The sequence below is a fragment of the Streptomyces sp. NPDC037288 genome, from assembly GCF_055603265.1.
The window spans coordinates 1-54886 of the sequence record NZ_JBVJVY010000041.1 but is presented as its reverse complement, the minus strand read 5'-3'; the positions used below and the strand labels follow the sequence as shown (position 1 = coordinate 54886).

General features: G+C 73.5%; 54 protein-coding genes and 1 pseudogene (1 of these 55 cut by a window edge). 30 read left to right on the top strand and 25 right to left on the bottom strand.

Annotated elements, in window-relative coordinates; all coding sequences use genetic code 11:
* On the bottom strand, nt 1–216 hold the beginning of the coding sequence (locus ACZ7GZ_RS33695; RefSeq protein WP_471030110.1) for a WD40/YVTN/BNR-like repeat-containing protein. 873 nt of this gene lie to the left of the window's left edge; the window shows 216 of its 1089 coding nt (coding positions 1–216); it begins with the start codon at nt 214–216; its stop codon lies beyond the left edge, outside the window.
* A 288-nt stretch (nt 217–504) separates the two neighbouring features.
* Between ACZ7GZ_RS33695 and ACZ7GZ_RS33690 the strand changes: the two genes are divergently transcribed.
* Together ACZ7GZ_RS33690 and ACZ7GZ_RS33685 are read left to right on the top strand one after the other, a co-directional pair.
* Nucleotides 505–1095: an Rv1733c family protein gene (locus tag ACZ7GZ_RS33690; RefSeq protein WP_471030109.1), complete on the top strand. Its 591-nt coding sequence runs from the start codon at nt 505–507 to the stop codon at nt 1093–1095.
* Nucleotides 1096–1569: 474 nt separating this feature from the next.
* Entirely contained in the window at nt 1570–1797 is a 228-nt protein-coding gene (locus ACZ7GZ_RS33685) for a hypothetical protein (RefSeq protein ID WP_471030107.1), read from the top strand.
* Between the two features lie 5 nt (nt 1798–1802).
* Here the strand turns inward: ACZ7GZ_RS33685 and ACZ7GZ_RS33680 are convergent, their stop codons facing one another.
* Nucleotides 1803–3782 (bottom strand): HEAT repeat domain-containing protein, encoded by a 1980-nt coding sequence (locus ACZ7GZ_RS33680; protein ID WP_471030105.1) that lies wholly within the window; start codon nt 3780–3782, stop codon nt 1803–1805.
* Between the two features lie 177 nt (nt 3783–3959).
* Nucleotides 3960–5639, bottom strand: coding sequence for a DNA alkylation response protein (locus tag ACZ7GZ_RS33675; protein ID WP_471030102.1), 1680 nt, complete (start codon nt 5637–5639; stop codon nt 3960–3962).
* A gap of 72 nt (nt 5640–5711) precedes the next feature.
* Here ACZ7GZ_RS33675 and ACZ7GZ_RS33670 point away from each other — a divergent pair, with 72 nt between their 5' ends.
* Complete coding sequence (locus ACZ7GZ_RS33670; RefSeq protein WP_471030100.1) at nt 5712–6470, top strand: PaaX family transcriptional regulator C-terminal domain-containing protein; 759 nt, start codon at nt 5712–5714, stop codon at nt 6468–6470.
* Nucleotides 6467–6886 carry a DUF6221 family protein gene (locus tag ACZ7GZ_RS33665; RefSeq protein WP_471030098.1) on the top strand — a complete coding sequence of 140 codons (420 nt, stop codon included), beginning with the start codon at nt 6467–6469 and terminating at the stop codon, nt 6884–6886. The genes ACZ7GZ_RS33670 and ACZ7GZ_RS33665 overlap by 4 nt, the downstream gene beginning before the upstream one ends.
* A 37-nt stretch (nt 6887–6923) precedes the next feature.
* Here the strand turns inward: ACZ7GZ_RS33665 and ACZ7GZ_RS33660 are convergent, their stop codons facing one another.
* Nucleotides 6924–7094 (bottom strand): hypothetical protein, encoded by a 171-nt coding sequence (locus ACZ7GZ_RS33660; RefSeq protein WP_471030095.1) that lies wholly within the window; start codon nt 7092–7094, stop codon nt 6924–6926.
* 221 nt (nt 7095–7315) lie between these two features.
* Between ACZ7GZ_RS33660 and ACZ7GZ_RS33655 the strand changes: the two genes are divergently transcribed.
* From ACZ7GZ_RS33655 to ACZ7GZ_RS33645, 3 genes are all read left to right on the top strand, one after another.
* On the top strand, nt 7316–8068 hold the full coding sequence (locus tag ACZ7GZ_RS33655) for a hypothetical protein (protein WP_471030093.1): 753 nt from the start codon (nt 7316–7318) through the stop codon (nt 8066–8068).
* An 8-nt stretch (nt 8069–8076) separates the two neighbouring features.
* Complete coding sequence (locus ACZ7GZ_RS33650; RefSeq protein ID WP_471030090.1) at nt 8077–12387, top strand: HAD-IC family P-type ATPase; 4311 nt, start codon at nt 8077–8079, stop codon at nt 12385–12387.
* A gap of 547 nt (nt 12388–12934) precedes the next feature.
* Complete coding sequence (locus ACZ7GZ_RS33645) at nt 12935–13171, top strand: MmyB family transcriptional regulator (RefSeq protein ID WP_471030087.1); 237 nt, start codon at nt 12935–12937, stop codon at nt 13169–13171.
* Here the strand turns inward: ACZ7GZ_RS33645 and ACZ7GZ_RS33640 are convergent.
* Nucleotides 13168–14571 carry a nucleobase:cation symporter-2 family protein gene (locus ACZ7GZ_RS33640; protein ID WP_471030085.1) on the bottom strand — a complete coding sequence of 468 codons (1404 nt, stop codon included), beginning with the start codon at nt 14569–14571 and terminating at the stop codon, nt 13168–13170. The genes ACZ7GZ_RS33645 and ACZ7GZ_RS33640 overlap by 4 nt on opposite strands.
* 139 nt (nt 14572–14710) lie before the next feature.
* Nucleotides 14711–16045: an FAD-dependent oxidoreductase gene (locus ACZ7GZ_RS33635; protein WP_471030084.1), complete on the bottom strand. Its 1335-nt coding sequence runs from the start codon at nt 16043–16045 to the stop codon at nt 14711–14713.
* A 112-nt stretch (nt 16046–16157) separates the two neighbouring features.
* Here ACZ7GZ_RS33635 and ACZ7GZ_RS33630 point away from each other — a divergent pair, with 112 nt between their 5' ends.
* Nucleotides 16158–16961 carry a DUF6214 family protein gene (locus tag ACZ7GZ_RS33630; RefSeq protein ID WP_471030082.1) on the top strand — a complete coding sequence of 268 codons (804 nt, stop codon included), beginning with the start codon at nt 16158–16160 and terminating at the stop codon, nt 16959–16961.
* Between the two features lie 17 nt (nt 16962–16978).
* Here the strand turns inward: ACZ7GZ_RS33630 and ACZ7GZ_RS33625 are convergent, their stop codons facing one another.
* From ACZ7GZ_RS33625 to ACZ7GZ_RS33605, 5 genes are all read right to left on the bottom strand, one after another.
* Nucleotides 16979–17665, bottom strand: coding sequence for a TetR/AcrR family transcriptional regulator (locus tag ACZ7GZ_RS33625; RefSeq protein ID WP_471030081.1), 687 nt, complete (start codon nt 17663–17665; stop codon nt 16979–16981).
* Nucleotides 17666–17861: 196 nt separating this feature from the next.
* Nucleotides 17862–18551 carry an HAD family hydrolase gene (locus tag ACZ7GZ_RS33620; protein ID WP_471030079.1) on the bottom strand — a complete coding sequence of 230 codons (690 nt, stop codon included), beginning with the start codon at nt 18549–18551 and terminating at the stop codon, nt 17862–17864.
* 10 nt (nt 18552–18561) lie between these two features.
* The gene (locus ACZ7GZ_RS33615; protein ID WP_471030078.1) at nt 18562–19266 is read right to left on the bottom strand and encodes a phosphatase PAP2 family protein; all 705 of its coding nucleotides are present in this window, start codon (nt 19264–19266) and stop codon (nt 18562–18564) included.
* A gap of 74 nt (nt 19267–19340) precedes the next feature.
* On the bottom strand, nt 19341–20276 hold the full coding sequence (locus ACZ7GZ_RS33610; RefSeq protein WP_471030077.1) for a M56 family metallopeptidase: 936 nt from the start codon (nt 20274–20276) through the stop codon (nt 19341–19343).
* Between the two features lie 101 nt (nt 20277–20377).
* Nucleotides 20378–20935, bottom strand: coding sequence for a DUF5134 domain-containing protein (locus tag ACZ7GZ_RS33605; RefSeq protein WP_471030074.1), 558 nt, complete (start codon nt 20933–20935; stop codon nt 20378–20380).
* A gap of 175 nt (nt 20936–21110) precedes the next feature.
* Here ACZ7GZ_RS33605 and ACZ7GZ_RS33600 point away from each other — a divergent pair, with 175 nt between their 5' ends.
* The 3 genes from ACZ7GZ_RS33600 (at nt 21111) to ACZ7GZ_RS33590 (ending at nt 23888) form a co-directional block, all read left to right on the top strand.
* The gene (locus tag ACZ7GZ_RS33600) at nt 21111–22817 is read left to right on the top strand and encodes an FUSC family protein (protein ID WP_471030072.1); all 1707 of its coding nucleotides are present in this window, start codon (nt 21111–21113) and stop codon (nt 22815–22817) included.
* Nucleotides 22814–23470 (top strand): MarR family winged helix-turn-helix transcriptional regulator, encoded by a 657-nt coding sequence (locus ACZ7GZ_RS33595; protein WP_471030071.1) that lies wholly within the window; start codon nt 22814–22816, stop codon nt 23468–23470. The genes ACZ7GZ_RS33600 and ACZ7GZ_RS33595 overlap by 4 nt, the downstream gene beginning before the upstream one ends.
* Before the next feature lie 115 nt (nt 23471–23585).
* Nucleotides 23586–23888 (top strand): hypothetical protein, encoded by a 303-nt coding sequence (locus ACZ7GZ_RS33590; protein WP_471030069.1) that lies wholly within the window; start codon nt 23586–23588, stop codon nt 23886–23888.
* Here ACZ7GZ_RS33590 and ACZ7GZ_RS33585 read toward each other — a convergent pair.
* Nucleotides 23885–24277: a VOC family protein gene (locus tag ACZ7GZ_RS33585; protein ID WP_471030066.1), complete on the bottom strand. Its 393-nt coding sequence runs from the start codon at nt 24275–24277 to the stop codon at nt 23885–23887. The two genes, ACZ7GZ_RS33590 and ACZ7GZ_RS33585, sit on opposite strands and share 4 nt — an antisense overlap.
* Nucleotides 24278–24347: 70 nt before the next feature.
* Between ACZ7GZ_RS33585 and ACZ7GZ_RS33580 the strand changes: the two genes are divergently transcribed.
* On the top strand, nt 24348–24887 hold the full coding sequence (locus tag ACZ7GZ_RS33580) for a GNAT family N-acetyltransferase (protein ID WP_471030064.1): 540 nt from the start codon (nt 24348–24350) through the stop codon (nt 24885–24887).
* 3 nt (nt 24888–24890) lie between these two features.
* Here ACZ7GZ_RS33580 and ACZ7GZ_RS33575 read toward each other — a convergent pair whose 3' ends face one another.
* Complete coding sequence (locus tag ACZ7GZ_RS33575; protein ID WP_471030063.1) at nt 24891–25574, bottom strand: glycerophosphodiester phosphodiesterase; 684 nt, start codon at nt 25572–25574, stop codon at nt 24891–24893.
* A gap of 393 nt (nt 25575–25967) precedes the next feature.
* Here ACZ7GZ_RS33575 and ACZ7GZ_RS33570 point away from each other — a divergent pair, with 393 nt between their 5' ends.
* The 4 genes from ACZ7GZ_RS33570 to ACZ7GZ_RS33555 all read left to right on the top strand — a co-directional run bounded on the left by ACZ7GZ_RS33570 (nt 25968) and on the right by ACZ7GZ_RS33555 (nt 29898).
* Entirely contained in the window at nt 25968–27365 is a 1398-nt protein-coding gene (locus ACZ7GZ_RS33570) for a DUF6421 family protein (RefSeq protein ID WP_471030061.1), read from the top strand.
* Between the two features lie 38 nt (nt 27366–27403).
* The gene (locus tag ACZ7GZ_RS33565) at nt 27404–28159 is read left to right on the top strand and encodes an SDR family NAD(P)-dependent oxidoreductase (protein ID WP_471030059.1); all 756 of its coding nucleotides are present in this window, start codon (nt 27404–27406) and stop codon (nt 28157–28159) included.
* Nucleotides 28156–29226, top strand: a complete 1071-nt coding sequence (locus ACZ7GZ_RS33560; RefSeq protein WP_471030057.1) for a threonine aldolase family protein — start codon at nt 28156–28158, stop codon at nt 29224–29226. Before ACZ7GZ_RS33565 ends, ACZ7GZ_RS33560 begins: the two co-directional genes overlap by 4 nt.
* A 78-nt stretch (nt 29227–29304) precedes the next feature.
* Nucleotides 29305–29898: a transglutaminase domain-containing protein gene (locus ACZ7GZ_RS33555; protein WP_471030056.1), complete on the top strand. Its 594-nt coding sequence runs from the start codon at nt 29305–29307 to the stop codon at nt 29896–29898.
* A gap of 552 nt (nt 29899–30450) precedes the next feature.
* On the opposite strand, the gene ACZ7GZ_RS33550 is transcribed toward ACZ7GZ_RS33555, so the two are convergent.
* Complete coding sequence (locus tag ACZ7GZ_RS33550) at nt 30451–31179, bottom strand: lysophospholipid acyltransferase family protein (RefSeq protein WP_471030055.1); 729 nt, start codon at nt 31177–31179, stop codon at nt 30451–30453.
* 187 nt (nt 31180–31366) lie between these two features.
* Nucleotides 31367–31792 (bottom strand): DUF4395 domain-containing protein, encoded by a 426-nt coding sequence (locus tag ACZ7GZ_RS33545; RefSeq protein WP_471030053.1) that lies wholly within the window; start codon nt 31790–31792, stop codon nt 31367–31369.
* A gap of 74 nt (nt 31793–31866) precedes the next feature.
* On the opposite strand from ACZ7GZ_RS33545, the gene ACZ7GZ_RS33540 reads away from it, so the two are divergent.
* The 6 genes from ACZ7GZ_RS33540 (at nt 31867) to ACZ7GZ_RS33515 (ending at nt 36500) form a co-directional block, all read left to right on the top strand.
* Nucleotides 31867–32280 carry a TlpA family protein disulfide reductase gene (locus ACZ7GZ_RS33540; protein ID WP_471030121.1) on the top strand — a complete coding sequence of 138 codons (414 nt, stop codon included), beginning with the start codon at nt 31867–31869 and terminating at the stop codon, nt 32278–32280.
* Between the two features lie 83 nt (nt 32281–32363).
* Nucleotides 32364–32444 carry a putative leader peptide gene (locus ACZ7GZ_RS33535; protein ID WP_360147166.1) on the top strand — a complete coding sequence of 27 codons (81 nt, stop codon included), beginning with the start codon at nt 32364–32366 and terminating at the stop codon, nt 32442–32444.
* A gap of 44 nt (nt 32445–32488) precedes the next feature.
* Nucleotides 32489–32998 (top strand): flavin reductase family protein, encoded by a 510-nt coding sequence (locus ACZ7GZ_RS33530; protein ID WP_471030052.1) that lies wholly within the window; start codon nt 32489–32491, stop codon nt 32996–32998.
* Between the two features lie 218 nt (nt 32999–33216).
* Nucleotides 33217–34002, top strand: a complete 786-nt coding sequence (locus ACZ7GZ_RS33525; RefSeq protein WP_471030050.1) for an electron transfer flavoprotein subunit beta/FixA family protein — start codon at nt 33217–33219, stop codon at nt 34000–34002.
* 53 nt (nt 34003–34055) lie between these two features.
* Nucleotides 34056–35018 carry an electron transfer flavoprotein subunit alpha/FixB family protein gene (locus ACZ7GZ_RS33520; RefSeq protein WP_471030049.1) on the top strand — a complete coding sequence of 321 codons (963 nt, stop codon included), beginning with the start codon at nt 34056–34058 and terminating at the stop codon, nt 35016–35018.
* 183 nt (nt 35019–35201) lie between these two features.
* A complete protein-coding gene (locus ACZ7GZ_RS33515; protein ID WP_471030047.1) occupies nt 35202–36500 on the top strand; it encodes a DUF6986 family protein in 1299 nt (432 codons plus the stop codon).
* Between the two features lie 263 nt (nt 36501–36763).
* On the opposite strand, the gene ACZ7GZ_RS33510 is transcribed toward ACZ7GZ_RS33515, so the two are convergent.
* Together ACZ7GZ_RS33510 and ACZ7GZ_RS33505 are read right to left on the bottom strand one after the other, a co-directional pair.
* Nucleotides 36764–37525 carry a hypothetical protein gene (locus ACZ7GZ_RS33510; protein WP_471030046.1) on the bottom strand — a complete coding sequence of 254 codons (762 nt, stop codon included), beginning with the start codon at nt 37523–37525 and terminating at the stop codon, nt 36764–36766.
* Between the two features lie 7 nt (nt 37526–37532).
* Nucleotides 37533–38582 carry a LacI family DNA-binding transcriptional regulator gene (locus tag ACZ7GZ_RS33505; RefSeq protein WP_471030044.1) on the bottom strand — a complete coding sequence of 350 codons (1050 nt, stop codon included), beginning with the start codon at nt 38580–38582 and terminating at the stop codon, nt 37533–37535.
* Between the two features lie 218 nt (nt 38583–38800).
* On the opposite strand from ACZ7GZ_RS33505, the gene ACZ7GZ_RS33500 reads away from it, so the two are divergent.
* A complete protein-coding gene (locus tag ACZ7GZ_RS33500) occupies nt 38801–39751 on the top strand; it encodes an ROK family protein (RefSeq protein ID WP_471030041.1) in 951 nt (316 codons plus the stop codon).
* Between the two features lie 192 nt (nt 39752–39943).
* Here the strand turns inward: ACZ7GZ_RS33500 and ACZ7GZ_RS33495 are convergent, their stop codons facing one another.
* The 3 genes from ACZ7GZ_RS33495 to ACZ7GZ_RS33485 all read right to left on the bottom strand — a co-directional run bounded on the left by ACZ7GZ_RS33495 (nt 39944) and on the right by ACZ7GZ_RS33485 (nt 43305).
* Entirely contained in the window at nt 39944–41968 is a 2025-nt protein-coding gene (locus ACZ7GZ_RS33495; protein WP_471030039.1) for an NPCBM/NEW2 domain-containing protein, read from the bottom strand.
* A 216-nt stretch (nt 41969–42184) separates the two neighbouring features.
* Nucleotides 42185–42955: a maleylpyruvate isomerase family mycothiol-dependent enzyme gene (locus ACZ7GZ_RS33490; RefSeq protein ID WP_471030037.1), complete on the bottom strand. Its 771-nt coding sequence runs from the start codon at nt 42953–42955 to the stop codon at nt 42185–42187.
* Nucleotides 42952–43305, bottom strand: a complete 354-nt coding sequence (locus ACZ7GZ_RS33485) for an ADP-ribosylation/crystallin J1 (protein WP_471030036.1) — start codon at nt 43303–43305, stop codon at nt 42952–42954. Before ACZ7GZ_RS33485 ends, ACZ7GZ_RS33490 begins: the two co-directional genes overlap by 4 nt.
* Before the next feature lie 527 nt (nt 43306–43832).
* Here ACZ7GZ_RS33485 and ACZ7GZ_RS33480 point away from each other — a divergent pair.
* The gene (locus ACZ7GZ_RS33480) at nt 43833–44021 is read left to right on the top strand and encodes a hypothetical protein (protein WP_471030033.1); all 189 of its coding nucleotides are present in this window, start codon (nt 43833–43835) and stop codon (nt 44019–44021) included.
* Nucleotides 44022–44165: 144 nt separating this feature from the next.
* Nucleotides 44166–45209: an NUDIX hydrolase gene (locus tag ACZ7GZ_RS33475; protein WP_471030031.1), complete on the top strand. Its 1044-nt coding sequence runs from the start codon at nt 44166–44168 to the stop codon at nt 45207–45209.
* Nucleotides 45210–45465: 256 nt separating this feature from the next.
* Here the strand turns inward: ACZ7GZ_RS33475 and ACZ7GZ_RS33470 are convergent, their stop codons facing one another.
* Both ACZ7GZ_RS33470 and ACZ7GZ_RS33465 read right to left on the bottom strand, forming a co-directional pair.
* Nucleotides 45466–46170 carry an MBL fold metallo-hydrolase gene (locus tag ACZ7GZ_RS33470; RefSeq protein ID WP_471030029.1) on the bottom strand — a complete coding sequence of 235 codons (705 nt, stop codon included), beginning with the start codon at nt 46168–46170 and terminating at the stop codon, nt 45466–45468.
* Nucleotides 46171–46231: 61 nt separating this feature from the next.
* A complete protein-coding gene (locus ACZ7GZ_RS33465) occupies nt 46232–47587 on the bottom strand; it encodes a M20/M25/M40 family metallo-hydrolase (protein ID WP_471030027.1) in 1356 nt (451 codons plus the stop codon).
* Nucleotides 47588–47716: 129 nt separating this feature from the next.
* Here ACZ7GZ_RS33465 and ACZ7GZ_RS33460 point away from each other — a divergent pair, with 129 nt between their 5' ends.
* A complete protein-coding gene (locus tag ACZ7GZ_RS33460) occupies nt 47717–48958 on the top strand; it encodes a geranylgeranyl reductase family protein (RefSeq protein WP_471030025.1) in 1242 nt (413 codons plus the stop codon).
* A gap of 356 nt (nt 48959–49314) precedes the next feature.
* Here ACZ7GZ_RS33460 and ACZ7GZ_RS33455 read toward each other — a convergent pair whose 3' ends face one another.
* Nucleotides 49315–49764, bottom strand: coding sequence for a nitroreductase family deazaflavin-dependent oxidoreductase (locus tag ACZ7GZ_RS33455; protein WP_471030022.1), 450 nt, complete (start codon nt 49762–49764; stop codon nt 49315–49317).
* 125 nt (nt 49765–49889) lie between these two features.
* Between ACZ7GZ_RS33455 and ACZ7GZ_RS33450 the strand changes: the two genes are divergently transcribed.
* The 3 genes from ACZ7GZ_RS33450 (at nt 49890) to ACZ7GZ_RS33440 (ending at nt 52575) form a co-directional block, all read left to right on the top strand.
* A complete protein-coding gene (locus tag ACZ7GZ_RS33450; protein ID WP_471030020.1) occupies nt 49890–50576 on the top strand; it encodes a TetR/AcrR family transcriptional regulator in 687 nt (228 codons plus the stop codon).
* A 122-nt stretch (nt 50577–50698) separates the two neighbouring features.
* Nucleotides 50699–51913, top strand: a complete 1215-nt coding sequence (locus ACZ7GZ_RS33445; RefSeq protein WP_471030019.1) for a sensor histidine kinase — start codon at nt 50699–50701, stop codon at nt 51911–51913.
* Nucleotides 51910–52575 carry a response regulator transcription factor gene (locus ACZ7GZ_RS33440; protein WP_471030017.1) on the top strand — a complete coding sequence of 222 codons (666 nt, stop codon included), beginning with the start codon at nt 51910–51912 and terminating at the stop codon, nt 52573–52575. The genes ACZ7GZ_RS33445 and ACZ7GZ_RS33440 overlap by 4 nt, the downstream gene beginning before the upstream one ends.
* Here the strand turns inward: ACZ7GZ_RS33440 and ACZ7GZ_RS33435 are convergent.
* Together ACZ7GZ_RS33435 and ACZ7GZ_RS33430 are read right to left on the bottom strand one after the other, a co-directional pair.
* Complete coding sequence (locus tag ACZ7GZ_RS33435) at nt 52536–52820, bottom strand: DUF6332 family protein (RefSeq protein WP_471030014.1); 285 nt, start codon at nt 52818–52820, stop codon at nt 52536–52538. The genes ACZ7GZ_RS33440 and ACZ7GZ_RS33435 overlap by 40 nt on opposite strands.
* 71 nt (nt 52821–52891) lie before the next feature.
* Nucleotides 52892–54382, bottom strand: a complete 1491-nt coding sequence (locus tag ACZ7GZ_RS33430) for an MFS transporter (RefSeq protein ID WP_471030011.1) — start codon at nt 54380–54382, stop codon at nt 52892–52894.
* 85 nt (nt 54383–54467) lie between these two features.
* Between ACZ7GZ_RS33430 and ACZ7GZ_RS33425 the strand changes: the two are divergent.
* Nucleotides 54468–54794 (top strand): annotated as a pseudogene (locus ACZ7GZ_RS33425) (MarR family winged helix-turn-helix transcriptional regulator); the annotation flags it as partial.
* Between the last annotated feature and the right edge of the window lie 92 nt (nt 54795–54886).

Below are 54886 nucleotides of genomic sequence, written 5' to 3'. Positions count from 1 at the left end.
GCCGAGGTCGTCGGAGTGGAAGACCGACGGACCCCAGTGCGCGCTGTCGCCGCCCGCCAGCAGCCGCGGGCGGTCCCCCCGGGTGTCGATCGCGACCGAGTAGACCGCCTGCGCGTTGAAATACGGACTGTCGTCGAACTCCCAGGCGCCACCGCCCCTTCGGCGCCCGATGAACAGACCTTTGCGGGTGCCCACCGCCAGCAGTACCTCAGTCATGCCGATCACCTCCGGGACGCCGTCGTCCAGGTAGTAGTGAGTCAGGTAGTCGTCAGTTATCGGCCAGTGTGCACCCCGCCACTGACACTCTCCCTCGGGGAGTGCATTCCGGCAGGTCACAGCGGTGTCGTCGGCCCGTGACGAAGATCGGCCGGGGTCCGTTGCGGCATGCGCCTGCGCGAACGGGGTGTCTCGTGCGACCGTCGGGGAGACGGCTCGTCGTGAGCAACGGAGCGGTCTCCCGCGTATGGGAGGGCGGTCCGGCCGGTCGGTGCGCTCGTGAGGAGGATGCCTTTGAAGGCGTTCCGTGGTCCGAAGGTGTGGCTGTGGCGCTGGCGGCGCAACCCGCTCAAACGCCGGGCCGACATGGTGGAGGCCTGGGTGGTGCTCGGCGCCTGGCTGCTGACCGTCCTGGCGGGGGTCGCGGCCGGACTCGTGGGAGCCCGGTCGGTGGAACACGGACTCGCCGGGGAGCGGGCGGCCTGGCGCCCCGTCGTGGCCCGCGTCGTGGCTCGGGCCCCGGGAAGCTCGCCCGCGCACGGCCACAGCTCCTCCGGTGATCAGGTCTGGGCGAAGGTGCGCTGGACGGTGGCCGACGGCTCCGCCCGCACCGGCCAGGTCCGGGTCGAGCCCGGCAGCAGGGCCGGCGCGCCGGTCACCGTCTGGACCGACCCGCAGGGCCATCTCGTCAGCCGTCCCACCTCCGCCGCGGAGGCCGCCTTCCGCGGCACTCTGATCGGCTGCCTGGTGGGTGTGAGCACCGCGGCCGTCCCCTTCGTCGGCGGCCTCGCCCTGCGCGCCCGTCTGGAACGCCGCCGCATGGACGCCTGGGACACGGAATGGGCACGCCTCGGACCACAGTGGGGACGCATGGTCTGATCAAGGTCGCCAGCCCGCTTTCCTGCACGGCCGGGCATCCGGCCGCTTTCCTGCACGGCGCCCGGGATCCGGCCCGCTTTCCTGCACGGCCGGATCACGGCCCGTCTTCCTGTGCGCCGGGGATCAGGACCGCAGCGCCGCCGACATCGAGCCGACCGGGCCGAGCCGCGTGGCGCACCGGGTCGAGCCGCGCGTGGCGCACCCGGTCGAGCCGTGCGTGGCGCCCGGCGATGTGTCCCGCGCGTCGACCGGAGGGGGCGAGCGGCGACCGGCCGGCCCTCCGGCGCGCGGGGCGGGCAGTCCGGCCCGGGTGAGAAGGGGCCGGCAGCGGATCCACGCAGTGGGCTGACCCCCTCGCCCTCGGAGGCCTCGGCCGCCCGGTCGCGCCCTTTCCTCGCGGCCGCCGGGGATGCCGAGCAGCCGCAAGGCCGGGATTCGCGTCGTCGACGCCACGCCCACGGCCATCACGGCTGAGTGGGCGCCCGGATCGCCGAAGGGAACGGCCCGACGCCGTTCGACGACGCCGATCCCGCCGGCCTCGGCTTCGATCCGGTCGGGAAGGCCGCCCGCGTCGCCTGCCCGGGGCCGGCGGCTGAGTGCCGGGGCAAACCGGCCTGGAATCCGCAACCGCTGGAGCGTCGCCGTCTTCGAGGCCACTGCCGCGTCCGTGAACTCATCGGCTCGGGCGGGTGCCTGCCGTGATCGCCCTACATCGCGGCCAGCGCATCCCGGCACGCTCTCAGGAGCGCCTCGTCCTCGGCTACGGCCTGGCCGCCGTGGCCTCCCGGGTGAACCGGTAGGCGGCGCGGAGCGGCCAGTTCCGCCGTCACCAGGTGCCGTAGCGGGGCGGCGGCCGGGCCCATGGTGGTGAGGCACCGGGCGATCGGAGCGCGGGTGTGCGGGTCGTCCGCCCAGGACGCCCGGAGCACGGGCAGGACCGCCTCGGGATCCGCGTCGACGCGCCACAGTGCGCAGGCGGCCGGCACCCGCTCCCGCGCCGGCCACGAGCAGGCCATCCGGCGCAGCGCGGGCAGCGCGGAGCGCGCGGCCGGTCCCAGTCTGCCGAGCTGCCCGGCGGCCCGGCACCGGCGCTCCGGATCGGCCTGGGTCAACTCCCGCAACAGCGTGGGGAGTACGGCGGAGGCGTCCTGGTGCGCCGCCCAGAGGGCGCCGGCCGCGGCGGCGGCGTGCCGGGTGTGCAGCAGTGCGCGCAGGACGGGTACCGCCTGCGCGGTGGCGCCGAGCGCCTCCAGCGTCTCGACGGCCCGGCCCGCGATCGCGTCCCGTGCTCCCAAGCCGTCGGGAGCCCCCGACAGCAGCCGCAGCACCTCCGGCACCGCGTCCTCGTCTCCGACCGCGCCGATCGCCGCCAGCAGCGGGGCGGCGAGCCGGGGGGCGGAGGGCGAGGCCGTCGGGATCCGGCCGAGCCGGTGCCGCACCGCGGGGGCGAGGGGGGCAGCGGCGGCGCCCAGGCGGGCCAGTGCGAACCCCAGGTCCACCGGCGCGGCCGGGCCGGCCAGCAGCTGGGCCAGGGCCGGGACCGCGCGCGGATCGCCGCTCCCGGCCAGCGCCTTGAGCGGCCCGCCCAGCGTGGGGGAGCCGCGCTCGAAGCGGTGCGTCCACAGGTCGGGCCGGGCACACACCAGCGCGTGCAGCTCGTCCGCGGCCGGCACGGCGAGCGGGCCCAGCTCCGACAGGACTGCGACCGCCGCGTCCCGTAAACGGTCCTGTTCCGTGGGCAGTTGGGCGCCGAGCAGCCGGACCGTACCGCTGTGGTCGCCGCGCCAGCCGCGCAGCAGGGCCGCCGCCATCCACACGGCGTTGCACCGGTCCACCGGGTCCGGGCTGGTCAACTGCCCGCCCAGGAGCGCTGTCCGGTCGTCCACCCGGTCGCCGAGTCCGGTGTGCAGGGTGCGCAGCAGACGGGAACCCTCCTCGTCGGACGGGCGCAGGCGCCGTAAGCGTCCGACGAGCGTGTCGGCGGAGGGCTCGGGGATCCGGGCACGGTGTGCGGAGCGCTCCCGGAGCAACCGGACCGCCGTCGGCACGACATCGGCGGGCAGCCGGCCGGGCGCGACGAGCGCGAGCTGGCCGAGCGCGGCGAGCCGCAGCCCCGGGGTGAACGGCGGCGCTCCCTGCTCCGCCAGGAGGTCCACCGCGGCGTCGGCGTGCGCGGGGTACCGGCGGACGAACAGGCCGAGCGCCTCGGTGAGGGCGAGCAGAACGCGGTCGTCGCGCTCGGCCCGCAGCCGCTGCCGCAACAGGTCCAGGACCCGGCTGGGTGCGGTCAGGAAGTGCACGAGGGCCCCGGCGGCGGCCCGGCGCACCGCCGGATCCGGGTCCTGGGCGAGCGGGACGAAGACCTCGGCGCCCGCGCACACCGCCTCCCGTGCGCGCGGGTCCCCGTCCGCGCTCTCCGCGCCGATGCCGAGCAGCAGTTCCACGACGCCGGACCGGTCCGGCAACTCCTCGCGGGCCACGAGCGAGAGCAGGAAGGGGACGCAGGCCAGTGTCGAGTCGTACACACACCCCTGGTGGTGCAGCGCGCGGTACATCCCGTCGAGCGCGGTCGCCCGCTCGGCGGTGTCCGTGGACGCCAGCGCCCGTAACCATCCGGGCACGTCCTCCGCCGTGCCGTACGCGTGCCGCAGCGAGGCCCAGTCGACCTCGTCGATCCCCGTGACCACGTTGTCCTCCCCAGACGAGTGCCACCTGATCGCGAGTGTGCACCACGGCACCGACAACGGTGGGGAACCGCGCGCTGACTGTGTGCGATCCGTCGGCTGTCACCGGCCAGGGAGCGGGCGTCCGGAGGGCATCCGGCGGGGGTGCGTGGGCGGCCCGCGCACCCCCGCCGTGGGGTGTCAGTTCAGGCCGGGCAGGGCCCGCTCCAGGATCGCGTCGAGGCCCGCCCCGGCGGGCAGGGTGCCGAACGCGTTCCCCCAGTCGCCGCCCAGCCGGCTCGCGCAGAAGGCGTCCGCGACCGGGTGCGGGGCGTGCCGGACCAGCAGGGAGGCCTGGAGGGCGAGCGCCATCCGCTCGACCAGCCGGCGGGCGCCCACCTGGTCCGTTTCGGCCAACTGGTCCTTGAGCGCGGCGACGGCCGCGTCCAGGCGGGCGTCCGCCCCGCGCGCGAGGGCGAGTTCGGTGAACAGGGCCTCGGCGGTGTCCGGTTCCCGGCCGAGGGCACGCAGCACGTCGAGCGCGTTGACGTTGCCCGAGCCCTCCCAGATCGACAGCAGCGGCGCCTCCCGGTAGTGCCGGGGCATGCCCGAGTCCTCGACGTACCCGTTGCCGCCCAGGCACTCCAGTGCCTCCGCGGTGAACGCCGGACCCCGCTTGGTGACCCAGTACTTGCCGACGGCGGTCGCGATCCGCCGGAAGGCGCGTTCCCCGGCGTCCCCGCGCACCGCGCGGTCGGCCGCGCCGGCCAGCCGCAGGGTGAGCGTCGTCGCCGCCTCCGACTCCAGCGCCAGGTCGGCGAGGACGTTGCGCATCAGCGGCTGGTCGATCAGCCGGGCCCCGAACGCGCTGCGGTGCCGGGCGTGATGCCCCGCCTCGACCAGCGCCTTGCGCATCAGGGTCGCCGAGGACATCACGCAGTCCAGCCGGGTGCAGTTGACCATCTCGATGATGGTCTTCACGCCCCGCCCCTCGGGACCGACCAGCCAGGCGACCGTCCGGTCGAACTCCGGCTCGGAGGAGGCGTTGGAGCGGTTGCCCAGTTTGTCCTTCAGGCGCTGGATGCGGAAGGTGTTGCGGCTGCCGTCCGGCAGCACACGCGGCACCAGGAAGCACGACAGCCCGGCGGGGGCCTGTGCCAGTACCAGGAAGAGGTCGCACATCGGAGCCGACGTGAACCACTTGTGCCCCTGCAGGGTGTACACGCCGGGCTCACCGGTGGGCGTGGCCACGGTGGTGTTCGTCCGGACGTCCGACCCGCCCTGCTTCTCGGTCATGCCCATCCCCGCCAGCAGCCCCGGCTTCTCGGCCGGTACACGCAGTCCGGGGTCGTACTCCCGGCTGGTGAGCAGCGGTTCGTAAACCTTGGCCAGATCCGGCTGGGCGCGCAGCGCGGGCACGGCGGCGTACGTCATCGAGGTCGGGCAGCCGTGGCCGGCCTCCGTGTGCCCCCACACCAGACCGCCCGCGCTACGGGCCACATGGGCGCCGGGCCGTTCGTCCGCCCAGGGTGCTCCGGCGAGGCCCTCGGCGACCGCCGTGCGCATCAGGTGGTGCCAGCTCGGGTGGAACTCCACCTCGTCGACGCGGTGACCGTAGCGGTCGTGGGTGCGCAGGACCGGCTCGTACCGGTTCGCCAGGTCGCCCCACTCCTGCGCCTCGGCGCTGCCGGCGCGCGCCCCCAGCCGCCGGATGTCCTCCTCGGCCCACCCGGCGCCCTCCCGGCGCAGCCCTTCCAGCAGGGCCGGGTCGTCGGAGGCGTCGTAGGGAGCCAGGGGCGGCGCCTGGTTGGTGACGTCGTGCGTGGCGTACGGCGGCTGAGGCTGCGACTGCGAGGGCGACTGCGCGGGAATCGAGACCATGCGAGCATGTTGCACCTTTCCTGCGGTTGTAGCAATGATGCAATACGGAGGGCGCACGTACAGTACGTGCCCATGCGCATGAACGTCCCGCCCGAGCCGGAGAAGGCAGGCCTGCGACCGCTGTCCGCGCGGTCGGTCGTGCTGAGCCTGCTCCTCGGGGCGCACCCGGCGGAGCTGCCGGTGAAGGACCTGGTCCGGTTGGTGGAGCCCTTCGGCGTCGGCGGCTCCACACTGCGGGCCGCGCTGAGCCGGATGGTGACCGCGGGAGACCTGCGCCGTACGGACGCCGTCTACCGGCTCAGCGACCGGCTGCTGGCGCGCCAGCGGCGCCAGGACGAGGCACTGCGGCCCGGCACGCGCGCGTGGGACGGCGACTGGGAGATGGTGGTGATCACGGCGACCGGTCGCGGCCCCGCCGAACGCGCCGAGCTGCGCACCCGGTTGTCCGCGCTGCGCCTGGCCGAACTCCGCGAGGGCGTGTGGCTGCGCCCGGCCAACCTCGACCGTGGCCTGCCGGACCTGCTGCACTCCGTGGCCCGCACGTACACCGCGCGCCCCGACGAGCCCCAGCCGGACCTGGTCGCCCGGCTCTGGCCGCTGGACGGCTGGGCGGCCACCGCGCGGACGCTCCTTGCGCACACGGCAGCCGCCCGGAGCCCCGCGGACCGCCTCACCGCCTACGCCGCGGCCGTACGCCACCTGCTCACCGACCCCGTCCTGCCACCCGCGCTCCTGCCCGCTGACTGGCCGGGGGAGGCCCTGCGCACGGCCTACGCCGGCTACCAGCGGGAGTTGGCCGCGTCGGTGGGACTCAGGGAGCGTGCCGCATGACGCCCGCGGCCCTCGAACGGTTCCTGCGGGCCCGGCTCCTGGAGGAGGAGCGGGTGGCCCGCGACGCGATCACCGCGGCACCCGGCGCGGTCTGGGGCGTCATGGCGGACCACATCGAGCAGGTACTCACCTCCCAGGACCGCGGGACCACGCACACGCCACTGGCGCAGTTCAGCGCCGAGGACCCGGTGCGGCTGCTCGCCCATGTGGCGCGCCATGATCCGGCGCGCGTCCTGCGGAACGTCGAGGCGGGCCGGGCGCTGCTGGCGGAGCACCGCACGGCGGAGGACGGCCGGTGCCGCACCTGTGCCGCCTCCGCCCGAGGAAGCCGGCAACCGGCCCCGTGCGCCACGCTCCGGCTGCTCGCCCTGCCGTTCGCCGCGCATCCCGAGTACGACGAGGCGTGGCGCCCGTAGCCGGCCCGGCCCGCTTGTGGGCGATGTCCGAAACGGACTACGCGCAGTACGTCCCGTCAGGCCCGCCGTGGGTGGGCGGCTCCTCGCCGGTGCCGGCGCCGAGGTACATCCGGCACGTGCCGATCTTCCGGCCGGAGTTCCCGACGATGGTGATGAGGTTGACCGTGCGCTTGGACTGCGCCTTGCAGGTGCCGCACGAGCGGACCACGGTCTCACGGGCGGCGGGGTGGGGCGGCGCCCGGATGTCCGGGCCGCGGTGTTCACGGCTCCCAGGGGGTGCCGGCGCTCGTGCGGGGGCGGTGAGGGTGGCGCCGAGGCGGTCCGAGGAGTTCCCTGGGAAGAGTGGCGCCCCGGGCGGAAACGGGGGATGACCAGCGCGGTGGCGGGCACTCGGTGGGGCACGTAAGGCGAACTCACCCGAGGAGAGTCATGGCTGAGCAGAAGTCGTCGTCGGCCCTCACGGCGCCCCTGCACGGCGCGGCCTCGGTGCTGCGCAGGGTGCCGGGCGCCGGCATGGTGAGCAGGGCCGCCGAGGGGACGCTGGACAAGGTCGGCGCGGTGTCGCCCCGCGGGCGGCGCATCGCCGTGTACGCGGGGGCCGGAGTGCTCGGCGCCGCGGGCGTGGTGGAGTGGCCCGTGGCCCTCACGGGCGCCGCCGTGGCCTGGCTCACCCAGCCCCGGCCCGCACATCCGGCCGACAGCGGGAGCGGGGCCGGGCCGGGATCCGAACCCGCCCATGACCTCGGCACCGCGGCCCTCGGGTCCGGCCACGGCGCCGGGGCACGCAATGCCGGCGGCACGGGCGGAGCGGCGTCGGCCGGAGCCGGGGACACGCCCGGCGACACGGGCGCGGCGGCCACCGGTGGGGATGGCACGGACGCGGCCGGGAGCACCGAGGCCTCGAGCGGGACCCCGGCTGCCGGCGGTGCCGGGGCCGCCGCGGGCGACCGGACATCCGGCGGCGGCCGGACCCACGGAAGCAGCGGGTCGTCCGGCGGCGCCCGGACCTCCCACGGATCCGGGGCCTCGGCAGGCGACCCGGCATCCGGCGGCGGCCGGACCCATGGAAGCAGCAGGTCGACCGGCAGCGCCCGGACCCCCCACGGTGCCGAGGACTCGGCGGTCAAGCCGTCCCCCGGTCCGCTCGGTCCCACGGCGCGGCCCGACCGCACCACGCTCTGAGGAGGGCCATGGTGCTCGGACTGCTGGCGGCGCCCGCGGCCGCCGTACGGATGCTGCCCGCCGCACCACGGCTGCTGGCGCGGGCGGCCGCGCCGGCGGTAGGGGTGGCTGCCGGTGCCGCCGCGGGTACGGTGCGCGCCGGAGTGCGCGGCGCGGACGCCGCCGTACGCGTGACACGGGTCGCCCGCAACGCGCTGCCCGGCGCCGGCGACCACTGGCGGGCCGGTGCCCGCGCCCACCTGGCCCTGCGTCCCGCGGAGCGCGAGCACGCACGGCACCCGGGCGGCACGGCGCATCTGGCGCGCCGGATCGCCGAGACGCTGGCCGAGCGGCCCGACGTGCTCGTCGCCTACTGGGACCAGGGCCTCGCCCGTCTGGTGGTGACGGCGACCGGCGAGGAGGCCGCCGACCGGGTCGTGGAACACGCCACCGAGCTGGCCGAGCGGCACGGACTGGTGCTGTCCGCCGACGACGTGGAGGAGACCACGCATCCCGCCGACCCGGCCGGGGTGCGCGCCGCCGCGGCCACGCTCGCCGCCGACGCGGTCGGTATCGGCGCCGCGCTCACCGCCTACTCGCTCCGGCTGCCGCCCTCCCCCCGCCTGGTCACCGCGGTGGTGACACTGCTGCGGGAGAACCCGCGCTTTCGCTCCTGGCTGCGCGCCCGGCTGGGCGACACCCGCATGGATCTCGTGCTGGCCTGCGCGAACGCCGCCGCCCACGGCGCCGGGCAGACCCCCACCTCGCTCGTGCTCGACGGCGCCCTGCGGGCCTGCCAGGTGGCCGAGACGGTGGCCCGTGCCGCCGCCTTCGACTCGGTGCACGACCAGCTGTGCGCGCCGGGCCGTGTCAGCCTCCCGGCGGACGGCGCCGCCCGCCCGCCGCTGCGGGAGTCCCCGGCCCAGGAGTACGCCGCCCACGCCTCCGCGGGCAGCGTGCTCGGCGCCGCGGCCACCCTCCTGGTCAAGCACGACGCCACCGAGGCGGCGGAGGCGGTCCTCGCCGGCTCGCCGAAGGCCGCCCGCTACGGCCCCGCCGCCTTCCACGCCGTACTGAGCGCCGCGCTCGCCCGCACCGGCGTGCTGGTGCGCGCCCCGGAGCGGCTGCGCCAGCTGGAGATGGCCGGCACGGTCGTGCTCCACCCCAGCGTGCTGCGCACCGACGACGGCGAGGCCGACCCGTGGGCCGAACCCGTCCTGGACGCGGCACGCCGGGCGGGACTGCGGGTGGTGCTCGTGGACGACCCCGCCCTGGAGGACTTCACCGGCCTCGCCGACCAGGTCGTGGACGCGCGCCGGCCGCTGGACGACGTCGTGTACGAGGCGCGCGGCGACGCGGGCGCGGTGCTCGCCGTCGCCCGGGTGGGCTCCGCCGACGAGCACGGGGTCCTGGCCGGGCTGCGCGCCGCCGACCTGGCCCTCGCCCTCACCGACCACGACGGCGCCGTGGTCTGGGGCGCGGACCTCCTGGCCCTGCACGGGCTGCCCGACGTGTGGCGGGTGCTCACCGCGATACCGGCCGCCCGCACGGTCGGCCGGCACGCCCAGACCCTCGCCCGCTCCGGCGCCGCGCTCTCCGGCCTGCTCGTGGCCATCGGCGAGTCTGGCGGCGGTCGCGGACGCCTCGCCGCGCTGCCCGGGATGCGGCACGCCCCTGTCGACATCGGCGCCGCCTCGGCTCTGTTCTCCGGCATCAGGGCCGCACTCGGCGTGGCGGCGGCCCGGCCCCCGCACCCGCGTCCGCGCGTGCACTGGCACGAGCTGGACCCCGATCAGGCCAGGGAGCGGCTGGGGCACGAACCGGCCGCCGAGCGCACCGAGTCCGACGGGCTGACCGCCCGCGTGCGCAAGGCCGCCGCCGGTGTCGCCCGGCACCCGCTCGCCGCGCCCGCGCGCTGGTCCTACCGGCTCGGCGGGGCCGTACGCGGCGAACTCCACGACCCGCTCACCCCGGTGCTCGCCGTCGGGTCGGCGGCGTCCGCGATCCTCGGCTCGGTCGTGGACGCCCTGCTGGTCGTCGGCGCCCTCGACCTGAACGCCCTGGTCGGCGGCGTCCAGCGGCTGCGCGCCGAACGAGCCCTGTCCGGACTGGTCGCCGAGCAGCAGCAGAAGGCGCGCGTCGTGCCGCCGGAGGCGGAAGCACCGGCGGGCGGCACGCGCACCGTGGACGCGGGCAAGCTGCATCCGGGTGACGTGATCCATCTGAAGGGGGACGACGTGGTGCCCGCCGATGCCCGGCTGCTGTGGCAGGAGGGCCTGGAGGTCGACGAGTCGGCCCTGACCGGCGAGTCGCTGCCGGTGGAGAAGCACACGGACCCGACCCCGCACGCCCCGGTCGCCGACCGGCGCTGCATGGTCTTCGAGGGGACGACGGTGGTGGCGGGCCAGGGCCGGGCCGTCGTGGTCGACATCGGTGAACGCACGGAGGCCGCCCGCGCCGTCCACCTGGCCGCCCGTACCCCCCCGGCCGCCGGTGTCCAGGCCCGGCTGCAGGAACTCACTCGCAAGGCCCTGCCGTTGACGCTGGCGGGCGGCGCCGCGGTCACCGGACTCGCGCTGGTCCGCGGCACCCCCATCCGGGACGCGGTCAGCGGTGGGGTGGCGGTGGCCGTGGCGGCCGTACCGGAGGGGCTGCCGCTGGTGGCCACGGTCGCGCAGCTGGCCGCGGCCCGGCGCCTCAGCCGCGGCGGCGTCCTCGTCCGCACCCCGCGCACGCTGGAGGCGCTGGGGCGCATGGACACCATCTGCTTCGACAAGACCGGCACACTGACCGAGAACCGGCTGCGGCTGGTGCGCACCTCCGATGCCGACGGCACGGTCCGCACGGTGGACGACAGCGGGTCCGCCGGCACCGTACGGGCCGCCGCGCGTGCCTGCCCGCAGCTCGACGGCGGCAGCGACCGTCCGGTGCACGCCACCGACGAGGCCGTGCTGGCCGCGGCCGGTGCCGACCCGGACTGGACGCAGCTCGCGGATCTGCCGTTCGAGGCGGCACGCGGATACGCCGCCGCCGTCGGCCGGTCCGGGGACGGACCGCTCGTGCTCGTGGTCAAGGGCGCTCCGGAGACCGTGCTGCCCGCCTGCTCGGGTCTCCCGGGGCACGCCTCCGAGGCGGCCCACGCGCTGGCGGCGGACGGCCTGCGGGTGCTGGCGGTGGCCGAACGGCGGCTCGACGTGGCCGAGGAGGAGGCCGCTGACGCCCTCGAACAGCCGCTGGGAGAGCTGGAGTTCACCGGCCTGCTGGCGCTGTCCGACGTACCGCGCGAGACGTCCACGGCGCTGGTGGCGGGGCTGATCAAGGCGGGCGTACGACCGGTCATGCTCACCGGCGACCATCCGCAGACCGCCCGGGCCATCGCCGCCGATCTGGGCTGGCCCGAGGACACCGTCGTGGTCACCGGGGACGAGCTGGCGGCGGCGGACCGGGCGGCCAGGGCCCGGATGCTGCGGGACGCGGGCGTGGTGGCCCGGGTGGCGCCCGAGCAGAAGCTCCAGGTCGTCGAGGCGCTGCGGGACGCGGGCCGGGTCGTCGGCATGGTCGGCGACGGGGCCAACGACGCGGCGGCCATCCGCGCCGCCGACATCGGCGTCGGCATCAGCGCGCGCGGCTCGGCCGCCGCCCGCAACGCCGCCGACATCGTCCTCACCGACGACGATCTGACGGTCCTGATCGACGCGGTGGGCGAGGGCCGGGCGCTGTGGCACAGCGTGGCCGACGCCATCGCCATCCTGATCGGCGGCAACGCGGGCGAGGTCGGGTTCGGCATCCTCGGCACGCTGCTGTCCGGCCGGGCGCCGCTGTCCACCCGGCAGATGCTCATGGTCAACCTCTTCACCGACCTGTTCCCGTCGATGGCGGTGGCGGTGACCGAGAAGGACGACACGCCCGGCACCGTACGCACCCGCAGCGGATCCCCGGAGGAGGCCTCCGCCGTGCTCGGCGCACCCCTGCTCCGGCAGATCCGGCACCGCGCGCTCACCACCTGCCTGGGCGCGGTGACGGCCTGGCTGATCGGCCGCTTCACGCCGGGCAGCGCGCGCCGTTGCAGCACGATGGCGCTGTGCGGGGTGGTCGGTACGCAACTCGTGCAGACGTGGCTGGACCGGCGCGACAGCCGCCTGGTGCAGATCACCTGTCTGGGTTCCGCCGCGGCGCTGGTCGCGGCGGTGCAGACCCCGGGCGTCAGCCACGCGGTCGGGTGCACCCCGCTAGGCCCGGTCGGCTGGGCCGGTGTCCTCGCGGCGATCGCCCTGGCCCTGGCGGGCCAGCGGGTGCTACCGCGCCTGGAGGAGACGGTCGGCCGCCTCCTGCCGGGCTGAGCACCGGGCGATGCGGTGTGCCGACTGCCGGGGTGTGGGGTGGAGGGGCTGGCGGTTTGCCGATTGGCGGGGTGTGGGTGGAGGGGTTGGCGGTTTGCCGATTGGCGGGGTGTGGGTGGAGGGGTTGGCGGTTTGCCGATTGGCGGGGTGTGGGGTGGAGGGGTTGGCGGTTTGCCGATTGGCGGGGTGTGGGGTGGAGGGGTTGGCGGTTTGCCGATTGGCGGGGTGTGGGGCGGAGGGGCTGGCGGCCTGCCGATTGGCGGGGTGTGGGGCGGAGGGGCTGGGCGGTCGGTTGTTGCCGGATTGCACGGCGTAGGGGCCGGTCGGCCCGCCGCCCTGCCGCCCCGCGCCGGGCAGCAGCCGACCGGCCCCTTGTAACCCGGCCGTGCGGCGGACAGGCCCTGGTCGGACCGGCTGGCGGTCCGCTGGAACAGGGCACCCTGGCCCTCCGCCTCGACCAGGAGGAACGCGCCCACCTCTACGGCCTGGCCAACCGGGCGGCCAACGGGCGGCCGACCGGGCCCCGGGGCCCCCGCCCGAGCACGCGGTGCGGGCCGGGACCCGGCAGCTCGGGGAGACGGTGCGGCCATGCCCGGCCTGCGTCCTCAACCGCACCGACGACATCCTCGCCGCGAACCCCGGGAGCATCGCCCTCCTCGCGGACATCGCCGAGTGGCCGCCGGAGCGCCGCAATCCGATCCGGTACACGCTCCTGCACCTGACGGCCGGTACGCGCTACCCCGACCGGCGCAAGGCGGCGGCCGACAGTCTCGCCCAGCTCTAGACCGACTCGTCCCGGAGTCGCTCGACAGTCTCCTGGCCGCCGCCGCAGCCACCACCTGCCGGCAGACCGGCCGACTCGGCGAGCGCCTCCCAACCCGCCTTCGCCGGAAGGTGGTTGAAGAGCACGTTCAGCACGATCGCGGCCAGGCAGCCCGCACTGATCCCGCTGTTCATCACCGTCTGGAACCAGTCCGGGAACCTCTGGTAGACCGTCGGCACACCCACCGGCAGCATGCCGATCGCCACCGACACGGCGACCACGGTCAGATTGCCGTTGCCACGGAAGTCCACCCGGGCCAGCGTCCGCAGCCCGCTCGCCGCGACCGTCCCGAACATCACCAGTCCGGCCCCGCCCAGCACCGGCGCCGGGATCGCCGCGACCACCGCGCCCAGCTTGGGCAGCAGGCCGAGCAGCACCAGGATCCCGCCGGCCGCCGCGACCACCCAGCGGCTGCGCACCCGTGTCATGCCGACCAGGCCCACGTTCTGCGCGTACGCCGTGTACGGGAAGGTGTTGAACACCCCGCCCAGCACGGTCGACAGACCGTCCGCCCGCAGCCCGTCGGCGAGCGAGCGCGGCTGCACCTTCCGTCCGGTCAGCTCGCCCACGGCGACGAGGTCACCTGTCGTCTCGGTCATCGTCACCACAGCCACTACCAGCATCGACACGATCGCGGACGCCTTGAACCGCGGCACCCCGAAGTGGAACGGCGTGCTGATCCCCACCCAGTCGGCGTCCCCGACCCCGCCGAAGTCGGTGAAGTGGAAGGGCACGGCGACCGCGAGACCGATGGCGATGCCGATCAGTACGGCGGCCCGGCCGAGCGAGGCGGGCCCGAACCGCTGCACGGCCAGCACCACGAGCAGCACGAAGGCGGCCAGTGCCAGGTTCTTCGGCGCGCCGAAGTCCTTCGCGCCGGCGCCACCCGCGGCCCAGTTGCCCGCGACCGGCAGCAGGGAGAGCCCGATGACCAGGATCACCGTGCCGGTCACCAGCGGCGGGAAGAAGCGCAACAGCGTGCCGAAGACCGGCGCGAGCAGCATGATCGCAAGGCCTGCGACGATCACCGCGCCGTAGATCGCGGGCAACCCGCCGCCCGTCGTCCCGATCAGCACCATCGGCGAGACGGCGGCGAACGTACAGCCCTGCATGATCGGCAACCGGACGCCGAACCGCCGGAAGCCGACGCACTGGATCAGCGTGGCGATCCCGCACACCAGCAGGTCGGCGGTGATCAGGTACGCCAGGTCCGCGGGCGACAGCTTCATCGCGCCACCCACGATCAACGGCACGGCGACGGCACCGGCGTACATCGCGAGCACGTGCTGCAGCCCGAACACGGCCAACTGCCGTACCGGTGGGATCTCGTCGACGGGGTGGACGTCCGCGGTCGTGGTCATGGGGGCTCCGTCAGCGGCGGGGAGTGGCATCCGAACAGGACGAGACCGTAAGGGCCTTGAACAGTTTGTTGATTTCCGCTCTGTTGCCGGTGTGTGTCATGCCGCCGAGGTCATGCCACCGCGCGGCCGGGCCGTGGCGCTACGCCGACCGCGCCGCCGTGAGCAGTGCGTCCCAGTCGGCCAGCTTGACCACGCTCCGCCCCAGCCGCGCGCCCAGTGCCGCCTCGGCCTGCTCGATCGCCAGCCACCCCGCCCAGGGCACGGGTTCGATCCCGGCCGCGCGCAGCGCCGTCAGCGGATCCTCCGGCAGCCGCTTGCCGAGCAGTGCGGGGGCGTCCGCGAGCAGGGACGTCACCGTCTCCTTGGCGCAGGGCCGGTTGGTGCCGATGACACCCGTCGGGCCGCGTTTGATCCACCCGGCGACATACTCGCCCGGGGAGGGGGCGCCGTCGCGTACGACGCGCCCCGCCACGTTCGGTACCGTGCCGCTCGCCGCGTCGAACGGCAGCCCGTCCAGCGGCACTCCGCGATAGCCCACCGAGCGCAGCACCAACTGGGCGGGCACGTCCTCGAACCGGCCCGTGCCCGTCACCCCGCCGTGTCCGTCCGGTGCCGTCCGCTCGAAGCGCACGGCGCCCACCCGGCCCCCGTCCGCGAGGAGTTCCACGGGGCGCAGGAAGAACCGCAGGCCGACGCGCCGGACGGCACCGGCCGGGGGCCGGGCGGCCCAGTCGCGGAGCACCTCCACATTGCGGCGCTGTACGGCGGGCAGCTCCGCCGGGTCGGCCGGATCCAGCGCCAATTCGGCCGGGTCCACGGTGACTTCGGTACCGGGCAGCGCGCCCAGCTCGCGCAGCTCCTTGGTGGTGAAACGGGCCTGCGCGGGGCCACGCCGGCCCACCATGTGCACCTCGGTGATCCCGCTCGCCGCCAGCGCGTCCAGCGCCGCCTGCGGGATGTCCGTCGGGCGCAGCTCCGCGGCACCCCGGACCAGCATCCGGGTCACGTCCACGGCCACGTTGCCCACGCCGATGACGACGGCCGAGCGTACTCCACGCAGGAAGCCGGCGTCGGCCGCGTCCGGATGCGCGCTGTACCAGGCCACGAAGTCGGTCGCGGACCAGCTGCCCGGCAACTCCTCGCCCGGGATCCCCAGCCGGCGGTCGGTGGCGGCGCCCACGCAGTACACCACCGCGTGATACGGCTCCCGCAGCCGCTCCACCGGCAGTCCGCCCGGGCCGCCCACCCGGACCCCGCCGAGGAAGCGCACCCGCTCGTGCTCCAGCACCGTTCTGAGGCTGCCCTGCAGCGACTTGATCTTCTCGTGGTCCGGAGCGACACCGTAGCGGACCAGGCCGTAGGGGCACGGCAACCGGTCCAGGACGTCCACGCACACTCCGGGGTCGCGCTGAACCAGGGTCTGGGCGGTGTAACACCCGCTCGGCCCCGAACCGACGACGGCGACACGCAGCACAGCGGTACTCCTTGCCCGAAGGAGGGTGTGCGGACGGTTCCAGCATGGCATCCCGGGGTCCGCAGCGGCAGGGGCCGGCGGGGTGACGCCGACGCGTGTCCGTTCGTATGGAATGCGATCATGCGGTTACGTTGCGTGTGTGCTAGAAGCATCCTTTCTTGATCTTTCTGATCGGGACGCGGAGGACGGCGCCGTGTCCGTGTGGCCCGCGTGGAAGGTGCGGGAGCACGGCGGCACGACGTCCTGGTACCAGGTCCTGCTGGCCTTCCCCGACGGCGCCCGGGTCGAGGCGCTGGCCGTCCTGCGTGACGGACGCGTCTCCATCGAGGACGTCAGCGCGCAGCCGGCCCTGTCCCTCACCGACCTGACGGTTTTCGCGCGATGGATCGAGGCGCCGCTGCTGGAGTCGTGCGGGGTGGCGGCGGGGCGGCCGTACGAGGACGGGGGCGACCGGCGGCCGGAGGAGCGGCACGAACGGGAGGCCGCCGGCAAGGGGCGGGAACGGGAGGCCGCCGGCACGGAGCCCGTGCCGGAAGCGGGCGGCATGGAGCGCGCCCCGCAAGCCGTCGCCCCCGAGCACGCACCAGAGGCCGCCGGCAGGGAACAGGCCCCGCAAGCCGTCGTCGCGGACCGCGCGCCGCAAGCCGACGGCAGGGAACGCGTACCGGAGGCAGACGGCGAGCAGGACAGTGCGCTGCACTACACGGGGCCGCGTCGTGCCCGGTCGGGTTGGCCGCGTGGCAACGAGGGCCGGCGGCTCGTCGCGCAGGAGTACCGCGCCGCCCAGCAGCAGGGCTCCGACCCGGTGCTCGCCGTGATGAGCGCGACCGGACACAGCCGTCGCCGCTCCCTCAGGCTGATCGCCCAGGCGCGGGACGCGGGGTATCTGACACCCCGTCATGTGCGCCGCCACTGAGGCGGGTTGCCGCCTCCTCAGGAGTGACTGGGCTGACCGGGTCGGCTGGGACGCTCTTCCGTGGCGAAGAACCGGGACAGGTCCTGTTCCCGCGCCTCGCCGCCCGTCACGCTCTCCGGCGGCACCCCCGACTCCCAGTCGAGCCCGTACCGCTGGAACAGTTCGGCCCGCAGCGCCCGAACGGGCATCGGCACGCCCGGCACCAGTGCCGAGTACACCGCGCCCATCAACAGGGCCCGCAGCAGCGGATAGTCGGCAAAGACGTCCTCGGAGCCGTACCGGGCGACGGTGTCGCTGAGCAGCTCCGACAGCCGGCGCTGCTCCGGGCACTGCACGAAGCCCTCCGCCTGCAGCAGCCCCGCCATGTGCTGGCGCATCAGCACCGGGCGGTCGCGGGCCAGCCCCAGGATCGCGTCGATGGTCCGGGCGAGCCGCTCCCGGCCGTCCTCGGTGCGCGGTTCCCGCTCCAGCGCCTCTTCCAGCGTGCGGTGCATCAGCCGGTGCACGGCGGACTGCACCAACTGGCGCTTGCCGGGGAAGTAGTACGACACCAGTCCGCGCGCCGACCCGGCCCGGTCCGCGATGTCGCCCAAGGTGGTCGCCTCGTAGCCGCGCTCGTCGACCAGTTCCACGGCGGCCTGCAACAGCCGCTCCCGGGAACGCCGCCGCAACTCTTCATTGACCGAGGCGCTGCGCGGGGACATCCTGTAACTCCTGCGTTGACTGGCTGCCAGCCAACTATACTCATCGCAGTGGGCGCCGCCGTGCGCGGGCCGCCCTGTCCAGGGCTGCCGTCCGTCTGGGGCGACGCGGGGGATCGTCTCAGACGGACGGTACCGGAACGAGTCCTTTTCGCCGCGCTGCCAGGGCGGCCGGCCGGTCCGCCGGCGGCCCCGGGCCTCAACCCACCAGGTCCAGCACGGGAAGCAGCGCGTCGGGCCGGTCCGTCACCGGCAGATGGTCGACGAAGTGCACCCGGCAGCCGAGCGCGGTCGCGCCGCCGTCCGCCTCCTTGCTGTCCCCGACCATCAGCACCTGCCGCGGATCGGCGCCCAACTCCGCACAGGCGGCGGAGAACAGCCGCGGGTCCGGCTTCTGCACGCCGTGCTCGTACGACAGCACATACGCGTCCACATACGGGTCCAGGCCGTGCTCGCGGAACACCGGCCGCAGGTCCCAGCCGACGTTGCTGACCACGCCGACGCCGATCCCGCGCTCGCGCAGCGTGCGCAGCACCTCGGCGGCGTCCGGGTACGGGACCCAGGCGGCGGGGGTCATGTGCCGTTCGTACAGCGCGTCGTGCAGCCCGGGGTCGGGCAGCGGCACCCGCCGGGACAGGCCCGTGTAGGCGGCCCGGTGCAGCTCCGCGCTCTCGTCCCGTACCGCCCAGACCTCGGTCAGATCCTCCGGCAGCTCCACCGGGTCCGCGCCGCCCGCGAGCGCACCGGCCTTCTCCAAGGCCCGTGCGGTCTCCAGCAGTTCGGGTTCGGGCAGGGTGTGCCCGGTCCGGGTCAGTACCGCACGCAGCCAGGACTCGGTGGACTCGACTCGGAACAGCGTCCCGGAGAAGTCGAACAATACGGCAGTCATGCGCTCGACCCTATCCGGGCCCGCCGGCAGACGTATCGGCGTGGCGACGGCGAAGCCACTCGTGCACCACCACGGCCAGGGTCACCAGCAACGCCCCGAACAACCAGCCGCCGAGCACGTCCGAGGGCCAGTGGACACCCAGCCACACCCGGGTGACGCCCACGCCCGCCACCGAGACCACGGCCGCTGCCACGGCCGTACGCCACCGGGCACGGCCCGGGCCGAAGCGGTGCAGCAGCCACAGCAGCAGTCCGCAGACCACGGTGGCCGTCATGGCGTGACCGGAGGGGAAGGCGGCGTAGTGGGCGGAGTCGAGGGGGTCCGGCCACACCGGGCGCGGCCGGCCGACGGCGTCCTTGACCGTCTGCTGCACGATCCCCGCGAGGGCCACGGTGGCCGCCAGCCACAGCGCCGTCCACCAGGCGGCGTACCGCCACACCAGCCACACCGCGGCCACCGCGCCCACCAGCCGCATGGTCAGCGGGTCCCACACCCAGTCCGTCAGCACCCGGAAGACGTGCGTGAGAACGTGGTCGCGGACTGCCCAGCGGTGGGTCGTTCGGGAGATGTCGCCGTCCATGCCGAGCAGTGGGTGCCAGTGGATCACGACCAGGACCGACAGCAGCGCGCAGCACAGGGTGAGGGCGGCTGCGAGGAGTGCGGCGGTGCGCAGGGTGCGTGGGCGGGGCGGGAGCGGGGCGGGGCTGTGACGCATGCCGCGATCCTTGTCGATCGGGCGGCCCGTGGCCACCAACCGGCGGGCCCGTGCGGCGTATCGTACGGTCGGCCTCAGCCGAGCGCCCGCAAGCCGGGAACCAGGGCCACCAGCACCGGGATCACCGGCACCAGTGCCGCGACCGCCGTCAGGCGCAGCCGGCGCAGTGCGGGGAGCCGGTCCGGGGGAGTCAGCAGTCGGTGCACACGCTGCGGCACATGGGCCTGAGGGGTGGGGCAGGGCCCGAACACGCCCCGTCCCTCGTTGAGTTCGACCAGCGCCAGCGCGGTCGTCAGCCTGCCGAAGCGCCGGGAGGCCATGTCGTCGGCGGCGAGCTCGACCAGCCGGTGCATCTCGTCGCGGAACGCGGCGAACACCGGCACCTGCGGGAACCCGCCCGCCAGCGCCGCCGAGCAGTGCAGCAGCCAGTCGTGCCGGGCCTGCGCGTGACCCTGCTCATGGGCGAGGAGCGCGTCCAGCTGACGCCCCTTCAGGCGACGCAGCGCGGCCGTCGTGATGACCAGCCGGGGTGCCGTACCGGGCAGCCACCAGGCGTCGGGCCGCTCGCCCTCCAGTACCACCAGCGGGCCGCTCGCCGGCTCCTCGCCCGGCAGCAACGGGGCCCGCACGAGGAGTCCGGCCCGGCGCGCGCGCCGCCGGGCACGGGCCCGTCCGACCTCGCGCGCCAGCATCGCGAGGTTCCACAGACCGCCGGCGGCGAGCAGGACGGCGGTGGCCGCCGCCCAGGGTCCGGCCGCGCCCAGGGCGTAGGCGTCCACGACGGCGCGCGGAGCCCGGGCGAAGACCTGCCCGCGCACTGCCTGCCAGGCCGCCGACGCGCTGAGCGTCATCGACAGCAGACAGCACAGCAGCACGGCCGCCACGACGCACTGCCACACCCAGAGGGCGACGACCGGTTCACGGTCCGGCCAGTCGGCCCGGGCGATCAGCCGCGGGGCGACGACGGCGGTCAGGGCGCCGAGCAGCAGCAGGGTCACGGGGACCATCATGGTCAGCACCCTATGAGCGCGAGGCCGCTCACGGGTACGGTCCGCGGCACCGAAGTGACGCAGACAACGCATCCGTGCCGGGCGGCCATGGGTCACATGGCTCACATGGTGAGCAGCATGGCCACCATCCCGATCCCCATGGACAGCCGGCAGGCCCGCGCCACCTCCGGCCGGTCGCCCCAGCCGGCCGGGCCGCCGCCGGCCCCGGCCGCCGGCACGGCGGCGGGCACCAGACGGGCGCCGGCGAGCAGCACGTACCCGGCGAAGTACGCGAGCAGCACGCCGGTCAGCAAGGGCACCCCGGAGCCGTCGTGTGCGTGGTGCGCGCCGGCCGGGGCCGTGGCCATCACGACCGCCATGTAGACCATCGCGGCGGCGCCCACGAGGTGGTGCAGATGATGCGGGGCGGCGCGCGCGGTCCACAGCGCACGCAGCGCCGCCGCGCCGAACACGGCCGCGTACACCGGCCACGCCCAGCTCGGCGGCGTGAACACCGCCGCCGGTACGGCCATCACGGCCATACCGAAACCCATGAGCGCCTCGCCGCCCGCGGCCCGGCGCTGCTCCTCGACACCGCTGCGCATCCGCAGCAGGCAGTACGCGCCGGTCGCGGCGCACAGCGCGACCAGCAGCCACGCTGCCGGCACCGGTCCGTGCACACGCACCTCCCCGCTCGACGGTGGGTCGAGGATGCGATGCCCACGCCATGCGGAGCGCACGCGAGCGCAAGGGTGTACACGGGGAGCACTCGCCGGAGCACGGCAGGTGGACGCGCAGGGGGAGCGTTGCCGGCGAAGGAAATTTTACGAGTAAAATACATGCTAAGTTGATGGTATGAGCAGTGCGATCCGCCACCGACTTCCCCTCGCCGGAGTGCTCCGTCTCGGACGACCCTCCGACATCTGGTTCAAGCCCGCGCTGAGTGCGGTCGCCGCGGTCGCCCCGCCCAACCTGACCCTGCTGGCGCTCGGCCGCCTCGACCTCGCGATGTACACGATGGCCGGGTCGCTGTGCGCCCTCTACGGTCACAGCAGGCCCTACGCCGCCCGCGCCCGCGTCCTCGCCTGCGTGGTGCTCGGCATGGTCGGGGGCCTCGCCGTCTCCCTGCTCGCCGCGTCGCTCACCTCCGATCCCGTCGTCCTGGTCGCCGTCGGCGCCGTCATGGCGGCCGTCCAGAAGGCAGCGTGCGACGCCACCCGGCTCGGACCGCCCGCGAACGTTGTCCTGACCTTCATCAGCTCCGCCTCGCTGTTCGCGCCGCAGACGGTGGGGCAGGTGCCGGCCCACGCCGGGCTGGCCCTGGCGGCCGGCGCCTGGGCCTGGCTGGTCGGCATGGCGCCCGGACTGCTCCGCCCGCACGGTCCCGAGCGCCGCGCCACCGCCCTGGCCCTGAACGCCGCCGCCGGGTACGCCGACACGCGCGGCACCGCCGACGGCCACGCCCGGGCCCGGGCCGTGGCCGCCGCCGCGGTCCACGCCGCCTGGCAGTCGCTGCTCGCTGCCGGCGCCCGGCCCGACCGCACCCGGCGCGCGCTCGAACGGCTCCTCGTCCGTGCCGAGGTCGCCCTCGCCGCCCCGGCCGACACCGACCCCGCACGGCTGCGCGCCTGGGCCCGCGCGCTCCGCGGTACCGGCCGGATACCGCGTGCCGGCTCCCCGTGCGAGTCCGCCGGCGAACTCCTCGGCGTGGACGCCGAACTCCCCCACCCCCGGCCGTCGTTGCCGCACCGCCTCGCCCTCCTCGCCCCGATCGCCGCGCGCACCGCGATCGGCTGCGCCCTCGCCGGCTACGCCTCCCTCGCGCTGGGGGTCGGCCGCCCCTACTGGGCCCTGGTCACCGCTGCCTCGCTCTACCAGGCCAACGTCACCCTCACCTTCGGTCGCGGTATCCAGCGTGTCGTCGGCAACGTCGCCGGCGTCCTGTTCTTCGCCGCGCTCGCCCCGCTCGCCCACCTCCACCCGGCCGCCCTGGTGCTGTGCACCCTGGCCCTGAACTTCGGCGCCGAGGCGCTGATCGGCCGCAACTACTGGCTGGGCAGCGTCTGCGTCACGCCCATGGCCCTGCTCGTCACCGAGTTCGCCCGCCCCCAGAACCCGGCCGAACTGATCACCCAGCGGGTCGCGGACACCCTGGTGGGCGCGCTGGTCGGCTTCGTCGTGGCCGTCGCCGTCACCAACCGGCGCGCGGGCGATCACCTCGAGCGCGCTCTGACGACCGCGGAACGCGCCCGCGAGAACGCCGCCCGGGTGCTGGCCGAGCCGCACCCGGCACCCCGCGCCCTGGAGTCCGTGCGGCGTCTCCTCGCCGCCGCCCTCGTCGACCTGCGCGCCACGGCCGACGCCGCGTCCGGCGAGTGGTGGCAGCGCGCCCTGCCCGAGGAGCGGGTCGCGCTCGCCGAACAGTCCGGACACCGTACGCTCGCGGCGACGGTACGACGCCAGGGGTTCGTACCGCGGACTCAGGACCAGGGCCAGAACCCGGGCCGGCCCCAGGACCAGGGCCAGGGCCAGGGCAGGACGACGGAGGACATACGGCCATGACGGCGACGAACGGCGAACGGACGCCGGCGGAGAACGCGTCCGGCGCGGACACCGTTCCCGACATGGGTCCCGCCCCCGACAGGGGCTCCGCCCCGCGCAGACCCGATCCCGTGACCGCGCCCGGCGCGGGCACCGGCGGCACCGGAGGCCGTCATGACACCGTCGCCGCCGTGGTCCGGCAGTGGCAGGCCGTCCACCCGGAGCTGGACACCGGGCCCATGGAGGTCATCGGCCGGATCAACCGCTGCGCGGCGCTGCTCCAGCAGGCGGAGGACGCGCCGCTGCGCCGGGCCGGGCTCAGCCGTCCCGAGTTCGACCTGCTGGGGGCGCTGCGCCGCACCGCGCACGAGCTGACCCCGGGTGAGCTGGTCCGGGAGACCTTCTCCTCGGGGGCCGCCGTCACCAAGCGGCTCAAGCAGCTGACCGAACGCGGTCTGGTCGAGCGGCGCGGCGACACCCGCGACCGGCGCGTCGCCCACGTCCGCCTCACCGACATGGGCCGCGACCTGGTCGACGGCATCCTCCCGGAGCAACTCGCCTACGAAACCACCGTGTTGTCCGCGCTGGCTCCGTCGGGCCAGGACGAACTAGCCGGCCTGCTGGCCGAGTTGCTGAGCCGCCTGGAGAGCCGCACGGGCACGCTGCGCGCCTAGCACGCGTGCCCGGTGCGGCGTTTCGTCACCGCCAACGTCAACCGGTTCGCGGGACTGCACGACACCCTCGCCAGGGGCACGTACTTCGACGCCGACCCGGCGCCCGCACACATCGATGCCGCCGGGGGCGCTGCGCCCGGGCTGCGGGCCCGAGGCGACGTTCACCACGCCGTGCTTCCACACACCGGAGGACGTCCCCGCCGCGTTCGCGGACGCCGGACCGAGACCGCACGGGCAGTGCGGCTTCGAAGGCGCGGCCCGGCTGATCGGCGAGGGCGCCTCCCGGATCCCGGACCCGCAGCACCGGGCGCTGGTCCCGGCGGCCCTGCGGCAGACCGAGTCCGTGCCCTCGCTGCCCGGCGTCAGGGGCCATGTGCTCACCACCGGGACCGGGCCCGAGGACGACGCCGGACGCTAGATCCCCGGCCGGTAGCGCAGCGGATGGTCCGCGGGGACCTCCACCAGGGCGATGCGGGTGCCGTCCGGGTCGGCGATCCACATCTCGACCAGGCCCCACGGCTCGCGCACCGGCGGCCGGACGACGTCGACGCCCTTCGCGCACAGCTCCTCGTGCGCGGCCGCCACGTCGTCCACCTGCAACCACAGCCGTACCGCGGGCGACGGCGGCGTCTCGGACCTCCCCGAGACCTCCAGGAAGCCGCCGCCGAGGAAGTAGACCGTCCCGCGCTCGGGGCCCGTACCGAACTCCCGGTAGACGGCGAGCCCCAGCTGCTCGGCGTAGAAGGCCCGTGAGCGCTCGGGGTCGGTGGGGGTGAGCAGGGTCCGGCTGCTGAGTACGTGCACCATGCAGGCGGAGCCTAGGGCAGGGTTACTCTCGACCCTGGCTCTGCCACGCCCGAGACCGAAAGGCCGCCTCATGGAAACCGCCGCCACCGGACCCACCTTCCGCGACGCCACCGACGCCGACGTCGACGCGCTGGTCGCGCTGATCGAGTCGGCCTACCGCGGGGACGCCAGCAGGGCCGGGTGGACCACCGAGGCGGACATCCTGCAGGGGCGGCGCACGGACCCGGACGACGTGCTGCAGGTGATCAAGTCGCCGGACAGCCGGTTGCTGACCGTGGAGCACGACGGCCGGATCGTCGCCTGCTGCCAGCTCGAACACCGGGGCGACCACGCCTACTTCGGCATGTTCGCGGTCAGCCCCACCCTGCAGGGCGCGGGCCTCGGCAAGACGGTCATGGCGGAGGCCGAGCGCCGGGCTCGCGAGATCTGGGGCGTCACCGAGATGCGCATGACGGTGATCTCCGTACGGGACGACCTGATCGCCTGGTACGAGCGCCGCGGCTACCGCCGTACGGGAAGGATGAGCCCCTTCCCGTACGGCGACGAGCGCTTCGGCATTCCGCAGTGCGCGGACCTGCAGTTCGAGCTGCTGGTCAAGAAGCTCGTGTGACCGTCAGGCCGTGAAGCGCCCCGTGCGCTTGATCTCCGGGAAGTCGGTCGTCGCGCCGTCCAGCTCCAGGGCACGCACCAGCCGCAGATGATCCTGGGTGTTGACGACCCAGCCGATGATCCGCAGCCCGGACGCGCGGGCGTGCTCGACGACCTCCAGGGTGAGCCGGCGGATGTTGAGGCAGACGGTCGCCGCGCCGACGGCGACCGCGCGCTCCACCACGTCCGTGCCGTACCGGCTGGCGACCAGCGCCGTGCGCACGCCCGGCACCAGCCGCGCGATCTCGGCGACCGCGTCGTTGTGGAAGGACGACACCTCCACGCGCCCGACCAGGTCGCGCTGGTGCATCACCCTCGCCAGCGCCCGGGCCGCCGCCACGTCCTTGATCTCGGCCTGCAGCGGCGTGTGCACCGTGTCCAGCACCTCCTCGAACACCGGCACCCGCTCGCCGCGGCCCGCGTCCAGGGCGCGCAGCTCGGCCAGGGTCTTGTCGGCGATCGGTCCGGTGCCGTCGGTCGTACGGTCCACCTCCGCGTCGTGCATGACGACCAGGGCGCCGTCCTTGCTCAGGTGCAGATCGAGTTCGATCAGGTCGAGGCCGGCATCCTGCGCGGCGACGAAGGAACGAAGGGTGTTCTCGGGCTCGACACCCATGACCCCGCGGTGACCGATGGTAAGGAAGTTCAAGGTTCAACTCGCTTCCGTCGACGGCGGCTCGGCGCGCGCGGGACGGGCGGACGCCGTCGTCCGCGCGGGCAGAGTCGCAGCCTAATGGCCGGGCCCCGTGATGAACCCGCATGTGCACGAGGCATCCGGGTGGGTGGCCGCCGTCGGCTGGCCGGAATCCGCCCCAGCCGTCACCCTGTCGTGGGCGAGTCCCCGCACCCTTGACCGCCCTGTGGCGTCCCGCGAGAGAAGCGGGAGCGCTCGGCGAAAGTGAGCGCCGTCACGGTTTACGGCAGGAAAAATATCGGTGACCAAGGGTGGAGGCAGAATAATTTCCTGAGCTTGCCTCTTGCTGGCTGAAACGGGGTATGCATACGGTGTCCTTACGTGAGCTTCTCCCGTGGAGGATGGGACATGACGGAAATTCTTGTGCAGGCGGGTGCGGAGGGACAGGTTTCTTCGCTGATCAGGGTGGTGGAGCACCCGGCCTGGCCCGTGCTCAAGGATGCCGTGGAGCAGATCCGGCCATGGCAGTCCAAGGACGGATCGATCGACTTCGAGGCCGAGGGCGCCCCGGCCACGGCGGACGCCGAGGCCGCCGTACGGCGTGTCGTCGACGCGGTCGAAGAGCTGTCCCCGCTGCTCCCGCACGACGTGGCCTACCACCAGGCCCTCGTGAAGGACCTGCACCGCTGGGCCGAGGGCGGCTTCCAGGTGCCGGACTTCCTGGACTCCCTGCTGGCCTTCCAGCCCGCCGCGCACCGCGCGGACGGCCTGCAGCACCTGGTCGTCTTCCCGATGTACACGCAGAACGGCAACCCGGACCGCAACCTGGAGGCGGTCGTGCTGCGCATGGTCTGGCCCGACTGGCTGGCCGAGCTGGAGCGCACCCGCTACGACAACCCGCTGTTCTGCGGCATCACCTTCGAGGACTTCACCTCCGGCTACGACACCAACTCCGCGGTCCTCTTCCCGGAGACCATCGCCGTACGCGAGGCGCCGGAACGATTCTCCTGGGGTGGCATCTTCTGCGACCGCGAGGCCGCCCGCTTCCGCCGGGTCAGCGACGCCGCCGTCGACATCCTGGGCCTCCAGCTGCCCGAGGACATCGCCGCCATGGTCCACGACCAGAAGCGCTGCGAAGAGGCCTTCGTGCTGTGGGACATGGTCCACGACCGCACCCACAGCCACGGCGACCTGCCGTTCGACCCGTTCATGATCAAGCAGCGCCAGCCGTTCTGGATGTACGGCCTCGAGGAGCTGCGCTGCGACCTCACCGCCTTCAAGGAGGCCGTGAAGCTGGAGGCGGACGGCGTCCCGCAGGCCCGTGACGTGCAGTACGCGGTGCTCTTCGACCGCATGTTCCGCTTCCCGGTCACCGGTGACCGCAACCGCAACTACGACGGCCTCGGCGGTCAGCTGCTCTTCGCCTACCTGCACAAGCACGACGTCCTCCGCTGGACCGACAACAAGCTCTCCATCGACTGGGAGCGCGCCCCGCAGGTGACCAACCAGCTGTGCGCCGAGATCGAGAAGCTCTACAAGGACGGCATCGACCGTCCGAAGCTGGTGCACTGGTTCGCCGGCTACGAGCTGGTCCGCACCTACCTCCCCCCGCACCCCGGCTCCAAGTGGGCCAAGGGCCCGGAGGCGCTGGACCTGACCCAGCCGCCGCGCAAGCTGGTGGACGACGTGCTTCCGGACGAGTTTCCGCTGAGCATGTTCTACGAGGCCCTGTCCAAGAAGCTGAAGAATGTGATCGCCTCCACCAAGGGCATCACGGCGGACAGCGCCGAGCCGGTCGCCGCGTGAGCGACCGCGTCCAGAACACTGCTGCAGAGGGGAAGAACATGGGGAACGGGGCGAACGGGCCGCTCAGCGGCGCCGTGATCGCGGTGGCCGGTGCGGGCGGACCCGCCGGGCGCGCGACCCTGCTGCGTCTGGCCGAGGCCGGGGCGACCGTCGTCGGTGCGGACAACGACCCGCAGCGACTGTCGGAGGCCGTGGACGCGGCGCGGTACGCCTCCGGCGGCGCCACCGTCACCGGCGACACGGTGGATCTGCTCAACCTCCAGTCCACCCGGGACTGGGCCGCCCACGTCGAGAAGGACTTCGGGCGCGTCGACGGCCTGGTGCACCTGGTCGGCGGCTGGCGCGGCAGCGAGACCTTCACCAAGACCAGCCTCGACGACTGGGACTTCCTGGAGCTGCTGCTCGTCAAGACCGTGCAGCACACCTCCCTGGCCTTCCACGAGGCGCTGCAGCGCAGCGAGCGCGGCCGGTACGTCCTGATCAGCGCGGCCGGGGCCAGCAAGCCGACCGCCGGCAACGCCGCGTACTCCGCCGCCAAGGCCGCGGCCGAGGCGTGGACGCTGGCCATGGCCGACTACTTCCGCAAGGCCGGGGGTGAGGGAGGTCCCACGTCCGCGGCTACGATCCTGGTGGTGAAGGCGCTGGTGCACGAGGCGATGCGCGCCGAACGCCCCAACGCGAAGTTCGCGGGTTTCACGGACGTCAAGGACCTCGCCGAGGCCATCGAGGGCGTCTGGAGCAAGCCCGCCGCCGAAGTGAACGGAAACCGTCTGTGGCTGACCGAGAAGCCGTGAACCCTCCCAAGACCGACGCGCGTCGCCACCACGACCCGCAGGTCCGCGGTTTCGCCAGTGACAACTACGCCGGAGCCCACCCGGAGGTGCTGGCCGCCCTGGCCCTGGCCAACGGCGGCCACCAGGTGGCGTACGGCGGGGACGAGTACACCGAGAACCTCCAGCGGATCATCCGCGGCCACTTCGGGGCCACCGCGGAGGCCTTCCCGGTCTTCAACGGCACCGGCGCGAACGTGGTCGCGCTCCAGGCGGTCACCGACCGCTGGGGCGCGGTGATCTGCGCCGAGAGCGCGCACATCAACGTCGACGAGGGCGGCGCGCCCGAGCGCATGGGCGGCCTGAAGCTGCTCACCGTCCCCACGCCCGACGGCAAGCTCACCCCCGAGCTGATCGACCGGCAGGCCTGGGGCTGGGAGGACGAGCACCGCGCCATGCCGCAGGTGGTGTCGATCACCCAGAGCACGGAGCTGGGGACCCTCTACACCTCCGAGGAGATCCGCGCGATCTGCGAGCACGCCCACGCCCGCGGTATGAGGGTGCACCTGGACGGCTCCCGGATAGCCAACGCGGCCGCCTCGCTGAACGTGCCCATGCGAACGTTCACCAACGCGGTCGGTGTCGACCTGCTCTCGCTGGGTGGGACCAAGAACGGCGCCGTCTTCGGCGAGGCGGTCGTGGTCATCAACCAGGACGCGGTGCGGCAGATGAAGCACCTGCGCAAGATGTCGATGCAGCTGGCCTCCAAGATGCGGTTCGTGTCGGTGCAGCTGGAGGCGCTGCTGGCGAAGGACCTGTGGCTGCGCAACGCCCGGCACGCCAACGAGATGGCGCAGCGGCTCGCCGAGGGCGTGCGCGCGGTGCACGGTGTGGAGATCCTCTACCCGGTGCAGGCGAACGGCGTCTTCGCAAAGCTTCCGCACGAGGTGAGCGAGCGGCTGCAGAAGCGCTTCCGGTTCTACTTCTGGGACGAGGCCGCCGGGGTCGTGCGCTGGATGTGCTCCTTCGACACCAGCGAGGAGGACGTCGACACCTTCGTGGCCGCGCTCAAGGAGGAGATGGCCCGCTAGTCGGCAGAGATGCATAAGTATGCGGTCACTCGATAAGTCATTGACTGTCGAGTGGCCGCATTCCTATGCTCTGCGGGCATGGAGCTGATCCAGAACACCGCCGACCTGTCCGCGTACTTGGCCGCCGACGACGCCATCGACTTTCACCATCCCGTGGTCCGGGAGACGGCCGGGCGGCTGGCCGCAGGAGCGGCCGACTCGTATGCCTATGCACGAGCCGCCTACGAATTCGTACGGGACACCATTCCGCACTCCCAGGACTCCGGCGATCTCCGCGTCACCTGGCGCGCCTCCGACGTCCTGCGGCTGGGCACCGGCATCTGCCACGCCAAGGCCCACGCGCTGGCGGCCCTGCTGCGTGCCGAGGACATCCCCACCGCCCTGTGCTACCAACGGCTGACGCACGACGACGGCACCGGTCATGTCCTGCACGGCCTGGTCGCCGTCCGCTTCCACGGCGCCTGGCACCGGCAGGACCCCCGCGGGAACAAGCCCGGCGTGGACGCCCGGTTCTCCCTGGACGGCGAGCGTCTGGCATGGATCCCCGACCCCGCGGCCGACGAGCGGGACCACCCCCTCCTGTACGCCGCACCGCACCCGGTCGTCCTCGAGGCCCTGAAGGCGGCCCCCGACCGCGCCTACCTGTGGAAGACGCTGCCCGACTCGTTGTGAGGCGGTGTCCGCCACGCGTGCTCGGGGGGGGAGCAGCCGAGGTCGCGGCGCACTGAAGGTCGCGCCGGTCCTCGGGTGGCGAGGTCGGCTGGGCGGGACGTCGATTCCGGCGCGCGGCAGCCGGATTCCGCCGAACGTGGAGACCCTGTCGGTCCCGGCGTCAAGAGTCCGCTGAGTCGGACGCCGAGTTCTGGCGCGTGGGTGTGGGAGCGCGCTGAGTACGAGGGTCGCGCCGGTGCCCGAGTGCCCGAGTGCCCGGGTGGGGAGGTCGGCTGGGCGGGACGGCGAGTGGCGGCAGCAGCGCGTCGAACAGGAGGGTCGCGCTGGTCCGGGCCCCAGTCCGCTGAGCGGAGCCGATCAGGAAGCGGATCGGGCCGGGCGGCTGCCGCGATGGTGCCGGGTGTCCGTGCCGCTACGCCCGCTCGAAGCTGCGGCGCAGTGAAGCCGACGGCTCCGCAGCTCCCAGGGGCGGGCGCGGGCTGCGGTTCGGTATGCGGCTCCGCCGTGTGGGCGCGACCAGCCCCCGCCGGTCCCCGGCCGAAGCGCCGCGGGTCAGTGCGCCTCGGCCGTGCGCAGCTGCTCCACCGTCGGTGCCGTACCGCCCAGGTGGGCGGGCAGCCACCAGGTGTCCTCGGGGCCCTTGGGGCGGCCCGGGTAGGCGCGCTGGGCGGCCTCCAGCAGCTCCTGGACGGCCTCGCGCAGCCGGCGGGTGATGGCGCCGGCGTACTGGTCGCGGGGTGCCTCGACCGCTTCGCCGACGCGGATGGTGACGGGCAGATGGTCCCGCTTGAAGTTGCGGGGGTGGCCCTTCGTCCACAGCCGCTGGGTGCCCCACACCGCCATCGGGATCAACGGCACGCCGGCGTCCTGCGCGAGGCGGGCCGCACCGGACTTGAAGCTCTTGAGGGTGAACGACTGCGAGATCGTGGCCTCCGGGAATACCCCGATCACCTCGCCGGAGCGCAGCGAGTCCAGCGCGTGGGCGTAGGCCGCCTCGCCCTGCGTGCGGTCCACCGGGATGTGCTTCATCCCGCGCATCAGCGGTCCCGAGATCCGGTGGCGGAAGACGGAGTCCTTCGCCATGAAGCGCACCAGACGCTTCTGCGGCAGGGCTGCCAGGCCGTCGAAGATGAAGTCCAGGTAGCTGATGTGATTGCTCACCAGCACGGCGCCGCCCGAGCGTGGGATGTTCTCCGACCCCTGGCAGTCGATCTTCAGGTCCCAGACCTTGAACAGCGTCTTGGCGAAACCGATGACGGGACGGTAGACCAGCTCTGCCATGGGCGGGGTGGGCCCTTTCTGCTCTGCTCGGGAAAGGGGGCTCCCGGCGGGAAGTTACGCAGCCGTAGGTTTACGGCGTCTCGCAGATCGTGCCCGAAGAACGGACGGGTAGCCAGTCCTGGTGCCCCACGGCGGCGAGATCCTCGTCACGTCGGCCCACATCCCGCCTAGGATCTTTAAGTCCCCTTTACCCCGCTTGCTCCGCCCGGACGGCGGCCCTCCTCAGAAGGAGGAACAACTCGCACCCCAGGCAGTACCCGAACGCCGCGTTCAGGAAAGCGGCGGCGAGCGCCGCCCCGGTCGCGGCCAGCCCCAGCCACTGCGGTCCCACGGTGAACCCGACCAGCCCGAGCCCCGCGAAGACCAGCCCCACCGCCTGCGCGAACCGCGGCGGCTCCGGCGCCTCGAACTCCTTCGGTGGTCCGAGCCGCGGCCGTACGGCCGTGCGGAACGCCCAGCCGTACGGCGAACGCCGCACACCCGCGGCGGCGCCCAGCGCGAACGCGAGCGTCTGCCAGCCCAGCACCCAGGGGTTCTGCAGGCTCAGGGCCACGGCCAGAACGGCCGTCGTGACGGCCGCCCCGAAGCGCGGCCCCCTCGCATCGATGTCCATGAACCCAGCATTCCGCAGCGGCAACACCGCGGGAGACGGGAATCTTTGCAGTCTCGTGAATGCTTGTGCAGATGATGACCGGAACGGTGGTGTGCGTGGCGGTGCTCGCCCTGGCGAGCGCCTTCGGAGTGCTGTACAAGCGGCGGAGCGGGAGAGTGCGGGTGCGCGGGCGGGACGAGGAAAAGCGGCTGGGCACGGCCGAGCTGGGCGGCGCGCTCGGTGAACGGGCCACGCTGGTCCAGTTCTCCAGCGCGTTCTGCGCCCCCTGCCGCGCCACCCGGCGCATCCTCGGCGAGGTCGCGGACATGGTCCCCGGAGTGGCGCACGTCGAGATCGACGCCGAGGCCCGTCTGGACCTCGTACGTGAACTGCAGATCCTGAAGACGCCCACCGTCCTGGTCCTGGACGCCGCCGGCCGTGTGGTGCGGCGCGCCACCGGACAGCCCCGCAAGGCCGATGTCATCGCCGCCCTGGGTGAGGCAGTGTGAGGGGGCCTCAGGAGGGGGCGCGGCGCTTTCCGGATCCCGGAACGTGCTTGACTGCCCGCACCCTCTATCGTCAGCCTGACCGTATGCCGATCGAACTCCTTCTCTACGGGCGGGTCCACGTCGACCTCGCCCGCACCGCGAGCGCCACCTGTCCGGGCTGTTGAGCACCGACGGACCAGCTCGCGACCTCCAGCAGAAGGACAACTCCATGACGGCCTCGCCCGACCTCGGCACCGTTCAGCTCGCCTCTCCCGACCTGTTGCGCTCGACCTTCCGCCGGCATGCCGCCGGTGTGGCGGTGATCACCGCGCGCGGTGACGCCGGCCCGGTCGGCTTCACCGCCACCTCCCTCACCTCCGTCTCCGCCGAGCCCCCGCTCCTCTCCTTCGGCATCGGCACGGGCGCCTCCAGCTGGCCCGCTATCGCCGAGACGGAGCACATAGGAGTCCACATACTCGGTGAGCACCAGAGCGGGCTGGCCGCCACCTTCGCCCGCAGCGGCGCCGACCGCTTCGGCGCACCGACCGTGTGGCGCGAGGGCCCGGAAGGCGTACCGGTGCTCGACGACGTGCTCGCCTGGCTGGTCTGCCGGATCGTCGGCCGGATTCCCGCCGGTGATCACCGCATCGTGCTGGCCGAAGTGGTTCTGGGCGACCCCACGGGCGCCGGCCGCCCCCTCCTCTACCACCAGGGCCGCTTCAACGGCCTGCGGGATTGATCACGGCTGTCTGGTCCTGCGAAGCCGTCGAGTTCCGGTTACGCTGCGTTGCGAAGGTCACAGTTCAAAGCGCTTGCTTAGCGGGCGGGAACTGGGTGTACTGCTGAGTAATATTTCGGTCGGAGCGCGCGGACGCCCCGACCGGGATCGGCCGCTTGAGGCGCCTATGCTGCCTGCAAGAGGCAGCCCGGAAATGACGATGCAGTAGGAGAGCCGGCGTGAGCTTGAGGATCGTTGTCACTGTGAAGTACGTGCCCGACGCCACTGGCGACCGGCACTTCGCCGATGACCTGACCGTCGACCGCGACGACGTGGACGGTCTGCTCTCCGAACTGGACGAGTACGCGGTCGAGCAGGCGCTGCAGATCGCGGAGGACGCGGACGACGCCGAGGTCACGGTTCTGACCATCGGCCCCGAGGACGCCAAGGACGCGCTCCGCAAGGCTCTCTCGATGGGTGCCGACAAGGCCATCCACGTCGAGGACGACGACCTGCACGGCACCGACGCCATCGGCACCTCCCTGGTGCTGGCCAAGGCGATCGAGAAGGCCGGCTTCGACCTGGTCGTCTCCGGCATGGCCTCCACCGACGGCACCATGGGTGTCGTCCCCGCGCTGGTCGCCGAGCGTCTCGGCGTCCCGCAGGTCACCCTGCTGTCCGAGGTCTCGGTCGAGGACGGCGTGGTCAAGGGCCGTCGCGACGGTGACGCCGCCTCCGAGCAGCTCGAGGCGCAGCTCCCGGCGCTCGTCTCCGTCACCGACCAGTCGGGCGAGGCCCGCTACCCGTCCTTCAAGGGCATCATGGCGGCCAAGAAGAAGCCGGTGGAGTCCTGGGACCTGTCCGACCTGGACATCGAGGCCGAGGAGGTCGGCCTGGACGGTGCGTTCACCAAGGTCGAGGCCGCGAACGAGCGCCCGGCGCGCACGGCCGGCACCATCGTCAAGGACGAGGGCGAGGGCGGCAAGCAGCTCGCTGAGTTCCTCGCGAGCCAGAAGTTCATCTAAGGGCTCGCCCCCGCTGACCGCCCCTCAACTTCGTTACGCAGGAGAGCAATCCCATGGCTGAAGTTCTCGTCTACGTCGACCACGTGGACGGTGCCGTCCGCAAGCCCACCCTCGAACTGCTGACCCTGGCCCGCCGCATCGGCGAGCCCGTCGCCGTCGCGCTGGGCAACGGCGCCGCCGACACCGCCGCCACGCTCGCCGAGCACGGCGCGGTGAAGGTCCTCACCCACGACGCGTCCGAGTACGCCGAGTACCTGGTCGTACCGAAGGTGGACGCCCTGCAGGCCGCCTACGAGGCCGTCTCCCCGGCCGCCGTGCTGGTCCCGTCCTCCGCCGAGGGCAAGGAGGTCGCCGCCCGTCTGGCGCTGCGCATCGGCTCCGGCATCATCACCGACGCCGTCGACCTGGAGGCCGGCGACGAGGGCCCGGTGGCCACCCAGTCGGTGTTCGCCGCGTCCTTCACCACCAAGTCCCGTGTCATCAAGGGCACCCCGGTCATCACGGTCAAGCCGAACAGCGCCGCCGTCGAGGCCGCCCCGGCCGCCGGTGCGGTCGAGGCCCTGTCCGTGACCTTCTCCGACAAGGCCACCGGCACGAAGATCACCGGCCGTACGCCGCGTGAGTCGACGGGCCGTCCGGAGCTGACCGAGGCCGCGATCGTGGTCTCCGGTGGCCGTGGCGTCAACGGCGCCGAGAACTTCTCGATCATCGAGGCGCTGGCCGACTCCCTCGGCGCGGCCGTCGGCGCCTCGCGTGCCGCCGTCGACGCCGGCTGGTACCCGCACACCAACCAGGTCGGCCAGACCGGCAAGTCGGTCTCGCCGCAGCTGTACATCGCCAACGGCATCTCCGGCGCGATCCAGCACCGCGCCGGTATGCAGACCTCGAAGACCATCGTGGCCGTCAACAAGGACGCCGAGGCCCCGATCTTCGAGCTGGTCGACTACGGCGTGGTCGGCGACCTCTTCGACGTCGTCCCGCAGCTGACCGAGGAGATCAAGGCCCGCAAGGGCTGAGCCCCTCCCTGGCTCGACGAGGCCCCTGTGACCGGCGCGGTCACGGGGGCCTCGGTGCATCCTGGTGACGATCCGCCGGATGCCGACCAGGGTCCGGACGGGGTGTTGACCAGCGAGAATCACACAGATAACTTCGTTCTACGGATTATTGATTCCGTACAGCGGAAAATTGGAGGGTGTGGGATGGGTCAGCAGGAGAAGGTGGCGACGAGCCTCGCGGGCGCCGTCAGCGAGGAGATCAGCGCCTCCCTCGCACCGGTCGACGCGGAGCTGGAGCGCCGCTACCCCGGGGACCCCGGCACCCGGCAGCCCGTCCACACCGTCTACGTCCCCGGTGACGCCTTCGCCGCCGACACCATCCGCTCCTGGGGCGACCAGGCGCTCGCCGCCCTCGACGAACACGCCCCGGACGCCGCCTCCTTCGCGGCGGTCCTCGGCCTGTCCGACGAACTGGCCGAGCCGGTCTACTCCCGCGTCCGCGCCAAGCTGGAACGCGAGCCCGTCGAAGACCTGCGCGTCGACTTCGAGGACGGCTACGGCCCCCGCCCCGACGCCGAGGAGGACGCGACGGCGGCCCGCGCGGCCCGTCTGATCGCGGAGGCCCACAAGAACGGCACGGCGGCGCCGTACATGGGCATCCGCATGAAGTGCATGGAAGCGGCGGTACGCGACCGGGGCATCCGCACCCTCGACGTCTTCCTCAGCGGCCTGATCGAGGCCGGGGGTCTGCCCGAGGGCCTCGTCCTCACCCTGCCGAAGGTGACGTACCCCGAGCAGGTCACCGCCTTCGTCCGCCTTCTGGAGGCCTTCGAGAAGGCGCACGGCCTGGACGCCGGCCGGCTCGGCTTCGAGATCCAGATCGAGACCAGCCAGTCCATCCTGGCCACCGACGGCACCGCCACCGTCGCCCGGATGATCCAGGCCGCCGGGGGCCGCGCCACCGGGCTGCACTACGGCACCTTCGACTACAGCGCCTGCCTCGGCGTCTCCGCGGCCTACCAGGCCAGCGACCACCCCGCCGCCGACCACGCCAAGGCGATCATGCAGGTGGCCGCCGCGGGCACCGGCGTCCGCGTCTCCGACGGCTCGACGAACGTCCTCCCGGTCGGCCCGACCGCCAAGGTCCACGACGCCTGGCGCCTCCACTACGGCCTCACCCGCCGCGCCCTCGCCCGCGCCTACTACCAGGGATGGGACATGCACCCCGGCCACATCCCCACCCGCTACGCCGCCGTCTTCGCCTTCTACCGCGAGGGCTTCGAGCAGGCGGCGGGCCGCCTCGCCCGCTACGCCAACCACGCCGGCGGCGACGTCATGGACGAGCCCGCCACCGCCAAGGCCCTCAGCGGCTATCTGCTGCGCGGCCTGGACTGCGGCGCCCTCGACATCGCCGAGGTCGCCCGCCTCACCGGGCTGACCCGCGCCGACCTGGAAGGCTTCGCGGCGCCCCGTCGCGGTGACCTCACCGCCTCCGCGAAGTGAGGTGCTGCCGACAGCACCTCGAACGGTGCTGATCCCGGAAAGATCATGACGGCCGGGCTGCGGTCACGGCCGGCGTCGTGGGCCTGCTCGCCCCCGGCGCCGCCGCGGCCGTCCGGCCACAGCACGCGCTCGCCTCCGGGGCCACGACACCCCTTGACCGCAAGAGTGGAAACTGCGGCGGCACCCGCTCGGACCGGTACAGCGGCGACGGCTTCTCCTGCTTGCCGTGGAACGGACCTCCGGGCCGGCCGACCCGGGTCACGTCAGGGACCGGCCTGCCGCCCGTCGGCGTACGGCTCCAGCCCCGACTCCGTCACCCACTTCTGCTCGGCGAACAGCCTTGTGCCCCGCGCGCACAGGCCGGCGTCCCGGCGTGCCCGCGTGCAGAACTCCTCTGGCGTGACCCCGAACAGCTCGCGCAACGGCGCAGACGCGACCAGGAGTTCGGTGATCAGGGCGCGCTGGTCGCCGGGGTGACGGCGCGGCGCGTCGCAGCCGTTGTGCAGCACCCCGTGCCGGTTGACGTAGGCGTACGCCCCCGCGAGCACGGAACCGTCCGGCAGCTCGATCCGCACGTCCGCCGCGGGCAGCCAGGCCCGCCGGAAGTTGCCGTCCCTCAGCGGCACGCCCTCGCTGGCGTCGATCACCTCCAGCTGGTGGCGGTCCAGCCAGATGACGTACAACTCACGTAAGCAGCGAGGCGACCTGACCGGCGAGGCGGAGAGATAGCCCAGGCGGCTGACGTGCGCGGAGACGCCCACGTCGAGGCCGGTCACCCGGGTCCGCACCATGGGCAGCGGGGAGCCGATCCCGAACTCCGCCATCTTGTGGCGCAGTTGGCCGGGGCAGGCGTTGGAACCGACGGCGAGGACCGGCACCCGGTCGTCGTACAGCAGGTGCTCCAACGGGAGCATCCGGTCGCCGTGCAGGACTCCGGAGTCGGCGGGCCAGGCACCGGGGTAGCTCAGCGGATGGTCGCGGGGGGCGTCGGCCAGGCCGAGTTCCCCCAGGGTGCGGCCGGTCACGGGCGGCTCAGTCGGCCGGCGGCAGCTCGCCCGAGCCGCGCGTGATCAGCCGGGTGGGCAGCTCGATGCGCTCCGGGGCGACGAGCCCGCCGTCCAGCTGACGGAAGAGGCGCTCGGCGGCGGTACGGCCGAGGGCGGCCGAGTCCTGGGCGACCACCGTGACGCCCGGCTGGAGCAGATCGGCCAGTTCGATGTCGTCGAAGCCGACGAGGGCGACCTGACGGGCGTGCTCGGCGAGGACCCGGATCACGGTGACCGTCACCCGGTTGTTGCCCGCGAAGACCGCGGTGACGGGCGCGGGCCCGGAGAGCATCTCCTCCGCCGCCCGGCGCACCCGCTCCGGATTCGTCTGCCCGAGGGACATCCAGGCGTCCTCGACCGGTATCCCCGCGTCCTCCATGGCCGCCCGGTAGCCGCGCAGCCGTTCGGCGGCGGTGTGGATGCGCGGCATGTCGCCGATGAACCCGATCCGGCGGTGCCCGTGCGCGATCAGATGGGCGACGCCGTCCCGGGCACCGCCGTAGTTGTCGGAGAGGACCACGTCGGCGTCGATGCGCCCGGCCGGCCGGTCGACGAACACGGTCGCCACGCCCGCCCTGATCTCCGGTTCGAGATAGCGGTGGTCGTCACCGGCCGGGATCACCACCAGACCGTCCACCCGCCGTGCGCACAGGGCCAGCGCCAGCTCCTGCTCGCGCTCCGGGTCCTCGGCGCTGGAGCCGTTGATCAGCAGGGCGCCGTGGGCCCGGGCCACCTCCTCGACGGCGCGGCTGAGCGGGCCGTAGAAGGGGTCGGCGAGGTCCTCTAGGACCAGGCCGATGCTCGCCGTACGGCCCTTGCGCAGCACCCGGGCGCTGTCGTTGCGGCGGAAGCCCAGCGCCTCGATCGCCTCCTGCACCCGGCGCTCGGTGTCCGGGGTGACGCCGGGCTCGCCGTTGACCACCCGGGAAACCGTCTTCAGACCGACCCCGGCCCGCGCCGCCACGTCCTTCATCGTCGGGCGGTTGCCGTAACGGGTACCGGGAAGGCTGTCTGCGCGGCGGGTGGTCTCGGGCACGGTGCGGTGTCCTGTCCTGTCGTACGAGTTGTCCGACTTGTCAGCGGCATGGTGCGTCGATCCTCGGTTTGTATGAGGATGTGGCGTCGAGCATAGAGCCTGGACAACGTTGTCAGATGCGAGAGACACTGTCCACCGCTGTCTCCGGCCTGCGCCCCCACCGCTTGACCGGCCTGCCTTTCCTTGGTTTGCGAGCTTCAACGGGGAGTCTGACTCTGATGCACACCGACCTCGTGGCGGCCCTGGACATCGGCGGTACCAAGATCGCCGGCGGTCTCGTGGACGGCCGCGGACGGATCCTGGCCCGAGTCCAGCGCGCCACACCCGCCCAGCAGGACGGCGAAACGGTCATCCGGGCGGTGGAGGAGGTACTCGCCGACCTCGCCGGGTCGCCGCTGTGGGGGCGGGCGCATGCCGTCGGCATCGGCAGCGCCGGCCCGGTGGACGCCTCGGCGGGCACCGTCAGTCCGGTGAACGTGCCGGGCTGGCGCGACTTCCCGCTGGTCGAGCGGGTGCGCATGGCCACCGGCGGTCTCCCGGTCGAGCTGATCGGCGACGGCGTCGCGATCACGGCCGCCGAGCACTGGCAGGGGGCCGCCCGCGGCCACGACGACGCGCTGTGCATGGTGGTGTCGACCGGCGTCGGCGGCGGCCTGGTGCTGGGCGGGAAGCTGCACCCCGGGCCGACCGGCAACGCCGGGCACATCGGTCACATCAGCGTCGACCTCGACGGCGACCCGTGCCCGTGCGGCTCGCGCGGCTGCGTGGAGCGGATCGCCAGCGGCCCCAACATCGCCCGCCGCGCCCTGGAGCAGGGCTGGCGCCCCGGCCCCGACGGCGACACCTCGGCCGCCGCGGTGGCCGCCGCGGCCCGCGAGGGCGACCCGGTCGCCGTGGCCTCCTTCGACCGGGCGGCCCGGGCGCTGGCCGCCGGCATCGCGGCCACCGCGACCCTGGTCGAGATCGACATCGCGGTGATCGGCGGGGGCGTCGGCAAGGCGGGCGACATCCTCTTCACGCCCCTGCGCAAGGCACTCACCGACTACGCGACACTGTCCTTCGTGCAGCGACTGACGGTCGTGCCCGCGCAGATGGGGACGGATGCGGGGCTGGTCGGCGCGGCGGCGGCGGCGCTGGCGCGCCGGCCGGACGCTACGGCGGGGGTGTGAGCCGTAGCGCTGCTCGCTGGGTGCTGCTGTCAAGGTGCCGGTACTGCGGTCGCCTGAGGGGCGCGGGGAACTGCGCGACCAGCCCCCACGCACCCGCGGCCGCGTAGGGTCTCAGGCGTCCGCTTGGCTGGGCGGCGTCAGCAGTCGCACCCGCAGCCGCGTAGGCTCAGCCGCCCCCACGGGCGGGCGCCGTCAGCAGTTCACGCTCGCGTTCGCCCAGTCCGCGTGGTCGGAGTCGTTTCCGTCTCCCGCGTCGGTCACGACCAGGTGGACGACCTGGGCGCCGGTGACGTCGGCGGCGAGGGGCTGGGCGGGCATCGCGTTGGTCAGGACGCCCGTCGAGGCCACCTTCGTGCCGTCCGCCCAGATCTCGAAGGCGACGCTGCCGTTGGTGCCCTTCTCGTCGTCGACGCCGACGTCCGCGGTGACCTTCGAGCAGGCCTTGCCGGTGTAGAAGGAGACGTCGCTCGGTGCGTGGGCGCCGAGGCCCTTGGGGTACACGGTGCCGCCGATGGTGATCGGATGGCCGTCGCCCGCGGCACTCTCCCCGTTGCTGGTGTCGCGTTCCACCGGCCCCCAGCCGCTTGTCGCCGACAGCCACGTCAGGTCGCTCAGGTACGACGTCCCGGCGGGCGGCCGTACCACGACGGACGCGGTCAGCGGGAGGGCGCTGGTGACGCGCTCTCCGGCCGGTGAGCGGTAGTCCGCCCGGAGTGTGAGGTCGTAGGGACCGGCCGGGGTGCCGGGCGGGACGGTGACCGTCCAGGCGGTGCGCAGGGTCCGGCCGGTGGCGAGGGTGGTGGCCGTGGTCGGCGAGGCGGGCCGTACGGTCCAACCGTCGGGGCCGGTCAGGGACACGGACACGTGGTGCGCGGAGGTACGGCCGAGGTCGGTGACGGTGCTGGTCAGCGTGGCTGGGGCGGCGGCCTCCAGCAGTGCGCCGCCGTCCAGGCCCAGTTCGGCGGCGGGCGGGTTGCCGGCCCAGCGGGGGTCGGCCGAGACGCGCAGCAGGACCGTGCCGTGGGCGGGGACGGTGGCCGCGATGGTGCCGGCGGTGTTGTAGGCGCGGTGCTGCCACAGATCCCGCAGGGTGTAGGCGGGGGCGTCGGACAGGCCGACGGCGGCGGCGGTGGTGGCGATCCGCTGTGCGGTGCCCGACTCGTTGAACAGGGCCACCGCGCGGCTGCCGTCCTTCATCTCCTTGGCGATGACCAGGCGTCCGCCCGCGGAGGAGACGACCGTGCCCTGCTTGCCCAGCGGGTCCTGGTCGACGGCGATGACCTCCTTGTTGTCCAGGATGTCGAAGGTCGCAGGTGAGGCCTTGCGCAGATCGGTGCCGATGAGCAGCGGCGCGGCCATGACCGACCAGAGGGAGAAGTGGGAGCGGTACTCGGTGTCCGTCATGCCGCCGTTGCCGACCTCCAGCATGTCGGGGTCGTTCCAGTGACCGGGCCCGGCGTACGGCGCGAGGGGGAGGTTCTGCTTCAGGATGGAGAGCATCGAGCCCCAGCTGTCGCCGATGTCACCCGTGGTGCGCCACAGATGCCCGACGTCCGACGCCCACTCCCAGGGCTTGTTCTCGCCCCATTCGCAGATGCTGTAGACGAGGGGCCGGCCCGTCGCTTTCAACGCGTCCCGCATGGTCGTGTACCGCCGCTTGGCGTCGACGCCCTGGTTGTTGCAGTTGTCGTACTTCAGGTAGTCCACGCCCCAGTCGGCGAACTGCCGCGCGTCGCTGTACTCGTGGCCGAGCGCGCCGGGGAAGCCCGCGCTGTTGCAGGTCTTGGTGCCGGCGCTGGTGTAGATGCCGAGCTTGAGCCCCTTGGAGTGGACGTAGTCGGCGACGGCCTTGATGCCGTTCGGGAAGCGGGCCGGGTCGGGTACCAGCTTGCCGTCGGCGTCGCGCCGCGGCAGCGCCCAGCAGTCGTCCAGGTTGACGTACTGGTAGCCGGCGTCCTTCAGGCCCTTCGCCACGAACAGGTCGGCGATGCCCTTGACCATGCTCTCGTTGAAGTCCGCGCGGCAGTGCGTGGAGTTCCAGTTGTTGAAGCCCATCGGCGGGGTGAGGGCGAGACCGTCGGCCAGGTCGGGGGCGGCGGCACGGTCCTGGGCGGGGGCCGCCAGGGCGGGGGTGGCGAGGCCGGCCGCGCACAGCAGTCCTGCGGTGAGTGCTGCGACCACTCTTCGGCGGATTGTGCGGGTGTGAGGGTGACGCATCGTTGACGTTCCTCCGACTCGCGAAAGGTGGATGACGGCATGCGGCGACCAGGGCGGCATGTTCGTGTCATCAGTGCGCGTTTACGGTAGGACGTGTCGGACTCTGTTGGAAGAGCTGTGCCTCGACTGTGCGACAACCCGTCAAATCCCTTGACAGCAGCGCTGTTTCTGCTGCGCGATAGTCAGTGGGCGTTCGGATGTGTTCGCTTCCGGGGCTCATGCGCCGTCGTCGACGCTGCCCCAGCCGGGCAGTGGCGGCTGCGGCCAGGCGGGCGGACGCGGCAGAGGGCGGGCCGGGCGGTCGGCCGTCAGCCCGCCGGCCGGAGTACGTCCGCTGAGCCAGCCGAGCACCTGGTGCCCGGCCCCGGCGACCGAGGGGCCGTCCGCCGCCACCGACCAGCGACGGCCGAGATCGACGGCCTCCACCGAGGCGAGGGGGAAGCCCCGGGCGCGCAGTGTGGCGAGGGTGTCGTCCAGCGCCCAGGAGACGTATCGGTCCGGCCACCGCTCGGTGCCGTGGCCGACGCCCAGGTCGAGGTGATGTGTCTCCAGCTCCCGCAGACAGCGCAGCAGCAGATACCAGGCCGGGTGCCGCCAGCCGGCCAGTGCCGGTACCAGACGGTCCCAGGCCGGGGCGGGCATCGTGCGCGCCTGTGCCGCGAACCGGTCCAGGCCCGCCCGCAGCCGGGCCGCGAGCCCGTCGGCGGACAGTGCCGCGTCCCGCTCGACCGCCGCGGACAGTGCCGCCGCGTCCGCGCGCGGGCCCGGTGCCCGGCCGGTGTGCGCGAGCCGCAGGAGCCACACGTAGGCGTCGACGCTGTGCACGACATGGGCGAGCACATGGCCGCGCGTCCACCCGGGCAGCCCCGACGCGGCGCGCAGCCCGGCGTCGGACAGGCCGGCCGCGGCGCGCACGAGCCGGCCGCCGGAGCGTACGACGTCCTCGACGGGATCGTCCGCGGCGCCGAGGGCCGGGCGTGAGCTCACCGGAACTCCCGCACGACCTCGATGCGGCCGACGATATGGGCGTTGAACTCGTCCAACTCCCCGGCGGGCACCCACAGTTCGAGGATCGTCTCGCCACCTGCCCGCCGTACCGGATAACGGCCGAGGAACTCCGTGCCGACCTCGAAACGGGTCACGAAACCGGCGCCGTCGTACTTGACGTTCCAGTCCCGGGCGATCCGCACGGCGTAGTCCTCGTTGAGGACCGGGTAGAAGATCGGCTGCTCCGGGAGCCGGGGCGGCCACGCCCGCCAGTCGAGTGCGCGGACCAGCTCCAGCTCCGCGGGGCCGGTGGGTCGCCACAGGGTCGTCGTCAGGAGCCGGCTCGTCATGGTGTCGCATCTCTGGTCGTGGCCTGCCGCTGGACCGGGCACGGCGGGATGCCGGACGATACCGGCGCCACGCGGGAGCGGGCCAGCGGGTTTTTCACATGGCCGCTCCGCTCACGGGGCCGCGAAGCGCCGCGCCGGGTCGCGGTGTCGGGCGGCCGTCCGGGGTGCCCGGGCCCGGTCGGCGGTCGGTCCGGGCACGCCGGCCGGACGGCCGAGCCGGTCGGCGGGCCGCCGGTGCCGTCGCGGGTGTGCGACGGCACGGGAGGCAGGTGACGCACTCGGGGAGGTGTGGGACGAAGGCTCGGGGTACGCGCAGTCCGCAGCCTGTGCCGTCCTCGGTGGCGACCGTGCCGACTGACCAGGCCGAACGTCGCGGCGAGGGCATCGCGCACGACCGCCGCGTCGCCCCGCGCCTCGACGCGGAGGTGACCGTCGGACTTCTCCCCCCTCCCCCGGGACGGTGACCCGAGTCCGCTGCTCGCGGGTATCCGCGTGACCCCCGGGCGGATCCGGCAGTTGACCAGCGCATGAAGAAGCGCAGCATGCTCGCCATCGCCAGCCTGGCCACCGGATTCGTCGTGGCCGCCGTCACGCCCTCCCACGGGGCGGGCGACCGCCCCGTGGGAGATTCCAGGGTCTCGGACACCGTCGACTCGGCCGGTCACCCGGTCGGGGACGGCCCCGCCGACGCCGACGACGCCCCCGGCCAGGAGTAGGTCCGACGGTCCACGGCGTCTGTGCCGGTGTCCCGCCGCAGGGGGGCGCCGGCACTCCCGTCCGGCGCCCTCACGGGGGCGGGGTTTCCATGGCAGGGTGGAGCGGGCAAGCCTCAGGGGGCCAAACACAAGAGGGGGAAGTCCGTGACCGTCGTCTGGATCAACGGCGCGTTCGGTGCGGGGAAGACCACCACCGCACGGGAACTGATCGAACTGATCCCGAACAGCACGCTCTTCGACCCCGAGATCGTCGGCGGGGCGCTCACGCACCTGCTGCCGGCCAAGCGTCTCGCCGAGGTCGGCGACTTCCAGGACCTGCCGATCTGGCGCCGGCTCGTGGTCGACACGGCGGCCGCGATGCTCGCCGAGCTGGGCGGGACCCTCGTGGTGCCGATGACCCTGCTCCGCCAGGAGTACCGCGACGAGATCTTCGGCGGCCTCGCCGCCCGCAGAATCCCCGTGCACCATCTGCTGCTCGCCCCGGCTGAAACGATCCTGCGCGAGCGGATAGCCGACCGGGAGGTCCCGCCCGACCTGCCCGACGGCGAGATGCGCGTACGGCAGTGGTCGTACGACCACATCGAGCCCTACCGCGCCGCCCTCGCCTCCTGGCTCACCGCCGACGCCCACCCGGTGGACACCAGCGCCCTCACCCCGCACGAGACCGCCGTCCGCATCGCCGACGCCGTCGGCAGCGGCGCCGTACCGCCCCTCGACATCGTGCAGACCCCGGAGCCGACCGCCGAGACCCTCGCCGCCGGGGTGCTGCTCTTCGACGAGCAGGACCGGGTGCTGCTCGTGGACCCCACCTACAAGCCCGGCTGGGAGTTCCCCGGCGGGGTGGTCGAGCGGGGCGAGGCCCCGGCCCGCGCCGGGATGCGCGAGGTCGCCGAGGAGACCGGGATACGGCTGCGCGAGGTGCCCCGGCTGCTCGTCGTGGACTGGGAACGGCCGGTGCCGCCCGGATTCGGCGGGCTGCGGCTGCTGTTCGACGGCGGCCGGCTCGAGGCCGGCGAGGCGTCCCGGGTCCTGCTGCCCGGCCCGGAGCTGCGCGGCTGGCGCTTCGCCAGCGAGCAGGAGGCCGCCGAGATGCTCCCCCCGGTCCGCTACGAGCGACTGCGCTGGGCCCTGCGCGCCCGCGAGCGGGGTGCCGCGCTGTACCTGGAGGCGGGGGTACCGGTCGGCTGAGCCGCCGCCAGGTCCTGCCGTCACACTCCCGTCGCCCGCCGGAGGGGCGGGCCCCGCGGGCGGTCCGGTCACGCGGCTGGGGCCCCCCGCCCTTGAGACAGTGGGGAGTGCGGGCCAGGCGTCGCGGGGCAGGCGGGAATCGCCGAGGACGGGCCGGCCCGCCACCAGGAGGCGCGCGGACCGGCCGTCGATGCCGGTGCAGGCGGTCCGTGAGGCGGGTGTGTGCGGTGAGACGGTGCGAGAGGGCACCTCTCCGTCAGCCCCCAACCGCCGCTCTGCGCAGAGCGGGTGCGGCTTCTCCCACGACCGGGTCACCATGTCCAAAACAAGCGACCTCTGCGCCGAGGTCCGCCAACCTGCCCAGGGAGGCGAGGAGTCGGGGCCGGTCGAGGTTGAACACCCCCGGGATCACCGAGCCGTCGACCGGTGAGGCGGCCACCGTGTCACCGGTGAACAGCACACCCTCCTCGGGCAGGAACAGGGCGATGCTGCCGTCGGTGTGCCCGGGGACGTGGATCACCCGGGCGCCGCCGCCGAAGTCCAGCACATCGCCGTCCGACACGCAGCTGACCGCGACCGGCGGTACCGGCCTGCCCTCGGGAAGGTGCTGGGCCACGGCCGCGTGGACCGGCAGCTCCCACTCCTCGAACCGTGGCGGCGGGCCCGCGAGTTCACCGCGGACGAACGGCGCGTCCAGGCGGTGCGCCAGTACCTGCGCACCGCTCAGCGCGGCGAACTCGCCCGCCCCGCCCGCGTGGTCCTCATGGAAGTGGGTCAGTACGATCCGCCGTACGTCCCCGGGCGCGTGCCCCAGCGCCGTGACCGCGTCGGCGATCGCACGGCCGGCACCGATGGTGCCCGCGTCGACGAGTGTCAACGCGTCGTCGTCGCGCCAGAGGTACGCCTGGCCGACGGGGAAACGCAGCAGGTGGAGCCGGGGGAGCAGGGTGATGACGTCCATGCGCCGACCGTAGGCGGCGCCCCCGCCGCGGGCGAGGGCGCTCTGCCGGGGGCAGAAGGGTTCAGCCCGCCGCGTAGTTGCGCAGGAAGAGCGCCTCGGCGACCGAGAGCCGCTCCAGCTCCTGCGGATGGACGCTCTCGTTGACCGCGTGGATCTGCGCCTCCGGCTCGCTCAGCCCGATGAGCAGGATCTCCGCCCGCGGGTAGAGCCCGGCGAGGGTGTTGCACAGCGGGATCGAGCCGCCCTCGCCGGCGTACTGCATGGTCTCGCCCGGGTAGGCGACCGCCATCGCGTCGGCCATCGCCTGGTAGGCCGGGCTGGAGGCGTCGGCGCGGAACGCCTGGCCCTGGCCGATCTGCTCGGTGGTGACCCGGGCCCCCCACGGGGTGTGCGCTTCCAGGTGCGCCTGGAGCAGCTTGGTCGCCTCCGCCGCGTCCACACCCGGCGGCACCCGCAGGCTGATCAGCGCGCGGGCGCCGGCGTGCACGGACGGGGTGGCGCCGACGACCGGCGGGCAGTCGATGCCGAGGACGGTGACGGCCGGGCGGGCCCAGAGGCGGTCGGCGACCGAGCCGTCGCCGATCAGCCCGACCCCGTCGAGCACCTTGGCGTCCGCGCGGAACTGTCCCTCGGTGTACTCCAGGCCGTCCCACGTCCCCGTGGCGTCCAGCCCGTCGACCGTGGTCGAGCCGTCCTGCGCGCGCAGCGAGTCCAGCACGCGGATCAGCGCGGCCAGCGCGTCCGGGGCGGCACCGCCGAACTGGCCCGAGTGGAGGTTGCCCGCGAGGGTGTCGATCCGGACGCGGACCAGGGTCATGCCGCGCAGCGTGGTGGTCACCGTCGGCAGGCCGACACGGAAGTTGCCCGCGTCGCCGATGACGATGGTGTCCGCCTCCAGCAGCTCCGGGTGCTCCTCGGCGTACCGCTCAAGACCACCCGTGCCCTGCTCCTCCGAGCCCTCGCAGATCACCTTGACGTTCACCGGGACGCCGCCGTTCGCCTTCAGGGCGCGCAGCGCGAGCAGGTGCATGATCACGCCGCCCTTGCAGTCGGCGGCCCCGCGGCCGTACCAGCGGCCGTCGCGCTCGGTCAGCTCGAACGGCGGGCTGGTCCAGCCAGCCTCGTCAAGCGGCGGCTGGACGTCGTAGTGCGCGTACAGGAGAACCGTTTTCGCACCTTCCGGGCCAGGCAGGTAGCCGTAGACGGACTGCGTGCCGTCCGGGGTGTCCAGCAGGGCCACGTCGACGAAGCCCTCGGCGCGCAGCGCGTCGGCGATCCAGCTCGCGGCGGCCTCGCTCTCGCTCTTCGGGAACTGGGCGAAGTCCGCCACCGACTTGAAGGCGACCAGTTCGGCCAGCTCCGCCTGCGCCTTGGGCAGCAGCGAGGCGACGGTCTGAGCGACCGGATTCGACGACATGGGCACGCTCCTCGTAGGTGCGACGTTGTACGGGGTGTACCCCGATACTCCCACAGTGGCCTGCGACGACGGCCGCCGTAGGATGCGAGGGACACTACGGCAGCGGCTTGATCGGAGCAGTAGACCATCGTGAGCGGCGAGAACTCTTCGGCGGACGGCGTGCAGCGGGTGTGGGACGTCGTCGTGGTGGGCGCGGGGCCCGCGGGGGCCTCGGCCGCCTACGCGGCGGCGGTCGCGGGACGGCGTGTGCTGTTGCTGGAGAAGGCCGAGCTGCCCCGCTACAAGACCTGCGGGGGCGGCATCATCGGACCCTCGCGCGACGCGCTGCCGCCCGGTTTCGAGCTCCCCTTCCGCGACCGGGTGCACGCGGTCACCTTCTCGAACAACGGCCGTTTCACCCGCACCCGCCGCTCCCGGCAGATGCTGTTCGGGCTGATCAACCGGCCCGAGTTCGACCAGCAGCTGGTCGAGCACGCGCAGAAGGCCGGCGCCGAGCTGCGGACGGGCGTCACGGTGCAGCGGGTCGAGCAGCACGGCTCGGCCGTCCCCGACCGGCGCACGGTCGCCGTGATCCTGCAGGGCGGCGAGACGGTGCTGGCCCGCGCGGTCGTCGGCGCCGACGGCAGCGCCAGCCGCATAGGAGCGCACGTCGGCGTGAAGCTGGAGCAGATCGACCTCGGCCTGGAGGCGGAGATCCCGGTGCCGGAGCCGGTCGCCGAGGACTGGAAGGGCCGGGTCCTCATCGACTGGGGCCCGCTGCCCGGCAGTTACGGCTGGGTGTTCCCGAAGGGCGACACCCTGACGGTCGGCGTGATCTCCGCGCGCGGTGAAGGCGCCGCCACCAAGCGGTACTTGGAGGACTTCGTCGCCCGGCTCGGCCTGGCGGGCTTCGAGCCGAGCATCTCCTCCGGGCATCTGACCCGCTGCCGCGCCGGTGACTCGCCGCTCTCCCGGGGCCGGGTGCTGGTCTGCGGGGACGCGGCGGGCCTGCTGGAGCCGTGGACCCGCGAGGGCATCTCCTTCGCGCTGCGCTCGGGCCGGCTCGCGGGGGAGTGGGCGGTCCGCATCGCCGAGGCGCACGACGCGGTCGACACCCGGCGCCAGGCCCTGAACTACGCGTTCGCGATCAAGGCGGGGCTCGGTGTCGAGATGAGCGTCGGCAAGCGCATGCTGGCCGTGTTCGAGAAGCGTCCCGGCCTCTTCCACGCGGCCCTCACCGGCTTCCGTCCCGCATGGAAGGCGTTCCGGGACATCACGCAGGGCTCGACCTCGCTGGGCGAGCTCGTCCGCTCCCACCCGATCGCCCAGCGCGCCCTGACCGCCCTGGACCGCGGACAGGTGGTCGCGCCGGAGGAGCCGGTCGGTTCCTGACCGCGCGGGGCCTGGATCCGGGAAGGGCCGGCCAGGCGGGGAGCCGCGAAAAGCCGGGCCGGGCGGGGGCCCGCGAAAAGCTGGGCCGGGCGGGGGCCTGTGAAGGACCGGGGCGGGTGGGGAGCCCTGGAGGACCGGGCCGGTGGGGGAGCCCTGGAGGACCGGGGCGGGTGGGGGGCCGTGAAGGACGGGGGCGGGTGGGGGAGCCCTGGAGGACCGGGGCGGGTGGGGGGCCGTGAAGGACGGGGGCGGGTGGGGGAGCCCTGGAGGACCGGGCCGGTGGGGAGCCGTGAAGGGCCGGGCCGGTGGGGACGGTGCCGGTCCTGGGCCGGGGCGGCAGCCCGGTGGGGGGCCGGTCAGCTCGTGACCGTGATGTGGAAGACCGGGTGGTCGGGGGCGATACGGCGCAGGGCCTCGTCGGGGGATTCGGGGCCGACGCCGTCGAAGAAGACCCCGACCTCCGCCTTCCAGCGCTTGAGGTAGGCCCGCAGCAGCGGGACCTTGTCGTCGTCGGTGACCTCGGTGGCGGTGAAGACGTCCACGTTCCTGCCGAGCCGCAGCTCGCCGCCGCCGGCCGCCCGCATGTTGTGGGTCCACTGGACATGGCCGCGCGGGGCGAGCAGGTACTGCCGACCGTCCACCGTCAGCAGGTTCACCGGGGTGGTGCGCCACTGTCCGCTCTTGCGCCCGCGCACCGCGAGGACCCGGGACCCCCAGATGCTGATGCCGCGCCGGGTGATCCAGGCGACCGCCCGGTTGAAGACGTTGACCGTGAACCAGCCCGGCTTCCTGACGTGTGTCGACATGGTGACCCCCACGGTTGGGAGAGCGGTGCTCTCGCTTGACTTCAGTGTGGAGCAGACAGGTGCTCCAGAGCAAGAGCAGTGCTCTCACTTGTGTGCACCGCTCTCGTTCGTGGCACACTGCTGGCATGAGCACCGCACAGGGCGCCCGCGCACGGGCCAGGAGGGAAGTCACGGCAGCCATCAAGGAAGAGGCGCGCAGACACCTCGCGAAGGAAGGCGCGGCCAGGCTCTCGCTGCGGGCCGTCGCCCGCGAGCTGGGCATGGTCTCCTCGGCGCTGTACCGCTACTTCCCGAGCCGCGACGAGCTGCTCACCGCCTTGATCATCGATGCCTACGACTCCCTCGGCGAGGCGGCGGAGCAGGCACGCGACGCCACGGCCGACGCCGCGCCCGTGGCCCGCTGGACGGCGGTGTGCGAGGCGGTGCGCGGCTGGGCACTCGCCCACCCGCACGAGTACGCGCTGATCTACGGCTCGCCCGTGCCGGGCTACGCCGCTCCGCAGACCACCGTCCCGGCCGCCGCCCGCGTCGGCCTGGTCTTCATCGGCATCCTCCGGGACGCCCACGAGCGCTCCGGCCTCACCGGCCTCCCCCTCTCCGCCGGGCTGCGCCCCGAGGCCGAGCGCATGACCGCCGACCTCGCTCCCGACCTGCCCCCCGAGGCGATCGCGGCTCTGGTGGCAGCCTGGGCCCAGCTGTTCGGACTGGTCAGCTTCGAAGTGTTCGGCCAGTTCAACAACGTGGTCGAGGACCGAGAAGCCTTCTTCCGGCACGCTGCCACGGGGCTGGCACAGGGGGTGGGGCTGCGGTAGCCGGGGATGGGTGGGGAGGCTCGGGGCCCGGCCGGCGGAGCCCGTCGTACTTCCCCGGGAGTACGAGTGATCACCTCGCTCGGCCGACGTCCGCGCCGCCCGGTGCCTCTACCGTGGCCTGCATGGAAGAGCAGCACGCCCCGGGGCAGTGGTGGCGGCACGGCCCACCGTGGTGGAACGCCCCGGACGAGGGGGAGCCGTGCCGGGCGCGCCTGCCCTGGCGATCCACCGCGCTGTTCACCGCGTTCGTCCTGATCGGCACCCACTTCGCCGCGCAGAACGAGCACCACCGCGTGCCCCTGAACGGCTACGCGCGCGTGCTGCTCGTCATCGCCTCCGTCCTGCTGCTCTGGCGGCACCGGTACCCGGTGGCCGTGGCCTTCGGCACCGCGACGGCGACCCTCGGCTACCTGGCCGCGGGCTACCCCTACGGGCCCGTCTTCCTGACCGTCGCCGTCAGTTGTCACAGCGCGGTCGTCGCCGGGCACCGGCGGGCCGCGTGGGCGTCCGTAGGCCTGTTGTGGACCGGGCACGCCCTGGCCGCCCTCTGGCTCTACCGCTGGCTGCCGCCCTCGGGCGACAAGCGAGGGAGCCTTCCCCAGGAGGTCGTCATCGCCACCTGGGTGCTGGCCGTCGTCGCCCTGACCGAACTGGCCCGGGCGCGGCGCGAACAGTGGGCCCGGGAGCGCGCCGACCGGGCGCAGGCGGCGCGGCGCCGCGCGGACGAGGAACGGCTGCGGATCGCCCGCGAGTTGCACGACGTCCTCGCGCACAGCATCTCCGTCATCAACGTCCAGGCCGGCATGGGGCTCGCACTGCTCGACAGCGATCCCGAGCAGGCGCGGACCGCGCTCACCACCATCAAGGCCGCCAGCAAGGAGGCGCTCGGCGAAGTGCGCCAGGTCCTCGACACCCTGCGGGTGTCCGACGCCGCGCCGCGCGCCCCGGCCCCCGGCCTCGACCGGCTGCCCGAGCTGGTGGAGGAGGCGGCGGCGGCCGGGCTGACCGTGGAGATCGAGGGCGAGCCGCCGCGGCTGCCGCCCGGCACCGGCCTCGCCGCCTTCCGCATCGTGCAGGAGGCCCTGACCAACGTCGTACGGCACTCCGTATCACGGCACGCGCGTGTGCGGTTCGACGACGACGGCGACGCGCTGCGGCTGCGCATCGACGACGACGGTCCGGCCACCGGCGCCGACGCCGGAGGCAGCGGCAACGGGCTGGCCGGCATGCGGGAGCGGGCCGCCGCGCTCGGTGGCACCATCGAGGCGGGCCCGCGCGCCGACGGCGGCTTCCGGGTGCTCGCCGTACTGCCGTCGCACCCGAGGGAGGACCGGTGATCCGGGTACTGCTGGCCGACGACCAGTCGCTCGTACGGGCCGGTTTCCGGGCGTTGCTCGACGCGCAGCCGGACATCGAGGTGGCCGGGGAGGCGGCCGACGGTGAGGGGGCGCTGCGCCTGGTGCGCGAAGTGCGGCCGGACGTCGTCCTGATGGACATCCGCATGCCCCTGCTGGACGGTCTCGCGGCGACCCGGCGCATCACCGGCGACGGGGAGCTGAAGGACGTGAAGGTGGTCATGCTCACCACCTTCGAACTGGACGAGTACGTCTTCGAGGCGATCCGCTCCGGCGCCTCCGGCTTCCTGGTGAAGGACACCGAACCGGACGAACTGCTACGCGCCGTACGGGCGGTGGTCCAGGGTGACGCGCTGCTGTCGCCGGGCGTCACCCGCCGGCTGATCGCGGAGTTCGCGGCCCGTTCCAAGGAGCCGGCGGCGGCCGGCGCCCTCGCCCGGCTGACCGAGCGGGAACGGGAGGTGATGGCGCTGGTCGGCATCGGCCTGTCCAACGAGGAGATCGCCCGCCGACTGGTGGTCAGCCCGCTGACGGCCAAGACCCACGTCAGCCGCACCATGGTGAAGCTGGGCGCGCGGGACCGCGCTCAACTCGTCGTGCTGGCCTACGAGTCGGGGTTGGTGCGGCCCGGGTGGCTGGGCTGAGCCGCCTGCCGGTAGCGGACCAGCACGCTGACCACCCGGGCGACGAACACGACCGGCGCGACCGTCATACCGAGCCGCCACAGGGTCAGGGACAGCAGGTGCGGCAGGTCGAAGAGCAGCGCGGGCCCGGCCACGGCCCCGAACAGCACCGCCGCCGCGAAGGCCGCGCTCACCAGGGCATAGCCGATCTCGACTGTCGCCGCGTCCTGTTGGGCTTTGCTGCGGCGTCCCCCGTATGCGTACATTCCCCCAGCCTCACAGACGGGCGCCCGGCGGAGCAACCAGTCCCGCCGGGCGCCCGCTGGGAGGCTTCCCCCTAGTCGCGGACCGCCACGCGCTCCGCTTCCGCCTCCTCCACGGTGGACCTGGCGACCACGAGGGACGGGTGGCTACGACGGCTGCGCAGACCGGTGAGGGTGATCAGCAGGCCGGCCGCCGCGATGCCCGTGGCGACGAGGAAACCGGGCCGGTAGCTGTCGAGGACGGCCTGCGGGGTGGCGTGCGCGGGAGCGCCCGCGGTCACCACGGCCGTGACCACCGCCAGGAAAATCGCGCCGCCCACCTGCACCGAGGTGTTGAGCAGACCGGACACCATGCCCTGCTCGTGGTCCTCGACCCCGTTGGTGGCCTGGATGTTGAGCGACGGGAAGACCAGCGCGCAGGCCGCGCCGATCAGCAGCATGGACGGCAGGATCACGGCCGCGTACACCGGGTTGAGGTCGACGCGCAGGAAGAGCGCGTAACCGAGGACCATGAAGGCGAAGCCGGTCGCGATCAGCCGTGGCGTACCGAACCGGTCGACGATCGCACCCACCTTCGTGGAGGACACCGCCACCAGCGCGCCCGCCGGCAGGAACGCGAGCGCGGTGTGCAGCGCCGACCAGCCGAGCAGCGACTGCATATAGAGCGTCGTCAGGAACTGGAAGCCCACGTACGAGCCGAAGAACGCGACCGCGCCGAGCTGGGCGCGTACCTGGCTGCCCGAGCGCAGCACGCCCAGCCGGATGAGCGGGCTCGGCGAACGCCGCTCGACCAGGACGAAGGCGGTCAGCAGCGCCGCGACGGCCAGGAAGGACAGCAGGGTGCGGGCCGAGGACCAGCCGGCCTCGGGGGCCTGGACGACGGTGAAGACCAGCAGCAGCATCGACGCGGTGCCGAGGACGGCGCCGGGGATGTCGTACCCGTCGTGGTTCTCCTCGCGGGCGCTGCGCGGCAGCAGTCGCAGGCCGGCGAGGAGCGCGACGAGCGCGATCGGCGCGGGCAGCAGCATCGTGAAGCGCCAACTGGCCTCGGTGAGCAGGCCCGAGAGCACCAGCCCCATGGAGAAGCCGGTTGCGGCGCAGGTGGTGTAGATGGACAGGGCACGGTTGCGCAGCGGGCCCTCCGGGAACGTGGTGGTGATGATCGACAGGCCGGCCGGTGCGGTGAAGGCCGCGCTCAGGCCCTTGATGAAGCGGCTGGCGATCAGCAGCGGACCGGAGTCCACCAGCCCGCCGAGCAGTGAGGCGAGCGCGAAGACACCGAGTGCGACGAGGAACACCTGCCGCCGGCCGAGCAGGTCGGCGGTGCGGCCGCCGAGGAGGAGCAGGCCGCCGTAGCCCAGGATGTAGCCGCTGACGATCCATTGCAGCGTCGACGTGGACAGGTGCAGGTCGGAGCCGATGGACGGCAGCGCGACGCCGACCATCGACACGTCCAGCGCGTCCAGGAACATCGCCGCGCAGAGCACCAGCAGGGTGCCCCACAGCCGGGGAGTCCAGCGCACCGCAGAGGACGGGGACGCGGGGGTGGTGAGCGGAGAGGTCATGCCGACGACACTACATGCGCATACATCGAATGCAAACGCATTTAATTCCGATGCAATAAACTTGTTTCTCTGCTACGGTGCGCTCATGGCGTCGAACGGAGCCGAGCGGGCGCTCGTGGAGCGGTGGCGGGGCATCCTCGCGCTGCACGCGCACACCCAGTGCGAGCTGGACCGGGCGCTCGGCGGACACGGCCTGTGCGCCAGCGACTTCGAGGTTCTCGACCTGTTGGCCGAGGGCGCGGCGGACGGCGGCTGCGCCTACCGCGTTCAGGAGATCTCCGAGCGCGTCCATCTCAGCCAGAGCGCACTGTCCCGGCTGATCGGCCGCCTGGAGAAGGACGGCCTGGTCGAGCGCGCCATGTGCGCCGAGGACCGGCGTGGGGTGCGCGTGGCGCTCACGGCGAAGGGGCGCGGGGGGGGGGGGGGGGGGGGGGGGGGGGGGGGGGGGGGGGGGGGGGGGGGGGGGGGGGGGGGGGGGGGGGGGGGGGGGGGGGGGGGGGGGGG

Coding starts and splice junctions, on each gene's coding strand:
- ACZ7GZ_RS33690 (WP_471030109.1), top strand. CDS start 505: ATGCCTTTGAAGGCGTTCCGTGGTCCGAAGGTGTGGCTGTGGCGCTGG.
- ACZ7GZ_RS33675 (WP_471030102.1), bottom strand. CDS start 5,639: ATGGTCTCGATTCCCGCGCAGTCGCCCTCGCAGTCGCAGCCTCAGCCG.
- ACZ7GZ_RS33670 (WP_471030100.1), top strand. CDS start 5,712: ATGCGCATGAACGTCCCGCCCGAGCCGGAGAAGGCAGGCCTGCGACCG.
- ACZ7GZ_RS33665 (WP_471030098.1), top strand. CDS start 6,467: ATGACGCCCGCGGCCCTCGAACGGTTCCTGCGGGCCCGGCTCCTGGAG.
- ACZ7GZ_RS33655 (WP_471030093.1), top strand. CDS start 7,316: ATGGCTGAGCAGAAGTCGTCGTCGGCCCTCACGGCGCCCCTGCACGGC.
- ACZ7GZ_RS33650 (WP_471030090.1), top strand. CDS start 8,077: ATGGTGCTCGGACTGCTGGCGGCGCCCGCGGCCGCCGTACGGATGCTG.
- ACZ7GZ_RS33640 (WP_471030085.1), bottom strand. CDS start 14,571: ATGACCACGACCGCGGACGTCCACCCCGTCGACGAGATCCCACCGGTA.
- ACZ7GZ_RS33630 (WP_471030082.1), top strand. CDS start 16,158: ATGCGATCATGCGGTTACGTTGCGTGTGTGCTAGAAGCATCCTTTCTT.
- ACZ7GZ_RS33625 (WP_471030081.1), bottom strand. CDS start 17,665: ATGTCCCCGCGCAGCGCCTCGGTCAATGAAGAGTTGCGGCGGCGTTCC.
- ACZ7GZ_RS33620 (WP_471030079.1), bottom strand. CDS start 18,551: ATGACTGCCGTATTGTTCGACTTCTCCGGGACGCTGTTCCGAGTCGAG.
- ACZ7GZ_RS33615 (WP_471030078.1), bottom strand. CDS start 19,266: ATGCGTCACAGCCCCGCCCCGCTCCCGCCCCGCCCACGCACCCTGCGC.
- ACZ7GZ_RS33610 (WP_471030077.1), bottom strand. CDS start 20,276: ATGATGGTCCCCGTGACCCTGCTGCTGCTCGGCGCCCTGACCGCCGTC.
- ACZ7GZ_RS33600 (WP_471030072.1), top strand. CDS start 21,111: ATGAGCAGTGCGATCCGCCACCGACTTCCCCTCGCCGGAGTGCTCCGT.
- ACZ7GZ_RS33595 (WP_471030071.1), top strand. CDS start 22,814: ATGACGGCGACGAACGGCGAACGGACGCCGGCGGAGAACGCGTCCGGC.
- ACZ7GZ_RS33590 (WP_471030069.1), top strand. CDS start 23,586: ATGCCGCCGGGGGCGCTGCGCCCGGGCTGCGGGCCCGAGGCGACGTTC.
- ACZ7GZ_RS33585 (WP_471030066.1), bottom strand. CDS start 24,277: ATGGTGCACGTACTCAGCAGCCGGACCCTGCTCACCCCCACCGACCCC.
- ACZ7GZ_RS33580 (WP_471030064.1), top strand. CDS start 24,348: ATGGAAACCGCCGCCACCGGACCCACCTTCCGCGACGCCACCGACGCC.
- ACZ7GZ_RS33570 (WP_471030061.1), top strand. CDS start 25,968: ATGACGGAAATTCTTGTGCAGGCGGGTGCGGAGGGACAGGTTTCTTCG.
- ACZ7GZ_RS33565 (WP_471030059.1), top strand. CDS start 27,404: ATGGGGAACGGGGCGAACGGGCCGCTCAGCGGCGCCGTGATCGCGGTG.
- ACZ7GZ_RS33555 (WP_471030056.1), top strand. CDS start 29,305: ATGGAGCTGATCCAGAACACCGCCGACCTGTCCGCGTACTTGGCCGCC.
- ACZ7GZ_RS33550 (WP_471030055.1), bottom strand. CDS start 31,179: ATGGCAGAGCTGGTCTACCGTCCCGTCATCGGTTTCGCCAAGACGCTG.
- ACZ7GZ_RS33545 (WP_471030053.1), bottom strand. CDS start 31,792: ATGGACATCGATGCGAGGGGGCCGCGCTTCGGGGCGGCCGTCACGACG.
- ACZ7GZ_RS33540 (WP_471030121.1), top strand. CDS start 31,867: ATGACCGGAACGGTGGTGTGCGTGGCGGTGCTCGCCCTGGCGAGCGCC.
- ACZ7GZ_RS33535 (WP_360147166.1), top strand. CDS start 32,364: ATGCCGATCGAACTCCTTCTCTACGGGCGGGTCCACGTCGACCTCGCC.
- ACZ7GZ_RS33530 (WP_471030052.1), top strand. CDS start 32,489: ATGACGGCCTCGCCCGACCTCGGCACCGTTCAGCTCGCCTCTCCCGAC.
- ACZ7GZ_RS33520 (WP_471030049.1), top strand. CDS start 34,056: ATGGCTGAAGTTCTCGTCTACGTCGACCACGTGGACGGTGCCGTCCGC.
- ACZ7GZ_RS33515 (WP_471030047.1), top strand. CDS start 35,202: ATGGGTCAGCAGGAGAAGGTGGCGACGAGCCTCGCGGGCGCCGTCAGC.
- ACZ7GZ_RS33500 (WP_471030041.1), top strand. CDS start 38,801: ATGCACACCGACCTCGTGGCGGCCCTGGACATCGGCGGTACCAAGATC.
- ACZ7GZ_RS33495 (WP_471030039.1), bottom strand. CDS start 41,968: ATGCGTCACCCTCACACCCGCACAATCCGCCGAAGAGTGGTCGCAGCA.
- ACZ7GZ_RS33485 (WP_471030036.1), bottom strand. CDS start 43,305: ATGACGAGCCGGCTCCTGACGACGACCCTGTGGCGACCCACCGGCCCC.
- ACZ7GZ_RS33480 (WP_471030033.1), top strand. CDS start 43,833: ATGAAGAAGCGCAGCATGCTCGCCATCGCCAGCCTGGCCACCGGATTC.
- ACZ7GZ_RS33470 (WP_471030029.1), bottom strand. CDS start 46,170: ATGGACGTCATCACCCTGCTCCCCCGGCTCCACCTGCTGCGTTTCCCC.
- ACZ7GZ_RS33465 (WP_471030027.1), bottom strand. CDS start 47,587: ATGTCGTCGAATCCGGTCGCTCAGACCGTCGCCTCGCTGCTGCCCAAG.
- ACZ7GZ_RS33455 (WP_471030022.1), bottom strand. CDS start 49,764: ATGTCGACACACGTCAGGAAGCCGGGCTGGTTCACGGTCAACGTCTTC.
- ACZ7GZ_RS33450 (WP_471030020.1), top strand. CDS start 49,890: ATGAGCACCGCACAGGGCGCCCGCGCACGGGCCAGGAGGGAAGTCACG.
- ACZ7GZ_RS33445 (WP_471030019.1), top strand. CDS start 50,699: ATGGAAGAGCAGCACGCCCCGGGGCAGTGGTGGCGGCACGGCCCACCG.
- ACZ7GZ_RS33435 (WP_471030014.1), bottom strand. CDS start 52,820: ATGTACGCATACGGGGGACGCCGCAGCAAAGCCCAACAGGACGCGGCG.
- ACZ7GZ_RS33430 (WP_471030011.1), bottom strand. CDS start 54,382: ATGACCTCTCCGCTCACCACCCCCGCGTCCCCGTCCTCTGCGGTGCGC.